The sequence below is a fragment of the Streptomyces sp. NPDC037271 genome (genome assembly GCF_055603605.1).
Window position 1 is genome coordinate 92855 of record NZ_JBVJVN010000004.1, and the last position, 57094, is coordinate 149948.

General features: G+C 72.6%; 51 protein-coding genes and 2 pseudogenes (2 of these 53 cut by a window edge). 35 read left to right on the top strand and 18 right to left on the bottom strand.

The genetic code is table 11. The features are described from left to right. Window positions 1-115, bottom strand: the 5' end (the start) of a protein-coding gene (ileS, locus tag ACZ7G3_RS10245; protein WP_470924636.1) for an isoleucine--tRNA ligase. It extends 3032 nt beyond the left edge of the window; 115 of the gene's 3147 nt are visible here — the first part of the coding sequence; its start codon is at window positions 113-115; its stop codon lies beyond the left edge, outside the window. A gap of 593 nt (window positions 116-708) precedes the next feature. Here ileS and ACZ7G3_RS10250 point away from each other — a divergent pair. The 5 genes from ACZ7G3_RS10250 to ACZ7G3_RS10270 all read left to right on the top strand — a co-directional run bounded on the left by ACZ7G3_RS10250 (window position 709) and on the right by ACZ7G3_RS10270 (window position 5384). Further along, window positions 709-1476 (top strand): TraR/DksA family transcriptional regulator, encoded by a 768-nt coding sequence (locus ACZ7G3_RS10250; RefSeq protein ID WP_426598374.1) that lies wholly within the window; start codon window positions 709-711, stop codon window positions 1474-1476. A gap of 67 nt (window positions 1477-1543) precedes the next feature. After that, on the top strand, window positions 1544-2137 hold the full coding sequence (gene lspA / locus ACZ7G3_RS10255; RefSeq protein WP_470924638.1) for a signal peptidase II: 594 nt from the start codon (window positions 1544-1546) through the stop codon (window positions 2135-2137). A gap of 144 nt (window positions 2138-2281) precedes the next feature. After that, entirely contained in the window at window positions 2282-3226 is a 945-nt protein-coding gene (locus ACZ7G3_RS10260) for an RluA family pseudouridine synthase (RefSeq protein ID WP_426598372.1), read from the top strand. Then, complete coding sequence (locus tag ACZ7G3_RS10265; RefSeq protein ID WP_470924640.1) at window positions 3223-3708, top strand: GNAT family N-acetyltransferase; 486 nt, start codon at window positions 3223-3225, stop codon at window positions 3706-3708. The genes ACZ7G3_RS10260 and ACZ7G3_RS10265 overlap by 4 nt, the downstream gene beginning before the upstream one ends. Before the next feature lie 89 nt (window positions 3709-3797). After that, window positions 3798-5384, top strand: a complete 1587-nt coding sequence (locus ACZ7G3_RS10270; protein ID WP_426598370.1) for a Na+/H+ antiporter — start codon at window positions 3798-3800, stop codon at window positions 5382-5384. A 41-nt stretch (window positions 5385-5425) separates the two neighbouring features. Here the strand turns inward: ACZ7G3_RS10270 and ACZ7G3_RS10275 are convergent, their stop codons facing one another. Further along, window positions 5426-6550: a mechanosensitive ion channel family protein gene (locus tag ACZ7G3_RS10275; RefSeq protein ID WP_426598369.1), complete on the bottom strand. Its 1125-nt coding sequence runs from the start codon at window positions 6548-6550 to the stop codon at window positions 5426-5428. Window positions 6551-6639: 89 nt separating this feature from the next. Here ACZ7G3_RS10275 and ACZ7G3_RS10280 point away from each other — a divergent pair. Beyond that, window positions 6640-7251 (top strand): annotated as a pseudogene (locus ACZ7G3_RS10280) (dienelactone hydrolase family protein); the annotation flags it as partial. On the opposite strand, the gene ACZ7G3_RS10285 reads toward ACZ7G3_RS10280, so the two are convergent. The 4 genes from ACZ7G3_RS10285 to ACZ7G3_RS10300 form a co-directional block, all read right to left on the bottom strand. Further along, window positions 7236-8921 (bottom strand): alkaline phosphatase D family protein, encoded by a 1686-nt coding sequence (locus tag ACZ7G3_RS10285; protein WP_470924642.1) that lies wholly within the window; start codon window positions 8919-8921, stop codon window positions 7236-7238. The pseudogene ACZ7G3_RS10280 and the gene ACZ7G3_RS10285 overlap by 16 nt on opposite strands. A 166-nt stretch (window positions 8922-9087) precedes the next feature. Continuing rightward, window positions 9088-9888 carry a DsbA family protein gene (locus tag ACZ7G3_RS10290; RefSeq protein WP_470924644.1) on the bottom strand — a complete coding sequence of 267 codons (801 nt, stop codon included), beginning with the start codon at window positions 9886-9888 and terminating at the stop codon, window positions 9088-9090. A 78-nt stretch (window positions 9889-9966) separates the two neighbouring features. Beyond that, window positions 9967-10677, bottom strand: a complete 711-nt coding sequence (locus ACZ7G3_RS10295) for a hypothetical protein (protein WP_426598366.1) — start codon at window positions 10675-10677, stop codon at window positions 9967-9969. A gap of 69 nt (window positions 10678-10746) precedes the next feature. Continuing rightward, window positions 10747-12087, bottom strand: a complete 1341-nt coding sequence (locus tag ACZ7G3_RS10300) for a DUF2252 domain-containing protein (protein WP_426598365.1) — start codon at window positions 12085-12087, stop codon at window positions 10747-10749. Window positions 12088-12375: 288 nt separating this feature from the next. Between ACZ7G3_RS10300 and dnaE the strand changes: the two genes are divergently transcribed. After that, the gene (dnaE, locus tag ACZ7G3_RS10305) at window positions 12376-15915 is read left to right on the top strand and encodes a DNA polymerase III subunit alpha (protein ID WP_426598364.1); all 3540 of its coding nucleotides are present in this window, start codon (window positions 12376-12378) and stop codon (window positions 15913-15915) included. Window positions 15916-16111: 196 nt separating this feature from the next. On the opposite strand, the gene ACZ7G3_RS10310 is transcribed toward dnaE, so the two are convergent. Next, window positions 16112-16276 carry a hypothetical protein gene (locus tag ACZ7G3_RS10310; protein ID WP_426598363.1) on the bottom strand — a complete coding sequence of 55 codons (165 nt, stop codon included), beginning with the start codon at window positions 16274-16276 and terminating at the stop codon, window positions 16112-16114. A 236-nt stretch (window positions 16277-16512) separates the two neighbouring features. Between ACZ7G3_RS10310 and ACZ7G3_RS10315 the strand changes: the two genes are divergently transcribed. From ACZ7G3_RS10315 to ACZ7G3_RS10330, 4 genes are all read left to right on the top strand, one after another. Beyond that, window positions 16513-17730: an NYN domain-containing protein gene (locus ACZ7G3_RS10315; RefSeq protein ID WP_426598362.1), complete on the top strand. Its 1218-nt coding sequence runs from the start codon at window positions 16513-16515 to the stop codon at window positions 17728-17730. 167 nt (window positions 17731-17897) lie between these two features. Beyond that, on the top strand, window positions 17898-18872 hold the full coding sequence (locus ACZ7G3_RS10320) for an ABC transporter ATP-binding protein (RefSeq protein WP_470924947.1): 975 nt from the start codon (window positions 17898-17900) through the stop codon (window positions 18870-18872). A 110-nt stretch (window positions 18873-18982) separates the two neighbouring features. Next, a complete protein-coding gene (locus ACZ7G3_RS10325; protein ID WP_426598361.1) occupies window positions 18983-19807 on the top strand; it encodes an ABC transporter permease in 825 nt (274 codons plus the stop codon). Between the two features lie 34 nt (window positions 19808-19841). Beyond that, window positions 19842-20549 carry an AAA family ATPase gene (locus ACZ7G3_RS10330; protein WP_470924648.1) on the top strand — a complete coding sequence of 236 codons (708 nt, stop codon included), beginning with the start codon at window positions 19842-19844 and terminating at the stop codon, window positions 20547-20549. A gap of 137 nt (window positions 20550-20686) precedes the next feature. Here the strand turns inward: ACZ7G3_RS10330 and ybaK are convergent, their stop codons facing one another. From ybaK to ACZ7G3_RS10350, 4 genes are all read right to left on the bottom strand, one after another. Further along, window positions 20687-21190 carry a Cys-tRNA(Pro) deacylase gene (ybaK, locus tag ACZ7G3_RS10335; protein ID WP_426598359.1) on the bottom strand — a complete coding sequence of 168 codons (504 nt, stop codon included), beginning with the start codon at window positions 21188-21190 and terminating at the stop codon, window positions 20687-20689. A gap of 13 nt (window positions 21191-21203) precedes the next feature. After that, on the bottom strand, window positions 21204-21944 hold the full coding sequence (locus ACZ7G3_RS10340; protein WP_426598358.1) for an LON peptidase substrate-binding domain-containing protein: 741 nt from the start codon (window positions 21942-21944) through the stop codon (window positions 21204-21206). Between the two features lie 11 nt (window positions 21945-21955). Then, window positions 21956-22984: a hypothetical protein gene (locus ACZ7G3_RS10345; protein WP_470924948.1), complete on the bottom strand. Its 1029-nt coding sequence runs from the start codon at window positions 22982-22984 to the stop codon at window positions 21956-21958. 497 nt (window positions 22985-23481) lie between these two features. Beyond that, entirely contained in the window at window positions 23482-25059 is a 1578-nt protein-coding gene (locus ACZ7G3_RS10350) for an oxidoreductase (RefSeq protein ID WP_426598357.1), read from the bottom strand. A 199-nt stretch (window positions 25060-25258) separates the two neighbouring features. Between ACZ7G3_RS10350 and hisD the strand changes: the two genes are divergently transcribed. The 10 genes from hisD to ACZ7G3_RS10400 all read left to right on the top strand — a co-directional run bounded on the left by hisD (window position 25259) and on the right by ACZ7G3_RS10400 (window position 32947). Continuing rightward, window positions 25259-26584: a histidinol dehydrogenase gene (gene hisD / locus ACZ7G3_RS10355; RefSeq protein ID WP_470924651.1), complete on the top strand. Its 1326-nt coding sequence runs from the start codon at window positions 25259-25261 to the stop codon at window positions 26582-26584. Next, the gene (locus ACZ7G3_RS10360; protein ID WP_470924652.1) at window positions 26581-27693 is read left to right on the top strand and encodes a histidinol-phosphate transaminase; all 1113 of its coding nucleotides are present in this window, start codon (window positions 26581-26583) and stop codon (window positions 27691-27693) included. The genes hisD and ACZ7G3_RS10360 overlap by 4 nt, the downstream gene beginning before the upstream one ends. Beyond that, complete coding sequence (hisB, locus tag ACZ7G3_RS10365; protein ID WP_426598354.1) at window positions 27690-28283, top strand: imidazoleglycerol-phosphate dehydratase HisB; 594 nt, start codon at window positions 27690-27692, stop codon at window positions 28281-28283. The genes ACZ7G3_RS10360 and hisB overlap by 4 nt, the downstream gene beginning before the upstream one ends. Before the next feature lie 3 nt (window positions 28284-28286). Further along, a complete protein-coding gene (locus tag ACZ7G3_RS10370; RefSeq protein ID WP_179350155.1) occupies window positions 28287-28451 on the top strand; it encodes a hypothetical protein in 165 nt (54 codons plus the stop codon). Window positions 28452-28456: 5 nt separating this feature from the next. Then, window positions 28457-29098, top strand: coding sequence for an imidazole glycerol phosphate synthase subunit HisH (gene hisH, locus ACZ7G3_RS10375; RefSeq protein WP_470924950.1), 642 nt, complete (start codon window positions 28457-28459; stop codon window positions 29096-29098). Window positions 29099-29100: 2 nt separating this feature from the next. Beyond that, entirely contained in the window at window positions 29101-29826 is a 726-nt protein-coding gene (priA, locus tag ACZ7G3_RS10380) for a bifunctional 1-(5-phosphoribosyl)-5-((5-phosphoribosylamino)methylideneamino)imidazole-4-carboxamide isomerase/phosphoribosylanthranilate isomerase PriA (protein ID WP_426598353.1), read from the top strand. Beyond that, window positions 29823-30218 carry a RidA family protein gene (locus ACZ7G3_RS10385; protein ID WP_426598352.1) on the top strand — a complete coding sequence of 132 codons (396 nt, stop codon included), beginning with the start codon at window positions 29823-29825 and terminating at the stop codon, window positions 30216-30218. Before priA ends, ACZ7G3_RS10385 begins: the two co-directional genes overlap by 4 nt. A gap of 33 nt (window positions 30219-30251) precedes the next feature. Next, window positions 30252-31007: an imidazole glycerol phosphate synthase subunit HisF gene (gene hisF, locus ACZ7G3_RS10390; RefSeq protein ID WP_470924653.1), complete on the top strand. Its 756-nt coding sequence runs from the start codon at window positions 30252-30254 to the stop codon at window positions 31005-31007. A gap of 94 nt (window positions 31008-31101) precedes the next feature. Next, window positions 31102-31689 (top strand): ArsR/SmtB family transcription factor, encoded by a 588-nt coding sequence (locus tag ACZ7G3_RS10395; protein WP_426598350.1) that lies wholly within the window; start codon window positions 31102-31104, stop codon window positions 31687-31689. Beyond that, entirely contained in the window at window positions 31682-32947 is a 1266-nt protein-coding gene (locus ACZ7G3_RS10400) for an MFS transporter (protein WP_470924655.1), read from the top strand. Before ACZ7G3_RS10395 ends, ACZ7G3_RS10400 begins: the two co-directional genes overlap by 8 nt. Window positions 32948-32959: 12 nt before the next feature. On the opposite strand, the gene ACZ7G3_RS10405 is transcribed toward ACZ7G3_RS10400, so the two are convergent. Next, window positions 32960-33595: a TIGR03085 family metal-binding protein gene (locus ACZ7G3_RS10405; protein WP_426598348.1), complete on the bottom strand. Its 636-nt coding sequence runs from the start codon at window positions 33593-33595 to the stop codon at window positions 32960-32962. Window positions 33596-33676: 81 nt separating this feature from the next. Here ACZ7G3_RS10405 and hisI point away from each other — a divergent pair, with 81 nt between their 5' ends. The 11 genes from hisI to lgt all read left to right on the top strand — a co-directional run bounded on the left by hisI (window position 33677) and on the right by lgt (window position 42820). Further along, on the top strand, window positions 33677-34105 hold the full coding sequence (gene hisI / locus ACZ7G3_RS10410) for a phosphoribosyl-AMP cyclohydrolase (RefSeq protein WP_426598347.1): 429 nt from the start codon (window positions 33677-33679) through the stop codon (window positions 34103-34105). A 20-nt stretch (window positions 34106-34125) separates the two neighbouring features. Continuing rightward, on the top strand, window positions 34126-35634 hold the full coding sequence (locus ACZ7G3_RS10415) for an anthranilate synthase component I (RefSeq protein WP_426598456.1): 1509 nt from the start codon (window positions 34126-34128) through the stop codon (window positions 35632-35634). Window positions 35635-35837: 203 nt separating this feature from the next. After that, the gene (locus ACZ7G3_RS10420; protein ID WP_426598346.1) at window positions 35838-36479 is read left to right on the top strand and encodes a TIGR02234 family membrane protein; all 642 of its coding nucleotides are present in this window, start codon (window positions 35838-35840) and stop codon (window positions 36477-36479) included. A 190-nt stretch (window positions 36480-36669) separates the two neighbouring features. Further along, window positions 36670-36921: an HGxxPAAW family protein gene (locus ACZ7G3_RS10425; protein ID WP_426598345.1), complete on the top strand. Its 252-nt coding sequence runs from the start codon at window positions 36670-36672 to the stop codon at window positions 36919-36921. A gap of 94 nt (window positions 36922-37015) precedes the next feature. After that, window positions 37016-37474: a DUF2752 domain-containing protein gene (locus tag ACZ7G3_RS10430; protein ID WP_426598344.1), complete on the top strand. Its 459-nt coding sequence runs from the start codon at window positions 37016-37018 to the stop codon at window positions 37472-37474. A 139-nt stretch (window positions 37475-37613) separates the two neighbouring features. Then, window positions 37614-38423, top strand: coding sequence for an indole-3-glycerol phosphate synthase TrpC (trpC, locus tag ACZ7G3_RS10435; RefSeq protein WP_426522888.1), 810 nt, complete (start codon window positions 37614-37616; stop codon window positions 38421-38423). Window positions 38424-38443: 20 nt separating this feature from the next. Then, a complete protein-coding gene (gene trpM, locus ACZ7G3_RS10440; protein ID WP_426598343.1) occupies window positions 38444-38638 on the top strand; it encodes a tryptophan biosynthesis modulator TrpM in 195 nt (64 codons plus the stop codon). Window positions 38639-38749: 111 nt separating this feature from the next. Beyond that, on the top strand, window positions 38750-40033 hold the full coding sequence (trpB, locus tag ACZ7G3_RS10445; RefSeq protein WP_426598342.1) for a tryptophan synthase subunit beta: 1284 nt from the start codon (window positions 38750-38752) through the stop codon (window positions 40031-40033). Further along, window positions 40030-40845 (top strand): tryptophan synthase subunit alpha, encoded by an 816-nt coding sequence (gene trpA / locus ACZ7G3_RS10450; protein ID WP_426598341.1) that lies wholly within the window; start codon window positions 40030-40032, stop codon window positions 40843-40845. The genes trpB and trpA overlap by 4 nt, the downstream gene beginning before the upstream one ends. Window positions 40846-40954: 109 nt before the next feature. Next, complete coding sequence (locus ACZ7G3_RS10455; RefSeq protein ID WP_470924659.1) at window positions 40955-41728, top strand: DsbA family protein; 774 nt, start codon at window positions 40955-40957, stop codon at window positions 41726-41728. A 108-nt stretch (window positions 41729-41836) separates the two neighbouring features. After that, window positions 41837-42820 carry a prolipoprotein diacylglyceryl transferase gene (gene lgt / locus ACZ7G3_RS10460; protein ID WP_470924661.1) on the top strand — a complete coding sequence of 328 codons (984 nt, stop codon included), beginning with the start codon at window positions 41837-41839 and terminating at the stop codon, window positions 42818-42820. A gap of 60 nt (window positions 42821-42880) precedes the next feature. On the opposite strand, the gene ACZ7G3_RS10465 is transcribed toward lgt, so the two are convergent. The 6 genes and pseudogenes from ACZ7G3_RS10465 to ACZ7G3_RS10490 form a co-directional block, all read right to left on the bottom strand. Further along, window positions 42881-43705 carry an HpcH/HpaI aldolase/citrate lyase family protein gene (locus tag ACZ7G3_RS10465; RefSeq protein WP_470924663.1) on the bottom strand — a complete coding sequence of 275 codons (825 nt, stop codon included), beginning with the start codon at window positions 43703-43705 and terminating at the stop codon, window positions 42881-42883. Next, window positions 43702-44934, bottom strand: a complete 1233-nt coding sequence (locus ACZ7G3_RS10470) for a CaiB/BaiF CoA transferase family protein (protein WP_470924665.1) — start codon at window positions 44932-44934, stop codon at window positions 43702-43704. Before ACZ7G3_RS10470 ends, ACZ7G3_RS10465 begins: the two co-directional genes overlap by 4 nt. Further along, a complete protein-coding gene (locus ACZ7G3_RS10475; RefSeq protein WP_470924667.1) occupies window positions 44916-46289 on the bottom strand; it encodes an ADP-ribosylglycohydrolase family protein in 1374 nt (457 codons plus the stop codon). Before ACZ7G3_RS10475 ends, ACZ7G3_RS10470 begins: the two co-directional genes overlap by 19 nt. Beyond that, complete coding sequence (locus ACZ7G3_RS10480; RefSeq protein ID WP_470924669.1) at window positions 46277-47455, bottom strand: ADP-ribosylglycohydrolase family protein; 1179 nt, start codon at window positions 47453-47455, stop codon at window positions 46277-46279. Before ACZ7G3_RS10480 ends, ACZ7G3_RS10475 begins: the two co-directional genes overlap by 13 nt. 14 nt (window positions 47456-47469) lie before the next feature. Beyond that, window positions 47470-48807, bottom strand: coding sequence for an ADP-ribosylglycohydrolase family protein (locus tag ACZ7G3_RS10485; protein ID WP_470924671.1), 1338 nt, complete (start codon window positions 48805-48807; stop codon window positions 47470-47472). 695 nt (window positions 48808-49502) lie between these two features. Beyond that, a pseudogene (locus tag ACZ7G3_RS10490) lies at window positions 49503-50495 on the bottom strand (ADP-ribosylglycohydrolase family protein); the annotation flags it as partial. Window positions 50496-50730: 235 nt separating this feature from the next. On the opposite strand from ACZ7G3_RS10490, the gene ACZ7G3_RS10495 reads away from it, so the two are divergent. The 3 genes from ACZ7G3_RS10495 to ACZ7G3_RS10505 all read left to right on the top strand — a co-directional run. After that, window positions 50731-51462, top strand: a complete 732-nt coding sequence (locus ACZ7G3_RS10495; RefSeq protein ID WP_470924672.1) for a VIT1/CCC1 transporter family protein — start codon at window positions 50731-50733, stop codon at window positions 51460-51462. Between the two features lie 457 nt (window positions 51463-51919). Beyond that, a complete protein-coding gene (gene gltB / locus ACZ7G3_RS10500) occupies window positions 51920-56494 on the top strand; it encodes a glutamate synthase large subunit (protein WP_470924952.1) in 4575 nt (1524 codons plus the stop codon). After that, a protein-coding gene (locus ACZ7G3_RS10505; RefSeq protein ID WP_470924674.1) for a glutamate synthase subunit beta crosses the window boundary here: on the top strand, window positions 56487-57094 show its beginning. It continues 856 nt past the right edge of the window; only the first 608 of its 1464 coding nucleotides appear in the window; its start codon is at window positions 56487-56489; its stop codon lies beyond the right edge, outside the window. The genes gltB and ACZ7G3_RS10505 overlap by 8 nt, the downstream gene beginning before the upstream one ends.

A 57094-nucleotide genomic window follows, 5' to 3' on the forward strand; every position in this document is an offset into this window, starting at 1 on the left:
GCTCCAGGCTCTTGGCGAAGATCTTCTGCTCGCGCCAGAAGTCGAGCACCGCGTGTTCGAGCGCGGGCAGGTCGACCTGGGCGGGCACCTGGCGGTACTGCGGCTGCGTATTCAACGAGCTTCCTCCGGCGGACGTGCTGCCTTCCGTCGGAGGGACGAGAGCCGTGCTCCCGCGGTACCACCCTCCTTGGCTCCCCGGTGCGTCGTGTGCTCCGGTGAGCCCCCTCATTGGGGTCGCGAGCCGGTTCTAGTCGCCGTGACCGTCCCGTCACGGCTTTCTTCCGGCGGCTCCGGGGTGATCTTCACGTCGCGCTCGCCCCCGGGCTCACACCGTCCCCGGGTCGCTCTGGGCTGCGTACGCCGCTACTCGTCCCCATCCACGCTTTTCGCTGCGCCCAGTGTACGGCGCCGCGGGGACAGCGGCCGACCGGTTTTCGGCACCGCGGGGAGCGGGGGCGCCGTACGCCTTCGTTCGGCCGGGTGTGACCCGAATGCCACCGTCGGGTGTCCGGCTCCCGGCGGTCCGGCCGGCAGCCGTCCCGACGGATTACCGGGCGGGGAGCTGGGCACAACGCATGCATGCTCGCCGCGCGGCGCGCGGTGGGCGGGCGAATCCGGCGGCGTGCCCCGTTGCCGCGGGACCCGAGTCGATTTATCGTCCCAGCACGATTCGCGCGCAAGATCACAATATGTGAAGGGGCCGCGGCCATGGTGGCGAAGAAGACCGCCGTAGAGCAGTCGGAGGCGACTGCGAAGAACTCCGCTGCCAAGAAGACGACGGCCGCGAAGAAGACCGCGGCGAAGAAGGCCGCGGCGGAGAAGGCCGTGGCGAAGAAGATCGCCGCGGAGAAGACCGTGGCGAAGAAGGCCGCGGTGAAGCAGCAGGGCCCGGCGAAGAAGGCCGCGGCGAAGAAGACCGCGGCCAAGAAGAGCCCGGCGAAGACGAGCAGGGCCAAGGAAGTGGGCGCGGCCGAGGCCGCGGAGCAGACGGGAGCCACGACGGTGGTTGCGAAGAAGACCCCTGGCACGGCCACGGCGGCCAAGTCCGCCGTTCCCAAGGCCCGCGGCGCCGCGGACCCCGGCGACCTCGCGGTACGCCCCGGCGAGGAGCCCTGGACCCCGGAGGAGGCCGAGGAGGCGCGCGGGGAGCTGCAGTCCGAGGCCGACCGGCTGCGCACCGAGATCGACGCCTCCGAGCGGTCGCTGCAGGGCATGATGCGGGACTCCGGGGACGGCGCGGGCGACGACGAGGCGGACACCGGCAGCAAGAACATCACGCGCGAGCACGAACTGGCGCTGGCCGCCACCGCGCGCGAGGTGCTCACCCAGACCGAGCGCGCCCTGGAACGCCTGGACGCGGGCACCTACGGCCTGTGCGAGAACTGCGGCAACCCCATCGGCAAGGCGCGCATGCAGGCCTTCCCGAGGGCCACCCTGTGCGTCGAGTGCAAGCAGAAGCAGGAGCGCCGCTACTGAGCAGGTACGGGACGGAAGGCGTGCCGTACCCTCGTCCTCAGTCAGGTACCTAGGTTGAGGGACTCACGTGGCAGAGGCGGAGCGCATCATCGGTACGCCGGACACCCCGGACGCGGCCGGGGACGGACAGGAGCGGCCCGGCTCCGAGCAGGAGCAGCCCCCGGAGCGCCCCCGGGGCAGGCGGCGGATCGCCGTGCTGTTCGCGGTCGCGGCGTTCGCGTACCTCCTCGACCTGGTCAGCAAGATGATCGTGGTCGCCAAGCTGGAGCACCAGGAGCCCATCGAGATCGTCGGGGACTGGCTGCGGTTCGTGGCGATCCGCAACGCGGGCGCGGCCTTCGGCTTCGGCGAGGCCTTCACCGTGATCTTCACGGTGATCGCGGCGGCCGTGATCGTCGTGATCGCCCGCCTCGCCCGCAAGCTCTACAGCCTGCCCTGGGCCATCGCGCTCGGCATGCTGCTCGGCGGCGCCCTCGGCAACCTCACCGACCGGATCTTCCGCGCGCCCGGCGTCTTCCAGGGCGCGGTCGTGGACTTCATCGCGCCCAAGCACTTCGCCGTCTTCAACCTCGCCGACTCGGCGATCGTCTGCGGTGGCATCCTGATCGTGATCCTCTCCTTCCGGGGCCTCGACCCGGACGGGACCGTCCACAAGGACTGACCGTCCACAAGGACTGACCGTCCACAAGGACTGTCTGTCCACGGGGACTGTCCGTCCACGGGGACTGTCCGTCCACGAGGACTGACCGTCCACGAGGCCGAGCGCGCGGTCGGGAGTGTCCGACCCGTCCGGCATACTCGACGGGTGAGCACGATTCCCGAGATCCGTACCCTGCCCGTGCCCGACGGCCTGGAGGGCGAGCGCGTAGACGCCGCCATCTCCCGCATGTTCGGCTTCTCCCGTACCAAGGCCGCGGAGCTCGCCGCGGCGGGCAAGGTGCAGGTCGACGGATCGGTGGTCGGCAAGTCCGAGCGCGTCCACGGCGGCGCCTGGCTCGAGGTCGAGATGCCCCAGGCGCCCGCCCCGGTGCAGGTGGTCGCCGAGCCCGTCGAGGGCATGGAGATCGTGCACGACGACGACGACGTGGTCGTGATCGTCAAGCCGGTCGGCGTCGCCGCCCACCCGTCCCCGGGCTGGAGCGGCCCGACCGTCATCGGCGGACTGGCCGCCGCCGGGTACCGCGTCTCCACCTCCGGCGCCGCCGAGCGCCAGGGCATCGTGCACCGCCTCGACGTGGGCACCTCCGGCCTGATGGTGGTCGCCAAGTCGGAGCGGGCGTACACCTCGCTCAAGCGCCAGTTCAAGGAGCGCACGGTCGACAAGCGGTACCACACGCTCGTGCAGGGCCACCCCGACCCGACCAGCGGCACCATCGACGCCCCCATCGGCCGCCACCCCCAGCACGACTACAAGTGGGCCGTCACCGCCGAGGGCAAGCCCTCGGTCACGCACTACGACCTCGTCGAGGCCTTCCGCGCCGCCTCCCTGCTCGACGTGAAGCTGGAGACCGGCCGCACCCACCAGATCCGCGTCCACATGGCCGCGCACCGCCACCCCTGCGTCGGCGACCTGACCTACGGTGCCGACCCCACGCTCGCCAAGCGGCTGCGTCTCACCCGCCAGTGGCTGCACGCCGTACGGCTCGGCTTCGAGCACCCCGGCGACGGACAGTGGGTCGAGTACGCCAGCGACTACCCCGAGGACCTCCAGCAGGCCCTGGACCTGGTCCGCGAGGAGACCTACGGATGAGCGCCCCGGACCGGGCGCCGTCGTACGAGGTGCGGGTCGCCGAGGACCTCGGTGACCGGGAGGCGTGCTTCGCGGTGCGCAAGGACGTCTTCGTCGCGGAGCAGAAGGTCCCCGAGGACATCGAGTACGACGCCTACGACGCCGACGCCGTGCACGTCCTGGCGGTCCGGGCGGACGGCGTGCCGCTGGGCACCGGCCGGCTGCTGCACGGCGCGGCCGCCGCGGCGAGGAACGGCGACGGCGACCCGGCCGTCGGCTCCCTGGGCCGGCTCGCGGTGACCGCGCACGCCCGCGGGCTGGGCGTCGGGGCCGCGCTGGTGCGGGCCGTCGAGGAGGCGGCACGCGCGCGTGGACTCACCGCGGTGGACCTGCACGCGCAGACCCACGCCCTGGGTTTCTACGAGCGTCTGGGGTACGAGGCGTACGGACCCGAGTTCCCCGACGCCGGGATCCCCCACTGCGCGATGCGGCGCGCCCTGTAGGCGAAGGCGCCGAACGGGCTGGTGGGGCCGGTGACGTGGCAGGCTTGAGGTCCGCCGTGTGACGCCGAGACCCCGCCGGAGCGGTGACCGTGGATCAGCTGGCCCTGTTGTTCATGCTGCTGCTCGGGGCCCTGCTGAGCGTCCCCGTCGGTGCCCGGCTCGGGCTGCCGGCGCCGGTGCTGATGACGGTCCTCGGGATCGTCCTCGCGCTGCTCGACTTCGTGCCCGACGTCGACATCCCGCCCGAGCTGATCCTGCCCGCGCTGCTGCCGCCGCTGCTGTACGCGGCCGTGCGGCGCACGTCATGGAGACAGTTCGCGGCCAACAAACGCCCGATCTTCCTGCTGGCGGTCGCGCTGGTCTTCGTCACCATGACCTGCGTGGCCGCCGTGGCGAGCGCGATCGTGCCGGGGCTGCCGATCGCCGCCGCCTTCGCGCTGGGCGCCCTGGTGGCGCCGCCCGACCCGGTCGCGGCGACCGCCGTCGCCGGGCAGCTGGGACTGCCGCGCCGCCTGGTCTCCATCCTGGAGGGCGAGGGACTGTTCAACGACGTCACGGCCATCGTCCTGTACCACGTGGCCATCGCCGCGGCCGTCGGCGGCACCTTCTCGCCGTGGCGGGCCGGACTCGACCTGGTGCTGTCCGCCGTCGTCGCCGTCGCGGTCGGCCTCGCGCTGGGCTGGGCCACCAACAGGCTGCTGAGCGTGCTGGGGGACGCCACCCTGCAGATCGGCCTGACGCTGCTGGTGCCTTACGGGTCCTACGTCCTGGCCGAGGAACTGCACGGCTCCGGGGTGCTCGCGGTGCTCACCACCGCGATGTTCCTCGCCGAGTACGCCTTCGACGCCGACGACGTGATGACCCGGCTCGCCGGGCACACCGTGTGGGACGTCGTCGACACGCTCGTCACCGGCGTCGCGTTCGGGCTGGTCGGCCTGGAGCTGAACAACGCGATCCGCACGGCCTCCGGACGCTGGACCGAACTGCTCGGCTGGGCCGCGGCGACCGCCGGCGTGGTGATCCTGGTGCGGCTGGTGTGGCTGCTGCCGGCCACCTGGCTGACCCAGCGGCTGCACGCCGGACGCGACCACGAGGAGGACATTCCCACGTCCTGGCGGGAGACCGTCGTCATGTGGTGGTCGGGGATGCGGGGCGTCGCCTCGGTCGCGCTGGCGCTCGCGATCCCGCTGGAGACGGACGACGGGGCAGCCTTCCCCCACCGCGAGGAGATCGTCTTCATCGCGTTCGGCGTGATCATGGTCACGCTGCTGCTGCAGGGGCTGACCCTGCCGTGGCTGGTGGGCCGGCTCGGGGTGCGGGCGGACACCGAGCGGGAGAAGGAGTACGAGAAGGAGCTGGCCGTACGGGCGGCCAGGGCGGCGAAGCAGCGGCTCAGGGAGATCGAGTCGGTCGAGGAGCTGCCGGAGGAGCTGTCCGAGCAGATGCTGCGGCGGGCCTTCGACATCGGGATGCGGATCAGCCCCGACGTCGCGGACGAGGAGCGGCGCGAGGCGCAGGAACAGCGGGCCCGCCGGCTGAAGCGGATCCGCCGCATCCAGGGCGAGATGATGAGCGCCGCGCGCCACGAGGTGCTGGCCGCCCGCAGCGAACCCGGAGCCGACCCGGAGATCGTGGACCGGGTACTGCGCCACCTCGACGTGCGCAGCCTGCGCTGAGGCGAGCCCGCCTCAGCGCAGGTCACACTCTTCGGCGCAGGTCACAAGCTCTTCGCCGGCTGCTCCGGGAAGCGGCGGGGGGCGCCGTCGGGGGAGCGGCGGGGGCGCGGGGCACCGTCGTGGGACGGGCGCGGGGGCGCGTCCGCCGTGCTGACCCGCGGCAGGGCGTACGGGTGCTCGTCGGCGAGCCAGCGGATCATCCCCTCGCGGACCGTGACCCGCACCGTCCAGATGTCGTCCGCGTCCTTGGCCGTCACCAGGGCCCGCACCTGCATGGTGTTCGGGGTGGTGTCCGTGACGGTCAGGTTGTAGTCGCGGCCGTCCCAGGCAGGGCACTGGCGCAGGATGTCGCGCAGCCGTTCGCGCATCGGCTCCAGCGGCGCCGAGTGGTCGAGGTGCCAGAAGACCGTCCCGGTCATCTGAGGTGTGCCGCGCGACCAGTTCTCGAACGGCTTGGACGTGAAGTACGACACGGGCATGGTGATCCGGCGCTCGTCCCAGGTGCGTACGGTCAGGAACGTGAGGGTGATCTCCTCGACGGTGCCCCACTCCCCGTCCACCACGACCGTGTCACCCATGCGCACCATGTCGCCGAAGGCGATCTGGAACCCGGCGAACATGTTGCTGAGCGTGGACTGCGCGGCGATGCCGGCCACGATGCCGAGCAGACCGGCCGAGGCCAGCAGCGACGCGCCCGCCGCGCGCATCGCCGGGAACGTCAGCAGCATCGACGACACGGCGACCACGCCGACGACCGCCGAGACCACCCGCATGATCAGCGACACCTGGGTCCGGACGCGCCGGACCCGGGCCGGGTTCCGCTGGGCGTGGGCGTGGGCGTAGCGGGAGTACGACGTCTCGACGACCGCCGCGGCGATCCGGATCACCAGCCAGGCCGCCGAGCCGATCAGCACCAGCGTCAGCGCCCGGCCGACCCCCTCCCGGTGGTCGGGGAACACCTGTGCCTCGACGTACGACCCTCTCAGCAGCGCCGCGCAGAGGAAGAGCTGGTAGGGGATGCGGGCACGGCGCAGCAGGCCCCACAGAGGCGTCTCGGGGTGCCGTCCGTCGGCCTTGCGCAGCAAGAGGTCGGTGGCCCAGCCGATGACCAGGGTCAGCAGGACGGAGCCGCCGACCACGGTCAGCGGGCGGAGTATGGTCTCCATCCCTCGAACGTAACCGCCCGCGCCGCGCAGTGAACCTGTGACTTCCGTCCCGTCCCGGGTATCGCCGCGACCGCGTTGTCACACCCGGCTGGCACCATGGCCCCATGAACATCGTGCTCTTTCACTCGACCCTTGGCCCCAGGCCCGCGGTGCGGCAGGCCGCCGACCGGCTGCGCGACGCCGGGCACCGGGTGTGGACCCCGGACCTCTTCGAGGGCCGGACGTTCGACACGGTCGAGGAGGGCATGGCCCACCAGGAGGAGATCGGCAAGGAGGAGCTGCTGAAGCGGGCCGTGCTGGCCGCCGCCCCCTATTCCGAACGGGGACTGGTGTACGCCGGGTTCTCGCTCGGCGCCTCCATCGCCCAGACCCTCGCCCTCGGCGACCACCGCTCCCGCGGACTGCTGCTCCTGCACGGCACCTCGGACATCGCGGCCACCGCCTCCGTCGACGACCTGCCGGTCCAGCTGCACGTCGCCGAGCCGGACGCCTTCGAGACGGACGACTGGCTCAGCGCCTGGTATCTCCAGATGGGCCGGATCGGCGCCGACGTCGAGGTGTACAGATACGCCGGGGCCGGCCACCTCTACACCGACCCCGACCTGCCCGACTACGACGAGGAGGCCGCCGAGGCCACCTGGCGGGTGGCGCTCGGCTTCCTGGAGACGCTGGACGCGGACGCGTCTCAGACCGGGGCGTAGACGCGCTCGACCCGCTGCGTGCCACTGCGGGTGCGGTACGAACGGGCCCACTTCGAGGTGGCGTCCGGGTCGGTGCGGTCGGAGACGACGTAGTAGTCCATCTGCGTCCGGTCCGCGGTGATGTCCAGCACGCCGTAACCGTGCCGGTCGGTGTCGACCCAGCGGACGTGCCGGTTCGCGGCCCGGATGACCGGTGCGGCGATCGCCGAGACCGTGCCCTCGGGGACCTTCACGATGTCGTCGAGGTTGTCGGAGGTCACCGAGGTGACGACGAACTCCGTGGCGGCCGAGGCGGACAGCGGGTACGTGGCGGCGTTGTGCGGCACGTCGTTGGCCCACGCCATGTGGATGTCACCGGTCAGGAACACCGTGTTGCGGATGGCGTGCGCGCGCAGGTGGGCCAGGAGTTCGCGGCGGTCGTCGGTGTACCCGTCCCACTGGTCGGTGTTGAGGGCGAGGCCCTCCTTGGGCAGGCCGAGCAGTTCGGCGAGCGGCTTCAGCAGTTCGGCGGGGATCGACCCGACGGCGAACGGCGAGATCATCACCGAGTTGCCGACCAGCCGCCACGTGGTGTCGGAGGAGGCGAGCCCGGACTTCAGCCAGTCCATCTGGGCGCGGCCGGTGAGGGTGCGGTCCGGGTCGTCGACCTCGCCGTCGCCGAGCGCCACCTGCTGCGAGCGGAAGGTGCGCAGGTCCAGCAGCGACAGGTCGGCCAGCCTGCCGAAGCGCAGGCGGCGGTAGGTGGTGCCGGCGATCGCGGGGCGCACCGGCATCCACTCGAAGTAGGCCTGCTTGGCGGCGGCCTGACGCGCCGCCCAGGTGCCCTCGGCGCCCTCGGTGTGGTTCTCGGCGCCGCCCGACCAGGCGTCGTTGGCGATCTCGTGGTCGTCCCAGATCGCCACGACCGGTGCGGCGGCGTGCAGCGCCTGGAGGTCGGGGTCGGTCTTGTAACGGCCGTGCCGGACGCGGTAGTCGGCGAGCGTGAGGATCTCGTGGGCGGGCGCGTGCGGCCGTACGACGGTGTCGCGGGCGCCGTACTCGCCGGTGCCGTACTCGTAGATGTAGTCGCCCAGGTGCAGCCAGGCGTCCAGGTCGCCGCGGGCCGCGAGGTGCCGGTACGACGAGAAGTGGCCGGCCTCCCAGTTGGCGCAGGAGACCACGCCGAAGCGCAGGCCCGTGACGGCCGCGTCGGGGGCGGGGGCGGTGCGGGTGCGGGCGGCGGGGGAGTCGGTGGGGCCGGCGGAGAAGCGGAACCAGTAGTCCGTGGCGGGCGCCAGGCCCCGGATGTCGGCCTTGACGGTGTGGTCGGAGGCCGCCGTCGCGGTGGTGGCCCCCTTGGCGACGATGTCCGTGAACGCCTTGTCTCTGGCGACGACCCAGCTCACCTCGGTGTCCGGCCCGGCACCGGAGCCCGGTATGGACTCGGGCGTCGGGGTCACCCGGGTCCACAGCAGGACGCCGTCGGGCAGTGGGTCGCCGGAGGCGACGCCGTGCAGGAAGGCGGGGGCGACGCCTGCGGCGCCGGCGGGCGGCGCCGTGACGAGCGGGGCGGCCAGGACGGCGCCGGCCGCCGCGGCCTTGACGACCGTACGGCGGCTCGGGGTACGGGTGTTCGCGCTGTCGGCGGACGGCGCGACGGTGTTCTCGGATGATCTGTGTCGACTGGTCACGACCGATCAGGTTACTGATCGGTATGCGCGCGGGCGGGCGAACTCGCAAAAGTTCGCCCGCCCGTCGGCCGTGCTTCGATGCGGTGTCACCCCTGCCGGGGGTCACCCCCGGCGGCGACCCCCGGCGGTGACCCCCGGCAGGGGTCACGCGGGGGTCACGCGGGGATCACTTGGTGACGCCCGCGTCCTTGAGCGCCTTCTGCCACTCGGCGTCGGTGCCAGGGGTCTCGATCACCTTGTCGTTGATCTTGACGGTGGGGGTCGAGTCGACGCCCTCGGCGTTCTGGAAGGAATCGCTCATCTTCATCGCCCAGGCGTCGTAGGTGCCCTTCTCCACGGCGTCCTGGAACTTCTTGTTGTTCTTCAGGGCGTCGACCGTGTCCGCCACCTTGATCAGGTAGTCGTCCTCGGCGAACTCGTCGGTCGACTCCGACGGGTGGTGCTCGGCGGAGTACAGCGCGGTCTTGTAGTCGATGAACGCCTCGGGGCTGACGTTCAGCGCGGCGCCGAGCGCGCTCAGCGCGTTCTTCGAGCCCTCGCCGCCGAGGTTCCCGTCGAGGAAGGTGCCGATCGTGAAGGAGAGCTTGTACGTGCCGTCCTCCATGCCCTTGTTGACGGCCTCGCCGACGCCCTGCTCGAAGGAGGCGCAGCCGGGGCAGCGCGGGTCCTCGTAGAGGTGGACGACGTGGTCGCTCTTGGAGTCGCCGAGGGTGACCGTGGTGCCGTTCTTGCCGGAGGTGTTGGCCGGGGCCGTCACCTTGGCGTCGGCGGCCTTCTCCCAGCCCGAGGGCTCGTTCATCTGCATGACGGCGTAGCCGATGCCGCCGGCTATCGCCAGCACGCCGACGATGGAGCAGGCCACGACGACCTGCCGCTTGGCCTTGTCGCGCTTGGCCTGACGCTCGCGCTCCTGGCGCAGGCGCTCACGGGCCGCCGTCTTGGCCGCCTGGCTGTTCCGCTTGCTCATGGTGGTGATCTCTCCGGGGACGCGCACACAGGGGTGTGCGGAATACGTATGGGGGGACTGCCGGTACTCGGTGACGGGTCACACGAGGACGACCGAGCGCGGTGGTCCGCGCCGTCCCAGGGAGTGCGTGAGGATCCGCTCGCGGGCGCCGGTGGTGCGGCGGGCCGGGGCCGCCGGGCGGCGCACCGCCGTCGGGGCCCGGCGTACGCTCACGGCCGCGACGGCGAGCAGCAGCGGCCGGAAGGTGGTCGCGGCCACCGCGCTCAGCAGCTGGGCCAGTGCCCGCTCGCCGCGCCGCAGCCAGGCCGCCGCCAGCAGGCCGACGCCGACGTGCGCGCCGAGCAGCAGCCAGGCGGTCGCCGGGCCGGCGCCGGTGAGCACGGTCGCCAGCCGGTCGGTCTCCGCGCCGGTCACCCGGGTCAGCGGGGCGGCGACACCGGCGTGGACGCCGGTCCCGTCGCCGCACAGCACGTCGAAGCCCACGGAGCGCAGCGGGCCGGTGACCGGGCCGCCCGTCCGTCCGTAGCAGACGTGCTGGCCGGTGGTGAAGACCGTGTCGGCGGCCAGCTCCAGCGGGATCAGCAGGGCGGCGATCCGCCCGAAGCCGCGCTCGCGCCGCCCGGCCAGGGCGTACGCGATCAGGAACACGGCGGCGGCGACCGCGGCCACGGTGGGCAGCGGCAGCGGGACCCCGGACAGCAGCACGTGCGACGCGGTGCTGAGGGTCACGACGAGTGCCGTGAACAGCGCCGCGCGTACGGCTCTGAGCGGGGTTCCGGATATGTCCATAGCGATAGCAGAGTGTGTCATGGGGCCCGGTAAGGGACCCCTAAAGGGTTCCTGTGAGAGAGCCGACGGTTACAGACCCGGAATCCGGCCGTTGCGGAACAGGTCGACGAAGGTCTGGTGGTCGGCACGCGCGCGTGCGCCGTAGCGGTGCGCGAAGTCGACCAGCAGGGGCGCGAAACCCTCCTCGTCGGCGGCGATCGCCGCGTCGATGGCCCGCTCGGTCGAGAAGGGCACCAGGGACTCACCGGACTGGTCGTCCGCCGCCGCGTGCATCGTGGCCGTGGCCCGGCCCAGGTCGGCGACGACCTCGGCGATCTCCTCCGGGTCGTCGATGTCGCCCCAGTCCAGGTCGACGGCGTACGGCGAGACCTCGGCGACCAGCTGGCCCGAACCGTCCAGCTCGGTCCAGCCCAGCCACGGGTCGGCGTGTGCCTGGAGGGCGCGCTGGGAGATCACCGTGCGGTGGCCCTCGTGCTGGAAGTAGTCCCGGATGGCCTGGTCGGTGATGTGCCGGGAGACCGCCGGGGTCTGGGCCTGCTTGACGTAGATCACGACGTCGTTCTCCAGGGCGTCGCTGTTGCCCTCCAGGAGGATGTTGTACGAGGGCAGGCCGGCCGAGCCGATGCCGATGCCGCGGCGGCCGACGACGTCCTTCACGCGGTAGGAGTCCGGGCGGGCCAGGGAGGACTCCGGGAGCGTCTCCAGGTAGCCGTCGAAGGCCGCGAGCACCTTGTAGCGCGTGGCGGCGTCCAGCTCGATGGAGCCGCCGCCCGGGGCGAAGCGGCGCTCGAAGTCGCGGATCTCGGTCATCGACTCCAGCAGCCCGAAGCGGGTCAGGGAGCGGGCGACGCGCAGCGCGCCCAGCAGCGGCCCTTCCGCGGTGTCCAGGGTGAACGGCGGCACCTCGTCGCTCTTGGCGCCGGTGGCGAGGGCGTGGATGCGCTCGCGGTACGCGCCCGCGTACACCCGCACCAGCTCGGTGATCTGCTCGTCGCTGAACGCCTTCGCGTACCCGATGAGCGCGACGGAGGCGGCGAAGCGCTTGAGGTCCCAGGTGAAGGGGCCGACGTAGGCCTCGTCGAAGTCGTTGACGTTGAAGATCAGCCGGCCGGTGGAGTCCATGTACGTGCCGAAGTTCTCCGCGTGCAGGTCGCCGTGGATCCACACCCGCGAGGTGCGCTCGTCCAGGTACGGCCCGCCGCTCTTCGGACCGAACTCCTGGTCGACGGTCAAATCATGGTAAAAGAGGCATGCCGTGCCGCGGTAGAAAGCGAAGGCCGAGGCCGCCATCTTCCGGAACTTCACGCGGAACGCCGCCGGATCCGCGGCCAGCAGCTGGCCGAAGGCGGTGTCGAAGACGGCGAGGATCTCCTCGCCGCGGTGCTCCTCGTTGAGCTGCGGGACCGACATGCCTGGTGCCTCCTGGTGCGGGTGGTGCGCGACGAGTGGAGCGGATCTCCACTCGGACCAACGTTCGAAGAGGTGCGGGAGTGCCCGCGCCGGGGGTCCGCCCCGACACGCGGGCCCGCCCCCGAAGGTACGCGGGGATGCCCCCGGAGTGTCAGTGCCGAGGCATAGACTTCGACGCTGACCCCCCGGACCGACCGCCGCCCGCCGCCGGCCCGTCACCCGCCCGTCGCCCGACCACCGCCCCTCGACGAGGCGCTTCGCGCCACAGCCCTGATTTGGAGGCCGAACGTGTCCAAGCCGCCGTTCACGCACCTGCACGTCCACACCCAGTACTCGCTGCTGGACGGTGCCGCGCGGCTGAAGGACATGTTCGACGCCTGCAATGAGATGGGCATGACGCACATCGCCATGTCCGACCACGGCAACCTGCACGGGGCGTACGACTTCTTCCATTCCGCGAAGAAGGCCGGAGTCACCCCGATCATCGGGATCGAGGCGTATGTCGCCCCCGAGTCGCGCCGCAACAAGCGCAAGATCCAGTGGGGCCAGCCGCACCAGAAGCGGGACGACGTCTCCGGTTCGGGCGGTTACACCCACAAGACCATGTGGGCGACCAACAGCACCGGCCTGCACAACCTCTTCCGCCTCTCCTCCGACGCGTACGCCGAGGGCTGGCTGCAGAAGTGGCCCCGGATGGACAAGGAGACCATCTCCCAGTGGTCCGAGGGGATCGTGGCCTCCACCGGCTGCCCCTCCGGCGAGGTGCAGACCCGCCTGCGCCTCGGCCACTTCGACGAGGCCCTGAAGGCGGCCGCCGACTACCAGGACATCTTCGGCAAGGACCGGTACTTCCTGGAGCTGATGGACCACGGCATCGAGATCGAGCACCGGGTCCGCGACGGCCTGCTGGAGATCGGCAAGAAGCTCGGCATCCCGCCGCTGGTGACGAACGACTCGCACTACACCTACGCGCACGAGGCGACCGCCCACGACGCCCTGCTGTGCATCCAGACCGGCAAGAACCTCTCCGACCCGGACCGCTTCCGGTTCGACGGCACCGGCTACTACCTGAAGTCGACGGACGAGATGTACGCCATCGACTCCTCCGACGCCTGGCAGGAGGGCTGCGCCAACACGCGCCTGATCGCCGAGATGATCGACACCACCGGCATGTTCGAGAAGCGCGACCTCATGCCGAAGTTCGACATCCCCGAGGGCTTCACCGAGGTCACCTGGTTCCAGGAGGAGGTCCGCCGGGGCATGGCGCGCCGCTTCCCCGGCGGCGTCCCGGAGGACCGCCAGAAGCAGGCCGAGTACGAGATGGACGTCATCATCCAGATGGGGTTCCCGGGCTACTTCCTCGTGGTCGCCGACTTCATCATGTGGGCGAAGAACCAGGGCATCGCGGTGGGCCCCGGCCGAGGCTCCGCGGCCGGTTCGATCGTGGCGTACGCCATGGGCATCACCGACCTCGACCCGATCCCGCACGGTCTGATCTTCGAGCGGTTCCTCAACCCCGAGCGCGTCTCCATGCCCGACGTCGACATCGACTTCGACGAGCGCCGGCGCGTCGAGGTGATCAGGTACGTGACGGAGAAGTACGGCGCCGACAAGGTCGCCATGATCGGCACGTACGGCAAGATCAAGGCGAAGAACGCCATCAAGGACTCCGCGCGCGTGCTGGGCTACCCGTACGCGATGGGCGACCGGCTCACCAAGGCGATGCCCGCCGACGTCCTCGGCAAGGGCATCGACCTCAACGGCATCACGGACCCCACGCACCCGCGCTACAGCGAGGCCGGCGAGATCCGCTCGATGTACGAGAACGAGCCGGACGTGAAGAAGGTCATCGACACCGCCAAGGGCGTCGAGGGCCTGGTGCGGCAGATGGGCGTGCACGCGGCCGGCGTGATCATGTCCAGCGAGCCCATCGTCGACCACGCCCCGATCTGGGTGCGGCACACCGACGGCGTGACCATCACGCAGTGGGACTACCCGCAGTGCGAGTCGCTCGGCCTGCTGAAGATGGACTTCCTCGGCCTGCGCAACCTCACGATCATGGATGACGCCGTCAAGATGGTGAAGTCCAACAAGGGCATCGACCTCGACCTGCTGTCGCTGCCGCTGGACGACCCCAAGACCTTCGAGCTGCTCCAGCGGGGCGACACGCTCGGCGTCTTCCAGTTCGACGGCGGGCCGATGCGTTCGCTGCTGCGGCTGATGAAGCCCGACAACTTCGAGGACATCTCCGCCGTCTCCGCGCTCTACCGTCCCGGCCCGATGGGCATGGACTCGCACACCAACTACGCGCTGCGCAAGAACGGCCTGCAGGAGATCACGCCGATCCACAAGGAGCTGGAGGAACCCCTCCAGGAGGTGCTGTCCGTCACCTACGGCCTGATCGTCTACCAGGAGCAGGTGCAGAAGGCCGCCCAGATCATCGCGGGCTACTCGCTCGGTGAGGCCGACATCCTCCGCCGCGTGATGGGCAAGAAGAAGCCCGACGAACTGGCGAAGAACTTCGTCCTCTTCCAGGAGGGCGCCCGCAAGAAGGGTTACAGCGACGAGGCCATCCAGGCCCTGTGGGACGTGCTGGTCCCCTTCGCCGGCTACGCCTTCAACAAGGCGCACTCGGCCGCGTACGGACTGGTCTCGTACTGGACCGCGTACCTGAAGGCGAACCACCCCGCCGAGTACATGGCCGGTCTGCTCACCTCGGTCAAGGACGACAAGGACAAGTCGGCCGTCTACCTGAACGAGTGCCGGCGCATGGGCATCAAGGTCCTGCCGCCCAACGTCAACGAGTCCATGTCGAACTTCGCCGCGCAGGGCGACGACGTGATCCTCTTCGGCCTCTCCGCCGTCCGCAACGTCGGCACCAACGTCGTCGAGTCGATCATCAGGTGCCGCAAGGCCAAGGGGAAGTACGCCTCCTTCCCCGACTACCTGGACAAGGTGGAGGCGGTCGTCTGCAACAAGCGGACGACGGAGTCGCTGATCAAGGCCGGCGCCTTCGACGAGATGGGGCACACCCGCAAGGGCCTCACCGCGCAGTACGAGCCGATGATCGACAACGTGGTCGCGGTCAAGCGCAAGGAGGCCGAGGGCCAGTTCGACCTCTTCGGCGGCATGGGCGAGGAGGCGCACGACGAGCCCGGCTTCGGACTCGACGTCGTCTTCGGCGAGGACGAGTGGGACAAGACCTATCTCCTCGCCCAGGAGCGGGAGATGCTCGGTCTCTACGTCTCCGACCACCCGCTCTTCGGCCTGGAGCACGTGCTGTCCGACAAGGCCGACGCGGGTATCTCCCAGCTCACCGGCGGTGACTTCGGCGACGGCGCGGTCGTCACCATCGGCGGCATCATCTCCGGTCTCCAGCGCAAGATGACCAAGCAGGGCAACGCCTGGGCGATCGCCACCGTCGAGGACCTGGCCGGCTCCATCGAGTGCATGTTCTTCCCGGCGACGTACCAGCTGGTGTCCACCCAACTCGTCGAGGACGCGGTGGTGTTCGTCAAGGGGCGGCTGGACAAGCGGGAGGACGTGCCCCGGCTGGTCGCCATGGAGCTGATGGTCCCCGACCTGTCCAACGCGGGCACCAACGCGCCCGTGGTCCTCACGATCCCGGCGACCCGGGTCACCCCGCCTATGGTCAGCCGGCTCGGCGAGATCCTGACCCACCACCGGGGCGACAGCGAGGTCCGGATCAAGCTCCAGGGGCCGACGAAGACGACGGTGCTGCGTCTGGACCGGCACCGGGTGAAGCCCGATCCGGCCCTGTTCGGCGACCTGAAGGTGCTGCTCGGGCCGTCCTGCCTGGCGGGCTGAGCGGCCGAGGCGGGCGAAAAGGCTGAGCGGCCGAGGCGGCCGAAAGGGCTGAGCGGCCGAAGGGGCTGAAGGGGCCGAAGGGGCCGAGCCTCCGAAGTGTCCAGGGCGTCCGAAGCGCCCGACGTGCCCGAGGGGCGCACCCGTTGCCGGGTGCGCCCCTCGGACGTGCGGGGCGCAACGGCCCGTCGTACGGGTGTCAGTTGTGGCCGAAGCGCTTCTGCCGCTTGCGGGAGGCGACGTCGCCGGGCGTCAGCTGCGGGCCGTGCTGCTCCTCGCGGTCCATCACGGGCGTCTCGGCCGCCTTCTGGGTGTGCTGTGACTGAGGCTGCTTACGCTCACGGGTGTTCTTGTTCTTGGCCATGGTGATCTACCTCCTGAGGGGGATCTGGGGGCCAGGTCCGGGATCAGATTCACATAGGCCAACGAAGAACGCATATCGGGCAATTACCATCCGTGATGTGGACCGCCGAGGCGCGAGGTCGAACGGCTCGCGCGGAAACGCCACGCCGAAGATCGAGTTCGGGCCGTTAACCTCCGCGTGGTCGGGCAGACTCGAAGGAAGCCCGAAGCAAACCTCCCGGAAAGAGGGTGGATCGCGTGGACCGCTGCATCGTCCTGGTGGACGCCGGGTATCTGCTGGGGGCCGCCGCCAGTCTCCTCGCCGGTGAGCCCTCGCGCTCGCGCATCACCGTCGATCACGCCGCCCTCATCCAGGGGCTCCGCGATCGCGCCGAGTCCGACACGCAGCAGCCCCTGCTGCGCATCTACTGGTTCGACGGCGCCCCCGACCGCGTCCCCCAGCCCGAACACCGCCGGCTTCGCGTGATGCCCCGGGTCACCGTCCGGCTCGGCGCCCTCACCCGCAGCGACGGCCGCTGGGCGCAGAAGGGCGTGGACGCCGCCATGCACGCCGAGCTGACCGAGCTGGCCCGCAACCGCGCCTGCTCCGACGTCGTCCTGGTGACCGGCGACGGCGACCTGCTGCCCGGCATGATGGCCGCCAAGGAGCACGGCGTCGCCGTCCACCTGTGGGCCGTGCAGGCCGCCGACGGCGACTACAACCAGTCCGAGGACCTGGTCGCCGAGGCCGACGAGCGACGCGTGCTGGACCGTACGTGGATCACCAAGGCCGTACGCGCCAAGGAACTGGGCGGGATCTGCGCGCCGCCGCCCGTGCCCCGCCCCGAGATCGCCGCGATCCTCTCCGCACCGCTGCCCGAGTCCGCCCTCTCCGCGGCCGCCGAACGGCCCGCCGAGGAACCGGAGCACCCCACCGCGACCGGCGCCGCCGCCCGCAACGGCACCGCGGAGCGCGTGGCACCCGCCAAAGGCGTCCCCACCCCCAAGGACCTCGCCGCGCTGCGTGCCCCCGGCCCCCACCCCGCCCCGCACCCCCCGACCGCCACCCTGCGCTGGTCCTCGGACAAGGGATGGGTCGACCGGTCCGCCGCCGATCCGTCCGAGGCCGTCTCGATGCCGACGCTGGCCCAGCTCACCACGGCCGAGCAGCGCTGGGCCGACCGCGAGGAGGACATCACCACGGTCGGCGGCGACCCGTACGAGGTCGGGCAGGTCTTCGCCCGCCGCTGGCTGGAGCGCCTCGGCGACCACGGACACCTGCAGAAGCTCTCCGGTATGTACCCCCGCATCCCGCACCGCGTCGACGGGGAACTGCTGCGCTACGCGGCCCGCTTCGGGCTGCTGGCCCACAAGGACGACCAGATCGACGAGCACGACCGGTACGCGATCCGGGCCGGGTTCTGGCGGGAGGTCGACGTCCGGACGGCGACCGAGCGCACCCCCGCGGCGGAGTGAGGCACTCCGGCCCTCTTCCGGGTTCCTCCCGCCGGCTCCTCCCGGGTTCCCCCGGCCGAAACGACACTTATGGGCGGACCCGAGGGCGGGGCTGAGGGACGGACCCCGTAGTCTCGTCCCTTGTGAGTACGCGCGCGGCACAGGCACTTCGACCCGGCGGCGATGCCGTGTGCGTGGTGCGCGGGCTGACCAAGACCTATCCGCCGGTACGCGGCCGGCGCGGCGTTCCCGCGACCGACGAGGTGCGGGCCACCGACGACGTGACCCTGGAGATCCGCCGCGGTGAGATCTTCGGACTGCTCGGGCCGAACGGCGCCGGCAAGTCCACCCTCGTACGCCAGCTCACCGGGCTGATGCGGCCCGACGCGGGCAGCGTGGAGATCCTCGGGCACGACATCGTCCGCCACCCGGAGCGGGCCGCGCGGATCCTCGCCTACCTCGGGCAGGAGTCCAGCGCCCTGGACGAGCTGACCGTGTCGCTCGCCGCCGAGACCACCGGACGGCTGCGCGGCCTGGAGGTGCGGCAGGCGCGCGCCGAGCGGGACGCCGTCCTCGACGAGCTGGGCCTGACGCCGCTCGCCGCCCGCCCGATCAAGAAGCTCTCCGGCGGGCAGCGCCGCCTGGCCTGCTTCGCCGCCGCTCTGGTGGGGGAGCGCACGCTGCTCGTCCTGGACGAGCCGACCACCGGCATGGACCCGGTGGCCCGGCGCGCGGTGTGGGGGGCCGTCGACCGGCGGCGCGCCGAGCGCGGCACCACCGTGCTGCTCGTCACCCACAACGTCATCGAGGCCGAGACCGTCCTCGACCGGGTCGCCGTCCTCGACCGGGGACGCGTCATCGCCTGCGACACGCCCTCCGGACTCAAGGAGAAGGTCGCCGGCGAGGTCCGCGTCGACCTGGTGTGGCGCGAGAGCGCACCGCTGCACGTGCCGGAGGTCGCCGCCCTGCGCGACCGCGCCGCCGAGTCGGGACGCCGCTGGACGCTGCGGCTCGCCCCCGAGGAGGCCCGCGCGGTCGTCGCCACCGTCACCGGCGGCGCCGCCTTCGCCGCCCTGGACGACTTCACACTCGCCACGCCCAGCCTGGAGGACGTGTACCTGGCGCTGGGCGGCGCCGCGCGGCAGGGGCTGGTGAGGGCTTGAGCACCCGAACGGTGAGCACACCGGCCGCCGCGTCCGTACCCGTCAGGGCGACCGCTTCGAAGGACAGCGACCGAAGCCTCGAACGACCCAACGAAGGGGAGCAGCGCGACGTGAGTGTCGTACCCGCCGATGTCCTGCCGGGCGGTGCCCTGGCCGCCGACGAGCAGGGCGCCGCCGGCGCGGCCGAGCTCGGCCCCAAGGCACGGCTGTGGCCCTCCCTGGTGGCCGTCTACCGGGCGCAGCTGTCCCGGGCGCGGGTCGCGCGCATCCCGCTGCTGTTCGTGGCCACCTTCCAGTCGATCGGCATCATGATCCTGATGCGCGGGGTCGTGGACGGCGGTGGCGAGGCACAGGCCGTGGTCGCCGGGTCGGCGGTGCTGGTCGTGGCCTTCGTCGCGCTGAACCTCCTCGCCCAGTACTTCGGCCAGCTGCGCGCCAGCGGCGGCCTCGACCACTACGCGACGCTGCCCGTGCCCCCGGCCGCCGTCGTGCTGGGCGCGGCGGGCGCGTACGCGTCCTTCACCGTGCCGGGGACCGTGGTGACGGCGGTGTTCGGATGCCTGCTGTTCGGGCTGCCGATGACGCACCTGTGGGTGCTGGTGGCGGTGATCCCGCTGGCGGGCGCCGCGCTGGCCGGGCTGGGCGCGGCCCTGGGACTGCTCGCGCCCCGGCCGGAGCTCGCCACCCTCCTCGGCCAGCTGGGCATGTCCGCGGCGCTGCTGCTGGGCGTGCTGCCGGCCGAGCGGATGCCCGAGGTGGTCCGCCTGGCCCGGGACCTGCTGCCCTCCACGTACGGCGTGGAGGCCTTCGCGCGCACCTTCGGGGAACGGCCCGACTGGGCCTTCGTCCTCGGGGACCTCGCGGTGTGCGCCGTGGTCGGCGTGATCTCGCTGGCCGTCGCGACCTGGGCGTACCGCCGGGCCGCCGTCCGGTGACGCGCCGCACAGGCGGGTTTGGCACGATGGCGGGGTGACCGCACCTCTTACTCCGCCACCGCCACCGAACGAACACTCGTCGTATCAGGGCGGGCCGGTGCCGCCGCCCGTCGGTGCGCACGCGCTGGGCACCGGGTCCGGCGCCACGCGCGACCACCACGGCGAACAGGACGGCCCCGGGATGTTGACCGAAGTGCGTCAGGCGGCCGTGACCGTGGCGGCGGTGGCGCTCTCCGGCGCGCTGCTGGGGGTGCTGTGGTGGCAGCTGGCACCGAGCGTGCCGCTGGTCGGCGGCGTGCTGGGTGACAGCTGGGCGGTCGTCCCCGAAAACCCCGAGGGCGAGCGGGTGGTCGGCGTGGACGGCGTGTTCACGCTGCTCGCGCTGGCGTTCGGCGCGCTCAGCGCGGTGGTCGTCTTCCTGCTGCGGCGGCGCGGGGGCGTACCGCTGGTGGTGGCGCTGGGCGTCGGCGGGCTGCTCGGGTCGCTGCTGGCGTGGCGGGTCGGGGTGTGGCTGGGGCCCACCCAGGACGTGATCGCCCACGCGAAGGACGTGGGCCAGGGGGTGACGTTCTCCGCACCGATGGAACTGGGCGCGAAGGGTGCGCTGCTGGTGTGGTCGGTGGCGGCGCTGGCGGTGCATCTGGGACTGACGGGGCTGTTCGGGCCCAGGGATCCGGAGCCGGACCCCTGGCCGGAGTCGCGGCGGTATCCGCCGGGGCCGATGGGGGAGAAGTCGGCGTAGGCCCCCGCTGGGCGGGGCGGTGGCGGCCGTGGTTCGCCCTGCGCTTTTCGACGCGCCACCTGCGTTTGCGGGTCCTTCTGCGACATGTCCTGCCTGATCAGCCGGGAACCGGGCGTCCGCCGAGCGGGTGCGCGGGACTACGCGCGTCCGATCGGGGCGAGGACCGCTTCCGTCAGCCTGGCCAGGTCGTCGGGGGCGAGTTCGACCTCCAGGCCGCGGCGGCCCGCCGAGACGCAGATCGTGGCGTGGCCCGAGGCGGACGCGTCCAGGACCGTCGGGAGCCTCTTGCGCTGCCCCAGCGGGGAGATGCCGCCCCGCACATAGCCCGTGGTGCGCTCGGCCAGGGCCGGGTCGGCCATCGCCGCGCGCTTGCCGCCCACCGCGGCCGCCAGCGCCTTCAGGTCCAGCTGGCCGGCCACCGGCACCACGGCGACCGTCAGCGCGCCGTCGACGTCCGCCACCAGCGTCTTGAAGACCCGCTCCGGCGAGACGCCCATCGCCTCGGCCGCCTCCTCGCCGTAGGACGGGTGGGCGGGATCGTGCTCGTACGCGTGGACCGTGTAGGCCGCTCCGGCCGCCGCGAGCGCCACCGTCGCGGGGGTGCCGCCTGACTGCTGCTGTTTCTTCGGCTTCTTCGCCATCCGGGCCAGTACCTCAGTTGAGACTCGTGGGACCGCGCGTCAGGTCCGACGCCGGCAACGACGGCAGCGTACGGATGACGGCCGTCTCGGAGCGAAGGAGTTTCAGCTCGTCCCTCAGACGGGAGGCGGTGTCCGGGGCCTGGAGCAGACGCTGCTTGGTCGGCGTGTCGAGCACCATCGCGGCGGCGACCAGGTAGGAGACCACACCCGGTTCGTCCGGCAGTTCGGCGCCGGTCGCCAGCGACCGTTCGCGGGCCCCCGCCAGCCGCTTCTGGTACTGCCGGAAGGACCGCAGCACCCCTTCGGCGAGCGCCCCCGCCTCGTCACCGGCCTCCTCGGCCAGCGGCTCCAGCTCGGCCGTCAGGAACGGGCCCGAGGCGTCCACCGAGAGCAGCCGCACCCGGTTCGTACCGGTCGCCAGCACCTCGAAGGTGCCGTCGGCGCGCTCGCGGATCGTCGCCGCGTCCGCGACGCAGCCCACCTTGTGGAACGCCTTGACCGGGTCGGGCCCGAACCCGGCCTCCGGTCCGCGCTCGAGCGTCGTCGTCGGATCGGGCAGGCCGGGCGCGCTCCGGGCCACCTCGTGGCCGTCGCGGATCGCCACGACGGCGAACCGGCGCGGTTCGTCCTCGGGAGTCTTCAGCAATTCGCGCATCATGGCGCGATAGCGCTCCTCGAAGACGTTGAGCGGGAGCACCAGCCCCGGGAACAGGACCGAGTTCAAGGGGAAGAGGGGGAGCCGGACGGTGGTCACGACGCAGAAGCCTAATGGTCGCCGGGGCGGACGCGACCGCCGTGCCCACTTCGCGGCCGACCGGGCCCCGTCGTCCCGGGTGTGCGGGCCACCGCCGCACGGACGTCGTCGCGCACCTGGAGAAAGCGGCCGAGCGGGTCGTCCGCGTCCCGGTCCCAGGGGAAGGACGTGACGTACGGGCCGGTCAGACGCAGTTGCTCCGCCGCGTCCTGGTGGCGCTCCAGGCGCAGCAGGACGTACGTCAGGAGGTTCCGCAGCTCCGCCGGCCACGGGTCGGCCGCCGGATGGGCGGCCGAGAGGGCGATCGCGTGGTCGGCCGCCGCGTCCAGGCGGGCCCGGGGTACGCCGGCCGCGTCGCTGCCCCCGCCGCCGGCGGTCAGGCAGGCGAAGGCCGCCCTGAGCGGCAGCGCGCGTACGAGCGCGTCCTCGGGCGCGTCCTGCGCGGCCGTCTCGGCGAAGTCCAGGCACTCGTGATGCGTGCCGGGCGAGAAGGCGGCCAGGTACTCCAGGGCGGCGACATGGCAGCCGTAGTGGTGCGGGGAGCGGCGGACCGCCTCGGCCCACAGCCGCTCGAACTCGGCGTGCCCGGCGTGTGCGCCCCGAGCGGTGTCCAGGGCGGTCCGCCACGGCACCGGGTCGCCTCCGGCGGCCTCGGCGGCGGCCGTGACGGTGGGGGCGACCTGGCGCAGGAGTTCCGTGCGGGCAGGCGAGTCCCAGTGGCGGTCCACCGTCAGCCGGGCGTCGACCAGCAGGGCGTCGGGGTCACCGGGGGCGGTGGCGCGCCAGTCGTCGAGCCACTCGGAGCGTGAGCGGGCGAAGGCGGCCAGCCGGGTCGCGTAGCGGTCGCGGTGCTCCCACTCGGCGTTCTCGCGGGTGCGGGCGAGGAGGCCGGCCGCGGGGGTGTACTCGCCGCGGGCCGCCGCGACGAGGACGGGGGCGAGGTGGTCGTCGGGGGCGTCGAGGAGCACGTCGTCGTCTGGGACGAGCCGTGACGTCCGGGGGCGGGCCCGGGCCGCCGTCCGGAGGAACGCGCGCAGCATGGCCAGTACGACGGCCGACGGTTCGCGATGGTTGTGCGGTTCGGCTGTGGCTTCGGCCGTTCGTGTTCCCACCCGCACCACCCGTGCGGGTCTCGCCGTCGGGGCGGGCGGCCGCGGCGGGGCGTTCCGGCTGTTGGTGCTGTCGGTGGCTCTATCGGTGGCTGTCGGTCGTGGGCGGCCCGGAGGGCGTTCGCGGAGTCGTCGGCCGGGGCGGAAGCCCTACGTCCGCCGGGCGCGGGCGTGCTGCGTCGGGCTCCGGGACGCGGGGCCGCCTCGGCGGCGGATGCCGCGCCCCCCACGACGGGTGAGCCGCGTTCCGCTGCGCGAGGCGGCGCCTTCCGCGCCGGGAAGGCGGTCAGGTCCGCGCGGGGAACGAGGTCCCAGTTCCGGCCGGGTACGAGGTCAGGTCCGCGCGGGGAACGAGGTCCCAGTTCCGGCCGGGTACGAGGTCAGGTCCGAGCCGGGCACGAGGTCCTAGTTTCCGGCCGGGTACGCGATCAGTTCCGGCGGAGCAGCCGCGTCGCTCCCGCCGCGACCGTGGTCGCCAGGATCCAGCCCAGCAGGATCAGGGCCGTCGCCAGCCACTGCCAGCCGTCGCGCAGTTGCCAGGAGCCGGCCTGGCCCAGGTCGATGACCGGCAGCAGCAGGTCGAGAGCGAAGAGGGCGGGGTTCCAGTCCGGATGCTCGCCGCTCTTCAGCGGCGGCGGGTCGGCGCGCGCGAAGGCGAACGAGCCGGTCGCCCACAGCACCGCCATCCACACCGCGGCCCGGCCCGGCCGGTAGCCGTAGGCGACCGTCCAGTCCTGCGCGTATCCCACCAGCTTCGCGGCTATGGGCAGGCTCTCGCGGCGCCGTCGGTGCTTGGCGAGCAGCACCTCGCGGGCGTCCTCGTCCTCGCCGCCGGCCCGCAGCACCGCGGCGAGGCGCTCGTACGGCTCCGGGTGGTACTCGGCGGTCGCGGCGCCCACCCAGCGCAGCCGCTTCGCCAGCGGGAACGGCCCCCGTGGCACCAGGTTCTCGTAGGCGAAGCCGCCCATGTGCAGCCGGCCCGGCCCCGGCCAGCTGTCCGCCCGGTCCATCAGGTTGACCACCCGCGCCCCCGACAGCACCACCCGGCCGCGCGCCGGCCGCTCGCCGAGGAACCGCAGCTCGGGCGTCTGCACCCGGCGCAGCGACAGCTCCTGCTCGTCGGTGAAGGTGAACCGGGCGTGCTCGAAGTCGACGGCGTCGCCGAACCGCCCGTCGTCCAGCCGCACCCCGCCCTCGCACTCGAACCGCTGTATCCGCGTCCCCTGCGCCGGAGTCGTGCCCCGCAGCAGCGGGCTGCCGAGCCCGGCCGGGGTCAGGTACAGCGTGCGCTCCACCGTCAGCTGCGGGGCGTTCAGCGCGTGCCGCGTGTACGGGTTGAGGAGCCGGGCGCCGCGCAGGCTCAGCGAGACGCCGACCTGGGCGCTGCGCAGACTCACCTCGCCGTACGACTCCAGCATCTCGGCCTGGAGGTCCTGCCCGACGCTCAGGCCGTCCGCGGCGATCGAGCGGCCACTGCGGTCCCGGTGCACGATCGCCTGGTTGAGCAGCAGGTCGGTGCCTATCTGCGCGTCGGTGAGCCGGATGCCGGCCCGGAACCGGCAGCGCGGCAGGTGCAGGTCGCCCTCGGTCTGCAGCCGGGCCGCCTCCAGCCGCGGCACCGCGCAGTCCACCAGCCGTACGGTCGTGAAACGGGTCTCCGGCAGCAGGACCTCCCGCTCGAACCGGCAGCGCCGCAGCTCGACGTAGGGCACCACCGTGCCGCCCGCGAGGTCCATCGTGTCGCTGATCCGCACGCCCACGAGCTGCAGCGAGGACACCCGGCCCGCGAGCGCGGGCGGACCGTCGAGAAGCAGCCAGCACACGATACGGGCCCGCACCGTCCGCTCGGGCCCCCACGGATGCCCGCCGTGCGGGTCGTCGGCGAACGCGTCGCCGCTGCTCAGGTCGTACACGCTGCCGTTGCGGAAGGCCTGCCACATGCCGGCCTCGGTGGCCGTCAGGTCGTCCGGCAGCTCTCCGTCACGGTGGCCGGCCCCCTCGGTCACGGCGCTTCACTCCCTCCCCAGCTACTCGTCGGTCACACACTGTTCGTACAACCGTTCATGCCCACTGAGTGACCCTTTGAACACTCATGGTGAGCACGAACTGCGCGGAGGCCTCGCACGGCCCGGCGGCCGTCGCGTTCTGTATCAGCCATTGATACGCGCGGACCGTGCCCGACGCGGGTCTGAGAGAATTGGTTCCGTGATCTCCCGAATCGATCTGCGCGGCGACGCCCTCCCCGAGGGCCCCGCCCTGCGCGACCTGCTGCCCCGAGCCGACTTCGACGTCTCGGCCGCCCTGGAGAAGGTGCGTCCGATCTGCGAGGACGTGCATCATCGGGGCGACGCGGCGCTGATCGACTTCGCCGAGCGGTTCGACGGCGTGCGGCTGGACCGGGTGCGGGTGCCCGCCGAGGCGCTCACCCGTGCCCTCGAAGGGCTGGACCCGGCCGTGCGCGCGGCCCTGGAGGAGTCCGTCCGCCGCGCCCGCCTCGTCCACCGCGCCCAGCGCCGGTCCACGCACACCACCCAGGTCGTGCCCGGCGGCACGGTCACCGAGAAGTGGGTGCCGGTGGACCGCGTGGGCCTGTACGCGCCCGGCGGACGCTCGGTCTACCCGTCCTCGGTGATCATGAACGTGGTGCCGGCGCAGGAAGCCGGCGTCCCGTCGATCGCGCTCGCCTCTCCCGCCCAGGCCGAGTTCGACGGCCTGCCCCACCCGACCATCCTCGCCGCCTGCGCCCTGCTCGGCGTCGACGAGGTGTACGCGGCCGGCGGTGCCACCGCCGTCGCGATGTTCGCGTACGGCACGGAGTCCTGCCCGCCGGCGAACATGGTCACCGGCCCCGGCAACATCTGGGTCGCCGCCGCCAAGCGCTACTTCACCGGGAAGATCGGCATCGACGCGGAGGCCGGTCCCACCGAGATCGCCGTCCTCGCCGACGCCACCGCCGACCCGGCGCACGTCGCCGCCGACCTGATCAGCCAGGCCGAGCACGACCCGCTCGCGGCGGCCGTCCTGGTCACCGACTCCGCCGAACTGGCCGACGCGGTGGAGCGGGAACTGGAGCCGCAGGTCGCCGCGACCAAGCACATCGAGGACCGGATCGTCCCCGCGCTCAAGGGCGAGCAGTCCGCCATCGTCCTGGTCGACAGCGTCGACGCGGGGCTGAAGGTCGTCGACGCGTACGGCGCCGAGCACCTGGAGATCCAGACCGCCGACGCCAGCGAGGTGGCCGGCCGGGTGCGCAACGCGGGCGCGATCTTCGTCGGCCCCTGGGCGCCCGTCTCGCTCGGCGACTACGCCGCCGGGTCCAACCACGTCCTGCCCACCGGCGGCTGCGCCTGCCACTCCTCCGGCCTGTCCGTGCAGTCCTTCCTGCGCGGCATCCACATCGTCGACTACACGCGCGACGCGCTGGCCGAGGTCGCGCACCACGTGGTGACGCTGGCGGAGGCGGAGGACCTGCCCGCGCACGGCGCGGCGGTCAAGGCGAGGTTCGACTGGAAGGTTCCCGAGGGCAAGTGAGCGACATCCGCATCGACGATCTTCCCGTGCGGGACGAGCTGCGCGGCAAGTCCCCCTACGGCGCGCCCCAGCTCGACGTCCCCGTACGGCTGAACACCAACGAGAACCCGTACCCGCTCCCCGAGGAGCTGGTCGACCGCATCACCGAGCGGGTCCGCGAGGCCGCCCGGAACCTCAACCGCTACCCGGACCGGGACGCGGTCGAGCTGCGCACCAGGCTCGCCGAGTACCTGACCGGGACGTCCGGGTACCGCGTCGGCGTCGAGAACGTGTGGGCGGCCAACGGCTCCAACGAGGTCATCCAGCAGCTCCTGCAGACCTTCGGCGGCCCCGGCCGCACCGCCATCGGCTTCGAGCCGTCGTACTCGATGCACGGCCTGATCGCCCGCGGCACCGGCACCGGCTGGATCTCCGGGCCCCGTAACGACGACTTCACCATCGACCTCGCGGCGGCCGAGAAGGCCATCGCCGAGCACCGCCCCGACGTCGTGTTCATCACCACCCCCAACAACCCCACCGGCACCGCCGTCCCGCCGGAGACCGTTCACGCCCTGTACGAAGCGGCCCAGGCGGCGGGGCCGTCCATGGTGGTCCTGGACGAGGCGTACATCGAGTTCAGCCACGGCGACTCCCTGCTGTCGCTGCTCGACGGCCGCCCCCACCTCGTGGTCTCCCGCACCATGTCCAAGGCGTTCGGCGCGGCCGGACTGCGCCTGGGCTACCTCGCCGCCGATCCGGCCGTCGTCGACGCCGTCCAGCTCGTCCGGCTGCCGTACCACCTCTCCGCCGTCACCCAGGCGACCGCGCTGGCCGCCCTGGAGCACACGGACACGCTGCTGAAGTACGTCGAGCAGCTGAAGACCGAACGGGACCGGCTGGTCGCCGAACTGGTCGCGACCGGCTACGAGGTGACCGAGTCGGACGCGAACTTCGTCCAGTTCGGACGGTTCGCGGACGCCCACGAGGTCTGGCGGAAGATCCTCGACCGGGGCGTCCTGGTCCGGGACAACGGCGTGCCGGGATGGCTGCGGGTCACCGCGGGGACCCCGGCCGAGAACGACGCGTTCCTCGACGCGGTACGTGAACTGAAGAAGGAGCAGAGCGCATGAGCCGCGTAGGACGCGTGGAACGCACCACCAAGGAGACCTCGGTCCTCGTCGAGATCGACCTCGACGGCACCGGCAAGACCGACATCGCCACCGGCGTCGGCTTCTACGACCACATGCTCGACCAGCTCGGCCGGCACGGTCTGTTCGACCTGACCGTGAAGACCGACGGCGACCTGCACATCGACTCCCACCACACCATCGAGGACACCGCCCTCGCGCTGGGCGCCGCGTTCAAGCAGGCCCTCGGCGACAAGGTGGGCATCTACCGCTTCGGCAACTGCACGGTCCCGCTGGACGAGTCCCTCGCCCAGGTCACCGTCGACCTGTCCGGCCGCCCCTACCTCGTGCACACCGAGCCCGAGAAGATGGCGCCGATGATCGGCGAGTACGACGTGACGATGACCCGGCACATCCTGGAGTCCTTCGTCGCCCAGGCGCAGATCGCGCTGCACGTGCACGTCCCGTACGGGCGCAACGCGCACCACATCGTGGAGTGCCAGTTCAAGGCGCTGGCCCGCGCCCTGCGCTACGCCTCCGAGCGCGACCCCCGCGCGGCCGGTATCCTGCCCTCCACGAAGGGCGCGCTGTAACCCATGAACGGTACGTCCACCGCGCTGATCGTCGTCGGCCTGTTCTTCATCGGCGGCATCATCTCCTTCGCCAAGCAGCAGATGCCCAAGGGCCTGATCGTGCTGCTCTCCATCGGCGCCGCGATGTGTCTCTTCGCGGGCGTCCTGAGGCTGGAGGTGTGGAGTTGACCTCTGTGAACTCCGCCAAGAAGGTCGTCGTCTTCGACTACGGCTTCGGCAACGTCCGCTCCGCCGAGCGCGCGCTCGCGCGCGCGGGGGCCGACGTCGAGATCACCCGTGACTTCGACAAGGCCATGAACGCCGACGGGCTGCTGGTTCCCGGCGTCGGCGCCTTCGCCGCCTGCATGGAGGGCCTGCGGGCCGCGCGCGGCGACTGGGTCGTCGACCGACGGCTGGCCGGCGGACGCCCGGTGATGGGCATCTGCGTCGGCATGCAGATCCTGTTCGCGCGCGGCATCGAGCACGACGTGGAGGCCGAGGGCCTGGACGAGTGGCCCGGCACCGTCGGACCGCTCCAGGCCGACGTCGTACCCCACATGGGCTGGAACACGGTCGGGGCACCGGCCGACTCCCAGCTCTTCGCGGGACTGGACGCGGACGCCCGGTTCTACTTCGTGCACTCCTACGCCGTCCACGAGTGGACGCAGGAGTCGCACAACCCGCTGATCGCCGCCCCCAAGGTCACCTGGGCCACGCACGGCAAGCCCTTCGTGGCGGCCGTGGAGAACGGCGCCCTGTGGGCCACCCAGTTCCACCCCGAGAAGTCCGGCGACGCCGGAGCCCAGCTCCTCACCAACTGGATCGAGACCCTGTAGAGATGAGCAAGCTCGAACTCCTCCCCGCCGTCGACGTCCGCGACGGCCAGGCCGTCCGCCTCGTGCACGGCGAGTCCGGCACCGAGACCTCCTACGGCTCCCCGCTTCAGGCCGCCCTCGCCTGGCAGAGCTCCGGCGCCGAGTGGCTGCACCTCGTCGACCTGGACGCCGCGTTCGGCACCGGGGACAACCGCGAGCTGATCGCCGAGGTCGCGAAGGCCATGGACATCAAGGTGGAGCTGTCCGGCGGCATCCGTGACGACGACACCCTCGCCGCGGCGCTCGCCACCGGCTGCACCCGCGTGAACCTCGGCACGGCCGCCCTGGAGACCCCCGAGTGGGTCGCCAAGGTCATCGCCGAGCACGGCGACAAGATCGCGGTCGGCCTGGACGTACGGGGGACCACGCTCCGGGGCCGCGGCTGGACCCGCGACGGCGGCGACCTCTACGAGACGCTGGCCCGCCTCGACAAGGAGGGCTGCGCCCGGTACGTCGTCACCGACATCGCCAAGGACGGCACCCTCCAGGGCCCCAACCTGGAGCTCCTGAAGAACGTCTGCGCGGCGACCGACCGCCCGGTCGTGGCGTCGGGCGGCGTGTCGTCCCTGGACGACCTGCGCGCGATCGCCGGTCTCGTCCCGGCCGGTGTCGAGGGCGCCATCGTCGGGAAGGCCCTGTACGCGAAGGCGTTCACCCTGGAACAAGCCTTGGAGGCTGTGTCGCGATGACATCCGAAGCCGTACGGCGCGTGCAGAGCGGAAGTCCCTGGGAAGATTCTTTCGGTTTCGCACGTGCCGTGGCGGCGGGTGATCGAGTCATCGTGGCGGGCACCACCGCCTTCAAGGGCGACCTGCTGTACGGCGAGGGCGACCCGTACGAACAGACCAAGGTGGCCTTCGCCACCGCGGTCGAGGCGATCGGCGAGTTCGGACTGGACATCGAGTCCGTGATCCGGACCCGGGTGTATCTGGCCCATTCGCGGGACGTCGACGAGGTGGGCCGCGCCCACAAGGAGCTGTTCGACGCCGTACGCCCGGTCACGACCCTGCTGGTCGTGGAGGGCTTCATGGACTCGCGGGTCCTGGTGTCGGTGGAGCTGGAAGCATTCAGAGGACAGTAGAAGGCATTCGAGGAGCCGAGGAGCCGTGGATTCATGACCCTGGCGGTCCGAGTCATCCCCTGCCTGGACGTGGACAACGGCCGGGTCGTCAAGGGCGTCAACTTCCAGAACCTGCGCGACGCGGGCGACCCCGTCGAGATGGCCAAGGTGTACGACACCGAGGGCGCCGACGAGCTGACGTTCCTGGACATCACCGCCTCGTCGGGCAACCGCGAGACGACGTACGACGTGGTGCGCCGCACCGCCGAGCAGGTGTTCATCCCGCTGACCGTGGGCGGCGGCGTGCGCACCGCCGACGACGTCGACAAGCTGCTGCGGGCCGGCGCGGACAAGGTGGGCGTGAACACGGCCGCCATCGCCCGCCCCGACCTGATCCGCGAGATCGCCGAGCGCTTCGGCCGCCAGGTCCTCGTCCTGTCGGTCGACGCCCGACGCACCGAGGCGGGCACCTTCGAGGTGACCACCCACGGCGGCCGGCGCGGCACCGGCATCGACGCGGTGGAGTGGGCGCACCGCGCCGCCGAGCTGGGCGCGGGGGAGATCCTGCTCAACTCGATGGACGCGGACGGCACGAAGGACGGCTACGACCTGGAGATGATCGCGGCGGTCCGGGGGCACGTGACCGTCCCCGTCATCGCCTCCGGCGGCGCGGGCCGCCTCGCCGACTTCCCGCCGGCCGTCGAGGCGGGCGCGGACGCGGTGCTGGCGGCGTCCGTCTTCCACTTCGGTGATCTGCGGATCGGGCAGGTCAAGAGCGCACTGCGCGAGGCGGGACACCCCGTCAGGTAGGAGCGGCGGACAGACCTGCCGCACTCCCGGAGAAGCGAAAGGAAAGTTGCGCAACGAGCATCGCAACTTTCCTTTCGTAACTTACCGTGGTGGCATGCCGAGCCAGGAGAACCACTCGATCACCGACCTGGGCACCCTCAAAGCCCTGGCGCACCCCCTGCGCCTGCGGCTCTACCGAGGGCTGTGCGTCGCGCGCACGGCGACCGCCTCGCAGCTCGCCGAGCAGGTGGACGAGGCCGTCTCCCTGGTCAGCTACCACCTGCGCAAGCTGGCCGAGCACGGGCTGGTCGAGCAGGCCGAACCCCAGAGCGCGGACGGCAGGGAGCGCTGGTGGCAGCCCTCCTCGACCGGCGTGAGCATCCGCGACGAGAACTTCCGCGACGCCCCCGAGCGGGCGGCCGCCCACCTCGCCGCCACCCGGCTCTTCCACGAGCAGCGCGCCGACATGTATCGCCGCTACCTCGACGAACGCCCCACCTGGGGCCCCGAGTGGAACTCCGCCGCCCCCGACAACGAGTCCCTGCTCCGGCTGACCCCCGCCGACCTGAGCGAACTGGGCGCGGAGCTGCTCGCCCTGGCGGAGAAGTACGACGAGCGGGGCCGGGCCGCCGAAGCAGCCGGCGACACCGAAGGGCGCGAGAACGTCGCGCTGCACGTGTACGGGTTCCCGTTCCGTGTCTGAGGCGACCACGACCGTGACGGACACGTGCATACCCGCCGCCTCCGTACCCGCCCATCGCGACCCCAACGTCCTGCGCTGGGTCGCCGCCTACACCGCCTCCATGGTCGGGGACACCGTCTTCTTCCTCGCGCTGTCCTGGGCCGCCGTGCAGAACGGCACCCCCGCGCAGGCCGGCGTCGTCACCGCCGTCAGCGCGGTGCCGCGCGCGCTGCTGATGCTGGGTGGCGGGGTGGTCGCCGACCGGTTCGGGCCGCGCAAGGTCGTCATCGGCAGTGACGCCGTACGGTGCGCCACGGTCCTGGCGGTCGCCGCGGTGCTCTTCGCGACCGACCCCGGGCTGTGGCTGCTGGCCCTGCTCGCGGTCGTCTTCGGCATCGTCGACGCCGTGTTCATGCCCGCCGTGGGGGCGCTCCCCGCCCGCGTCACCGCCAGGGACCAGCTCGCCCGCGTCCAGGGCATGCGCGGCCTCGCCGTCCGGTTCGCCGCCGTCGTCGGCGCGCCGCTCGGCGGGCTCGGCGTGGCGGTCGGTGGTTCGGCCACCGCCTTCACGCTGTCCGGGCTGCTGATCGCCGTGTCGGTGCCGCTGCTGATCTCCGTACGGATGCGCGAGCTGCCACCCGACAACGCCACGGACCCCGCGCCGGACACCACCGCCTGGCGGGACCTGGTGGCCGGGCTCCGCTACATCCGCCGGCACCGCGTCCTCGGCCCGCTGATGGTGACCATCGCCCTCGGCGACCTCGGTTTCGTCGGCCCCCTCAACGTCGGCCTGACCCTGCTCGCGGACGAGCGCGGCTGGGGCGCGTCCGGGATGGGCTGGGTGCTCGCCGGGTTCGGCACGGGGGCCGCAGTCGCCGCCCTGCTGCTGACCGTGCGGGGGCGCCTGCCGCGCGCCGGGTGCGTCGCCGCCGGTGCGATCATCCCCGGCGCGGCCGCGATCGGCGCCCTGGCGCAGGCCCCCGCACTCCCCGTGGCCGTCGGCACCGCCGTGGTCGTCGGACTGCTCACAGGGCTCAGCGGCGCCATGTGCGGAGCCCTGCTGCAGACCCAGTCCGAACCCGCCTACCTGGGGCGCGTCACCGCGGTCGGCGGAATCGTCAGCCTCGGCATCGCCCCGCTGAGCATGCCGCTGTCCGCCACCGCCATCGGCGTCTGGGGCACCGGACCGGTCTTCGCCGTCAGCGGCGCGGTCTGCGCACTCGGCGGGATCGTCGCCCTGTGCGCGCCCGGCGTGCGGCGGGCCGAACTGCCGAAGTAGCGGCCCCCGCGCTCAGATGCCGAGCTGCTTCGTCTCGTGCAACCGGGCGATCGCGTCCTTCTCGCCCTCCAGCTCCACCTTCGCGGCGCTCTGCCGGCCGTACGCGAACAGCAGCAGCTCGGACGGTTCGCCCGTCGCGGTCACCACCGGTGTACCGCGGTGGGCGACCGTCGTCTGGCCGTTCGGCCGGCGCAGCACCAGGCCCGTCGGGATGCCGCGGCCCATCAGGCGGGCGGTGCGCTCCAGGCGCGACCACAGGCCGTCCTGGAAGACCGGGTCCAGCTCGCGCGGCGACCAGTCCGGCTGGGCCCGGCGGACGTCCTCGGCGTGGACGTAGAACTCCACCGTGTTCGCCGCCTCGTCGACCTGCTTGAGCTGGAACGGCGAGAACCGCGGCGGGCCGGTGCGGATCAGCTGGACCAGCTCCTCGTACGGCTTCGCGCCGTACTCCTCCATCACCCGGTCGAGCCGGGACGCCAGCTGCTTGATCAGGGTGCCCCCGGCGGCGTCCGGCCGGCGCTCGCGCACCACCACGTGCGCGGCGAGGTCACGGGTCCGCCAGCCGTCGCACAGGGTCGGGGCGTCCGGCCCGGCCGTCTCCAACAGGTCCGCGAGCAGAAGTCGTTCACGCTTGGCGAAAGTCGACATGGAGTCAGCCTACGGCCGCCGGCCGGGTCCGCCCAATGGACAGCGCCGGAGACCGGCCGCGCCGCGCGGCACAATGGGCGCATGACCAGCAGCTCCCCCAGGCGGCCCAGCCCGCTCGCCCCGGAGATCGCCGACCGCCTCAAGCGCAGCGCCGACGGCCTCCTGCCCGCCATCGCCCAGCAGTACGACACCGGGGAGGTGCTGATGCTCGGCTGGATGGACGACGAGGCACTCCACCGCACGCTGACCACCGGGCGCTGCACCTACTGGTCGCGCAGCCGCCGGGAGTACTGGGTCAAGGGCGACACCTCCGGGCACTTCCAGTGGGTGAAGTCCGTCGCCCTGGACTGCGACGCCGACACCGTCCTGGTCAAGGTCGACCAGGTCGGCGCCGCCTGCCACACCGGCGCGCGCACCTGCTTCGACGCCGACGTCCTCCTCGCGGACGGCACGGACGGCGTGCACGGCGTCGACGGCGCGGGCTCCGAAGCGCCCGGCGCGGATCAGTAGGGTCTGCCCCCATGGACGCCATGGACCTCGACACCTTCCGCAAGCTGGCCGCCGACCGCCGGGTGATCCCGGTCAGCCGCAAGCTCCTCGCCGACGGCGACACCCCGGTCGCGCTGTACCGCAAGCTCGCCGCCGAACGCCCCGGCACCTTCCTGCTGGAGTCCGCCGAGAACGGACGCACGGCGTTCCAATGGTCCCGCTACTCCTTCGTCGGCGTCCGCAGCGCCGCCACCCTCACCGAGCGGGACGGTCAGGCCCACTGGCAGGGCGCCCCGCCCGTCGGCGTCCCCACCGACGGCGACCCGCTGGCCGCCCTGCGCGCCACCGTCGAGGCCCTGCACACCCCGCGCGACCTCGCCCACGACCTGGGACTGCCGCCCTTCACCGGCGGCATGGTCGGCTACCTCGGCTACGACATCGTGCGCCGCCTGGAGAAGGTCGGCCCGGGGGAGCGCGACGACCTGAAGCTCCCCGAGCTGACCATGCTGCTCACCAGCGACCTGGCCGTCATGGACCACTGGGAGGGCTCCGTCCTGCTGATCGCCAACGCGATCAACCACAACGACCTCGAAACGGGTGTCGACGAGGCCTACGCCGACGCGATCGCCCGCCTGGACGCCATGGAGGCCGACCTCACGCGCGCGGTCGCCCAGCCGCCGGCCGCGCTGCCGCCCTCCGAGCTGCCCGAGTACACCGCGCTGTGGGGCGGCCCCGACTTCCAGGAGGCCGTCGAGGACATCAAGGAGCGCATCCGCGCGGGCGAGGCCTTCCAGGTCGTGCCCTCGCAGCGGTTCGAGACGCCGTGCACGGCGAGCGCCCTGGACGTGTACCGGGTGCTGCGGGCCACCAACCCCTCCCCGTACATGTACCTGCTCCGCCTCGACGGCTTCGACGTCGTCGGGTCGTCCCCCGAGGCCCTGGTCAAGGTCGAGGACGGGAGCGCCATGGTGCACCCCATCGCCGGCACCCGCCCCCGCGGCGCCACCCCGCAGGAGGACCAGGCGCTCGCCGACGAGCTGCTCGCCGACCCCAAGGAGCGCGCCGAGCACCTCATGCTCGTCGACCTCGGCCGCAACGACCTGGGGCGGGTCTGCGAACCCGGCTCCGTCGAGGTCGTCGACTTCATGTCCGTCGAGCGGTACTCGCACGTCATGCACATCGTCTCGACGGTCACCGGACGGGTCGCCCCGGGCCGCACCGCCTTCGACGTCCTCACCTCCTGCTTCCCGGCCGGCACGCTCTCCGGGGCCCCCAAGCCGCGCGCCCTGCAGATCATCGACGAACTCGAACCGTCCCGGCGCGGCCTGTACGGCGGCTGCGTCGGCTACCTCGACTTCGCCGGCGACTCCGACACCGCCATCGCCATCCGCACCGCCCTGCTGCGCGACGGCACGGCCTACGTGCAGGCCGGCGCCGGCGTCGTCGCCGACTCCGACCCGGTCGCCGAGGACACCGAGTGCCGCAACAAGGCGGCGGCGGTGCTGCGGGCGGTGCACACGGCCAACCGGCTGGGGCAGTCGGGGCAGTAGGGCGGACCGGGAGATCCGGCCGGGGCGGCGGGGAGGTCCGGCCCCGGCACGGTGGGGAGATCCGGCGGGACGGTGGGGAGATCCGGCGGGACGGTGGGGACATCCGGCGGGGAGGGTGGGACGAGCCGGCCGGGACGGTGGGGCGATTCTCACGTCCGTCAATCCGAGCCCCGGGTGACGGTTCGCCCGGTGTTCGGGTGATAGTGGAGTACGTGACAGCCGTTCCTCACCCCCGTACCCCAGCCGCAGGACCCGCCCGGGCCGGCCGCCGGAGCCTCGCCGCCGCCCTGCTGTGCGGCGCGCTGGGCGCGGCCGTCGCCCTGCTCGCCACCCGGCAGGAGTGGTCGCAGGGCACCGCGACGGTGGCCGGCGGCGCGTTCCCCCTGACCGCCAAGGGCAGCGACGTCACGGGTGTACCCGCGGCGCTCGCCATAGTGGGCCTCGCCGCGCTCGTCGCCGTCTTCGCCGTCCGCCGCGCGGGCCGGTTCGCCGTCGCCGCCGTGCTCGCGCTGAGCGGCGCGGGCACCGTCGCCGCGGCGCTGGCCGGCGCCTCCGACAGCTCCGCGCTGGACGACAAGGCCGCGAAGGCCGCCGGTGACACCTCCGCCACCGTGGACGCCCTCTCCCACACCGCCTGGCCGTACGTCGCGGCCCTGGGCGGAGCACTGCTCCTGCTGGCCGGGCTGCTCGCCCTGCGCTACGGCCGCCTGTGGCCCGCCATGTCCGGCCGCTACGAGCGGGACGGCACCCCGCGCCCGCGCCGCACCCCCCAGACCGTCGACCCGGACCGTCCCGAAGACCTCTGGAAGGCCCTCGACCGCGGCGAGGACCCGACCGGCGCCTGAACACCCGAGGGCCGGCCCGCGCGCAGGCGGGCACCCGTCGACACGCCCCGCACGCCCCGGGTGCCCGGGGCGTCCGGCCGCCGTCACGCGCGCGTGGAGGAGCACCCCCGCTCACGCCGCGCGCGCCCGTGCGGGACAATGGGCATGAGCGTCCTGCTCAGACTTGGCACACAGCAACGAGGAGCAAGCAATGTCGGGCAGCAGCCACGGTCACACCCCGGCCGCCTGGACGGGTGTCATCATCGCCTTCATCGGTTTCTGCGTCGCGGGCGTGTTCATGGTGGCGGCCAAGCCGGTGGGCTTCTGGGCCGGCATGGCGGTCGTGCTCCTCGGCGGTGCCGTGGGCGGCATCATGCGCATGATGGGCCTCGGCCAGCCGAGGACGAACCACCCCGTGCACCAGGTCGCCGGCGAGCGTGCGCCGGCCGACGCCAAGGGCTGACCGGGCACGGCGGTCGCGGTAATTCCTGAGGGGCGGATCGGCACGAGGTGCCGGGACCGCCCCTCACGTGCGCGTACGGCCCGGCGGGTGCAGAATGCGGAGCGTGGACGCCGAAACCGGGAAGCCGACGCGGAGCAGGGCCCTGACACGGGGCGTGCCCGCCCTCCGGGGCCTGGCCGTCCCGGCCGGAGTGCTCGCGGCCGTCGTCGGAGCCTTCGCGTACGTGGCGCGCGTGGACCCGGGCGAACCCGGCCACTACCCCGTCTGTCCCCTGCTGCGCTTCACGGGACTGCACTGCCCCGGCTGCGGCGGTCTGCGCAGTGCCCACGCGTTCGTCCACGGGGACGTGCTGACCGCGCTGCACGCCAACGCGCCTGCCGTCCTCGGCTATCTGGGCTTCGCCGTGCTGTGGACCGTGTGGGTGGTGCGGGTGATCCGCGGCCGGCCCGTGCGGGTCGACCTCGGCCCGGTGCCCCTGTGGACGCTGGGGGCGTTGCTACTGGTCTTCACAGTTGTCCGGAACCTGCCATTCGGCGGCTGGCTCCGCCCTTGACCACCCGGCGGACGTCCAGGACGGGTGCACCTTCGTGCCTGGGGGAGGTACCGGCGCCAATCGGATGCGAGGTCCGTGCCATGCTCCGGATATCATCACAGTGACCACAGGTTTCGCCGTCTGAAAGGGGGCCGCTCGCGTGAGTGTGCTCGACGAGATCATCGACGGAGTCCGTGCCGACCTCGCGGAGCGGCAGACGCGCGTCAGCCTCGACGAGCTCAAGGAGCGCGCGGCCAAGGCTCGCCCCGCCAAGGACGGCGTGTCCGCGCTGCGCGGTGACGGCGTCAAGGTCATCTGCGAGGTCAAGCGCTCCAGCCCGTCCAAGGGCGCCCTGGCCGCCATCGCCGACCCGGCCGGCCTCGCCGCGGACTACGAGGCGGGCGGCGCCGCCGTCATCTCCGTCCTCACCGAGCAGCGGCGCTTCGGCGGATCACTGGCCGACCTGGAGGCGGTCCGCGCGCGCGTGGACATCCCCGTGCTGCGCAAGGACTTCATCGTCACCTCGTACCAGCTGTGGGAGGCCCGCGCGCACGGCGCCGACCTCGTGCTGCTGATCGTCGCGGCCCTCGAGCAGCCGGCGCTGGAGTCGCTGATCGAGCGCGCGGAGTCCATCGGTCTCACCCCGCTCGTCGAGGTGCACGACGAGGACGAGGTCGAGCGCGCGGTGGACGCCGGCGCCAAGATCATCGGTGTCAACGCGCGCAACCTGAAGACGCTCGAGGTCGACCGCGGCACGTTCGAGCGGGTCGCCCCCGAGATCCCCGCGCACATCGTCAAGGTCGCCGAGTCCGGCGTCCGCGGCCCGCACGACCTCATCGCCTACGCCAACGAGGGTGCCGACGCCGTCCTGGTCGGCGAGTCCCTGGTCACCGGCCGGGACCCCAAGACCGCCGTCGCCGACCTGGTCGCCGCCGGCGAACATCCGGCACTGCGCCACGGCCGGGGCTGAGACCGATAGGTTTGCTCCCGATGACTCTCCCGCTCACCCCGGCCGCCCGGGACCCGTACGCCCGCCTCGCGCGCGGCTGCCGGCCCCGAGGCTGCCGCGCGCCCGCACGCCGGGTGCACGGCCGTCGGGTGCGGTACGTCATCGGTGACGAACCCGGGCAGGTCAACGGCATGCGATGGCGCCGGCGTCCCGCGAGGGGCGCGGGCCCGCACTGATCCGCGACGTCGCCGCGTGTGCGCGAGTGTCCACGCACGGCCCGCAGCGGCCTGACCGCCCCCGCCCCACGGCGACCAGTGACCAAACACCACTTACCGTGAGGTTCACGCATGCCCAGCAACTTCTTCATCCCCGATCCGGACGGCCAAGTCCCCACCCTGGACGGCTACTTCGGCGCCTTCGGCGGCAAGTTCATCCCGGAAGCCCTCGTCGCGGCAGTCGACGAGGTGGCCGTCGAGTACGACAAGGCCAAGGCCGACCCCGAGTTCGCCCGGGAACTCGACGACCTGCTCGTCCACTACACCGGCCGCCCGTCGTCCCTCACCGAGGTGCCCCGTTTCGCCGCGGAAGCCGGTGGCGCCCGCGTCTTCCTCAAGCGCGAGGACCTCAACCACACCGGCTCGCACAAGATCAACAATGTGCTCGGCCAGGCCCTGCTGACCAAGCGCATGGGCAAGACCCGCGTGATCGCCGAGACCGGCGCAGGCCAGCACGGCGTGGCGACGGCGACGGCCTGCGCGCTCTTCGGCCTCGACTGCACGATCTACATGGGCGAGATCGACACGCAGCGCCAGGCCCTCAACGTGGCCCGCATGCGCATGCTCGGCGCCGAGGTCATCGCCGTGAAGTCCGGCAGCCGCACGCTGAAGGACGCGATCAACGAGGCCTTCCGCGACTGGGTCGCCAACGTCGACCGCACCCACTACCTCTTCGGCACCGTCGCCGGCCCGCACCCCTTCCCGGCGATGGTGCGCGACTTCCACCGCGTCATCGGCGTCGAGGCCCGCCGCCAGATCCTGGAACAGGCCGGACGCCTCCCCGACGCCGCGATCGCCTGCGTCGGCGGCGGCTCCAACGCCATCGGTCTCTTCCACGCCTTCATCCCCGACGCGGACGTCCGCCTCATCGGCTGCGAGCCCGCCGGACACGGCATCGAGACCGGCGAGCACGCGGCCACCCTGACCGCGGGCGAGCCCGGCATCCTGCACGGCTCCCGGTCCTACGTCCTCCAGGACGACGAGGGCCAGATCACCGAGCCGTACTCCATCTCGGCCGGCCTGGACTACCCGGGCATCGGCCCCGAGCACTCCTACCTCAAGGACTCCGGCCGCGGCGAGTACCGCGCGGTCACCGACGACGCCGCCATGCGGGCGCTGCGCCTGCTGTCGCGCACCGAGGGCATCATCCCGGCCATCGAGTCCGCCCACGCCCTGGCCGGCGCCATCGAGGTCGGCAAGGAGCTGGGTGAGGACGGGCTGATCGTCGTCAACCTGTCCGGCCGCGGCGACAAGGACATGGACACCGCCGCCCGCTACTTCGGGCTGTACGACACCGACGCCGAGGTCGCCGCCGACGAGGCCGGCACCGCCGAGATCGAGGGGGACGCCAAGTGAGCGGGAACGTGCGGCTGCTGAACGACACCCTCGCCGCGGCGAAGGCCGAGGGCCGCTCCGCCCTCATCGCCTACCTCCCGGCCGGGTTCCCGACCGTGGACGGCGGCATCGCGGCGATCAAGGCCGCGCTCGACGGCGGCGCCGACGTCGTCGAGGTGGGTCTGCCGCACAGCGACCCCGTCCTGGACGGCCCGGTCATCCAGACCGCCGACGACATCGCCCTGCGCGGCGGCGTCCGCATCGCCGACGTCATGCGGACGGTCCGGGAGGCCCACGCGGCCACCGGCAAGCCGATCCTCGTCATGACGTACTGGAACCCCATCGACCGCTACGGCGTCGAGCGCTTCACCGCCGAGCTGGCCGAGGCGGGCGGTGCCGGGTGCATCCTGCCCGACCTGCCCGTCCAGGAGTCGGCGCTGTGGAGGGAGCACGCCGAGAAGCACGGGCTCGCCACCGTCTTCGTGGTCGCGCCCAGCAGCAAGGACGCGCGGCTCGCCGAGATCACCGCGGCCGGCAGCGGCTTCGTCTACGCCGCCTCCCTCATGGGCGTCACCGGCACCCGCGAGTCGGTCGGCGCGCAGGCCGAGGACCTGGTGCGGCGCACCCGCGCCACCACCGGCATCCCCGTCTGCGTCGGGCTCGGCGTCTCCAACGCCGCCCAGGCCGCCGAAGTGGCGGGCTTCGCCGACGGCGTGATCGTCGGCTCGGCGTTCGTCAAGCGCATGCTCGACGCCCCCGACGACGCGGCCGGCCTGGAGGGCGTCCGCACGCTCGCCGCCGACCTGGCGAAGGGCGTGCGCGGACAGGCGTAGTCGCCCCGCCCGGCCGGGCGGGACCGACAGGTATGTCATACGGGTCCCTCGTACGGGTGGACCTGGGACCGGGGAGGCGCGCTGCGCCTCCCCGGTTCGTTCTGCGGGTGTGAGCGAGAAGAACCGAGAGGGAAAGCGCACCGCCCGTCAGAAGCTGGCGGCCGAGCGGGAGAAGCAGAAGTCCAAGGACAAGCGCCGCCGCGCGCTGATCGTCGGCGCGAGCGTGGTCTGCGTCCTGGGGCTCGCGGCGGTGATCGGCGTGGTCGCCGCGAACGCGGGCAAGGACGACGGCAGCGAGTCGGCCGGTCCGGTCGTGGCGCCCTCCGGGGCGCAGGGCAAGGACAGCCTCGCGATCCCCGTCGGCAAGGAGAGCGCCAAGTCGACGCTCACCGTCTGGGAGGATTTCCGCTGCCCGGCCTGCAAGGGCTTCGAGCTGGCGTACCGCGACACGATCCACGAGCTCACCGAAGCCGGGCAGCTCAAGGTCGAGTACCACCTGGCGACGATCATCGACGGCAACGTGGGCGGCACCGGCTCCCGCAAGGCGGCCAACGCGGCGGCCTGCGCCCAGGACGCGGGCAAGTTCACGCCGTACCACGACGTGCTGTTCACCAACCAGCCGGCGGAGTCCGACGACGCCTTCGCCGACGAGGACAAGCTGCTCGACCTTGCTCGCAAGGTGGACGGCCTCGACACCCCCCTCTTCCAGGAGTGCGTCGAGAACGGTACGCACAACAGCTGGGTGGAGAAGTCCAACAAGGCCTTCCTCGACGGCGACTTCGGCGGCACGCCGACCGTCCTGCTGAACGGCGAGAACATCTACCGGGACGGCTCCCTGACACCGGAGAAGCTGAAGCAGATGGTGCGGGACGCCGACAAGTAGCGCGGCGGCGGAGCGTCCGGAAGGGCGCTCACTCCGCCCGCCCGTTACGGACCCGTAGCCGGGCTGCCCTCCGCGGGTCCCGTCCGACACGGTAGCGTCGACCCTGCCATGGAACTTGCCTTCATTCCCAGCCCGTCGCGCGGGGTGCTGAACCTCGGTCCCATCCCGCTGCGCGGCTACGCGTTCTGCATCATCATCGGCGTCTTCGTTGCCGTCTGGCTCGGCAACAAGCGCTGGGTCGCCCGTGGCGGGCGGCCCGGCACGGTGGCCGACATCGCGGTCTGGGCCGTTCCGTTCGGTCTGATCGGCGGCCGGCTCTACCACGTGATCACGGACTACCAGCTGTACTTCAGCGAGGGCCGTGACTGGGTCGACGCCTTCAAGATCTGGGAGGGCGGTCTCGGCATCTGGGGCGCGATCGCGTTCGGCGCGCTGGGTGCCTGGATCGGCGCCCGGCGCATGGGCGTCCCGATGCCCGCGTACGCCGACGCCGTCGCCCCCGGCATCGCCCTCGCCCAGGCCATCGGCCGCTGGGGCAACTGGTTCAACCAGGAGCTGTACGGCCGCGCCACCGACCTGCCGTGGGCCGTGGAGATCACCTCGTCGGCCGACGGCCGGGTGCCGGGCACGTACCACCCGACGTTCCTCTACGAGTCGCTGTGGTGCGTCGGCGTGGCCGTGCTCGTCATCTGGGCCGGCCGCCGCTTCGAGCTCGGCCACGGGCGGGCGTTCGCGCTGTACGTCGCCGCGTACTGCGCGGGCCGGTTTTGGATCGAGTACATGCGCGTCGACGACGCCCACCACATCCTGGGCCTCAGGCTGAACAACTGGACCGCGCTCTTCGTCTTCCTGCTCGCCGTGGTCTACATCGTGCTCTCGGCGCGGATGCGGCCGGGACGGGAGGCCGTGGTCGAGCCGAGGGCGGAGTCCTCCGTCGGTGACGCCGGGGACGACGCGAAGGACGCCGCCGACGCCGGTTCCGAGGACGCCACCTCGAACGACGAGAACGACGAGAACGACGAGAACGACGAGAAGGACGTGAAGGACGCCAAGGACGTGAAGGACGGAGCCGACTCGGCCAAGAAGGGCTGACGGCCCGCCGCAGTACGTCGCCGAGGGCGCCCGGAACTCTCCGGGCGCCCTCGGCGTGTGTCAGGACAGGGCGGGCCGCCGGGCCAGCGACAGGGTGCGCCGGGCCGTCGCCACCACCGCCGCGTCGACGAACCGTCCGTCCGGCAGCGCCAGCGCGCCCGGCTGAGCGGTGGCCGCCTTGACGATCGTCTCCGCCTCCTCCAGCTCCCGCTCGGTGGGCAGGTACGCCCGCTCGATGATCGGCAGCTGACGCGGGTGGATCGCGGCGCGCCCCAGGAAGCCCAGGGCCCGGCCGTGGGCGCAGGACGCCGCCAGGCCCTCGAGGTCCCGGGTGTCCGGATGCACCGTCTGGGCCGGCGGCGCCAGGCCGGCCGCCCGCGCGGCCACGACCACGCGCGAGCGCGACCAGTCCAGCCCGGCGTCACCGCGTACGCCGAGGTCGGCGCGGAGGTCCGCCTCGCCGAGGGCGATGCCGCGCAGCGACGGATGGGCGCCGGCGACGAGGTACGCCCGCTCCACGCCGAGGGCCGATTCGAGAAGGGCGTACAACGGGGGCCCGCCGGTGGCCGCCGCGACGCCGGTGATCTGCTCGGGGGACGTCACCTTGGGCAGCCGCAGCCCGGACAGCCCGGGCAGCGCGGCCAGCGCCGCCAGGTCCGCCGCGGCGAGCGGCCCGTCCAGGGCGTTGACGCGGACGTGGACCGGCACCGGCTGCGGCTCGGTGAGCAGCTCGGCGGTGGCCTCGCGGGCGTAGGCCTTGCGGTCCGGGGCGACCGCGTCCTCCAGGTCGACCACGACGACGTCGGCCCCGGCGGCCAGCGCCTTGGCGACCACCCGGGGCCGGTCCCCGGGGGCGTACAACCAGGTCAGCGGGGGTGCGGTCATACGACGCCCTCCTCGCGCAGCTCCTTCACGTCCGCCGGGGTGAGGCCCAGCTCGGTCAGCACCTCCTCGGTGTCGGCGCCGTGCGGGCGGCCCGCCCAGCGGATCGCGCCGGGGGTCGCGGAGAGCCGGAAGAGGACGTTCTGCATGCGCAGCGGGCCCAGCTCGGGATCGTCGACGGTGGTGACGGTGTCGAGCGCCCGGTACTGCGGGTCGGCCATCACGTCCCGTACGTCCTGGACCGGGGCGACCGCCGCCTCGGCCTTCTCGAAGGCGGCGAGCACGTCGGCGCGGCTGTGCCGGGCGATCCAGTCGCCGACCGCCGCGTCGAGCACGTCGGCGTGCCGGGCCCGGTCCGCGCCCGACGCGAACCAGGGCTCGTCGATCAGCTCCGGGCGCCCCACCAGGCGCATCACGCGTTCGGCGACCGACTGGGCCGAGGTGGAGACGGCGACCCAGGTGCCGTCGGCGGTGCGGTAGGTGTTGCGCGGGGCGTTGTTCTGCGAGCGGTTGCCGGTGCGCGGCTGGACGTGGCCGAGCTGGTCGTACCAGGTGGGCTGCGGGCCCAGCACGGTCAGGATCGGCTCGATGATCGCCATGTCGACGACCTGGCCCTCGCCGGTGCGCTCGCGGGCGGCCAGCGCGGTCATCACGGCGTACGCCGTCGCCAGGGCGGCGATCGAGTCGGCGAGGCCGAACGGCGGCAGCGTAGGCGGGGCGTCCGGCTCGCCGGTCATCGCGGCGAAGCCGCTCATGGCCTCGGCGAGCGTGCCGAACCCGGGGCGGCGCGCGTACGGGCCGAACTGGCCGAAGCCGGTGACGCGGGTGAGGACCAGGCGGGGGTTGACGGCGGACAGCTCGTCCCAGCCCAGGTCCCACTTCTCCAGGGTGCCCGGCCGGAAGTTCTCGATGACGACGTCCGCGGTCGCGGCGAGGCGGAGGAGGGTGGTGCGGCCGGCGGGCCTGGACAGGTTCAGGGTGATCGTGCGCTTGTTGCGGCCCAGCAGTTTCCACCACAGGCCGATGCCGTCCTTGGAGGGGCCGTGGCCCCGGGAGGGGTCGGGCCGGTCGGGGTGTTCGACCTTGACGACCTCGGCGCCGAAGTCGCCGAGCATGGTAGCGGCGAGCGGGCCCGCGAAGAGGGTGGCGAGGTCGAGGACGCGCAGACCGGCCAGCGGGGAGGCCGGGGGAGCGGGGGAGGCGGGGGCAGAGGTCACGAGGGGCTGGGGCATGGGCGGGTGGCCTCCCGGTGGGTGAGGTGGGCGAGGGTGTCGAAGCCGGTGCCGTCGAAGCCGCCGACCGAGGTGGCCAGGCGGTTCTTCAGCGGGGCCGTCCAGTGCTCGGGCAGGGCGGCGGGGGAACCGGCGAGCAGGCCGGCGACGCTGCCGGCGGTGGCGCCGTTGGAGTCGGTGTCCCAGCCGCCGGACACGGCACGGGAGACCGAGCCGGTGAAGTCGCCGTCCGCGTGGGTGAGGGCGGCGGCGATCAGGGCCGTGTTGGGGACGGCGTGGACCCAGTGGTGGGTGGGGGAGTGGAGGGCGTGGAGCGCGTCCACGACCGTGTCGAAGTCGGTGTGCGTCCCGGCGAGGTGGACGGCGTGGCGGACGGCTGCCGCGAGGCGGGAGCCGGGCGGTACGACCGCGAGGCCCGCGCGCAAGCAGGCGTGGACGTCGTGGGCGCCGGTCGCGGCGGTGGCGATGACGGCCGCCGCGAACATCGCCGCGTAGACGCCGTTGGCCGTGTGGGTGAGGGTCGCGTCCCGGTGGGCCTGCGCGGCCGCCGCGGCCGGGTCGCCCGGGTTGGTCCAGCCGTGCACGTCGGCGCGGATCAGGGCGCCGATCCACTCGCGGAACGGGTTGCGGTGGCGGGCGGTGTGCGGGGGTTCGAGGCCGCAGAGCAGGTTGCGGTAGGCGACGCGCTCGGCGGTGAAGGCGCGGCCGGCGGGGAGTTCGTCGAGCCAGAGGCGGGCCACGTCGGCGGTGGTGAAGGCCCTGCCGTGGCGTTGCAGGAGCAGCAGGCCCAGGAGGGGGTGGTTGAGGTCGTCGTCCTCGGGCATTCCGTCGATGTTCTCGGCCAGGGACGTGGGCGCCGAGCGGCGGTTCCAGGGGTGGGCGGCGAGGAGGTCCGCGGGGACGCCCCGGGCGGTGAAGTAGGCGGTCGGGGGCCAGTTGCCGACGGCCCGGGCGAGCAGGCGGATGCCGGTCAGGGGGAGTTTCTCGACGGGTTTGCCCAGCAGGCAGCCGGCCGCCCGGCCGAGCCAGGCGGCTTCCAGGCGGGCGGGGGACACGGGTGCGGGGCGGGGTGCGGGCCAGTCGGGGCACAGTGCCTTGATCCGGTCGAGGTCCGTCGGTTCCTGCTCGGCCGACGGACTCGGCAGGTCGGCCAGTTCGTCCAGGAGGTCCTTCGCCAGGAGGCGGAGGTAGGGCGAGGCCGGCCGGGCGGAGGCGCCCGCCCGGGACGGGGCCTCGCAGCCGCCCGCCGCCCGCCAGCGGGCCGCGACCGCCGACGGGTTGCGGCCGTCCAGCCGCGCCTGGCGCAGCTCGTGGCCGATCAGGTCCTCGGGCTGGACCCAGGTCAGTCGGAGCATCCCGCGCCCCCGATCGCCTCGAACGCCTCCTCGTGCGCGCGGCGGCGCGTCACGTCGCGCTCGAAGACCTCCCGCGCGACCTCGGTGAGTGTCGCCGCCGGCGCCCACAGGTCCAGCCGGCTCGCCTCCGCGACCGTCTTCGCCCAGTCCTCCGGGACCGGTGAGCCCAGCGCCCCGGCCAGCGCGCCGGCCATCGTGGCGATGGAGTCGCAGTCCCGGCCGTAGTTCACCGCGCCGAGGACCGCGTGCCGGTAGTCGCCGCGGGAGACGAGCAGCATGCCGAGGGCGACGGGCAGTTCCTCGATCGCGTGCAGCCGGGACGGGCGCCGGGCACCGAGCGAGGGCGCGCGGTAGTCGGCGCCCACCGTGTCGTACGGGGCCACCGCCTCCCGCAGCGGCACGAGCGCCGACTCGAAGTCCGTGTACCGCGAGGCCGCTTCGCAGACCGCCTCGATCGCCGCCCGGGTGCCGTCCTTGGCCAGCGACAGACAGGCGGCCACCACCGACTCGGGCGTCGCCCCGGGCAGGCAGGCCGCGGCCACCGCCGCCGCGAGGACACCGGCCGCCTCCCGGCCGTACGACGACTGGTGCGCGCCCGCGACGTCCAGCGCCTCGGCGTAGGCGCCCGCCGGGTTGCCCGCGTTGACCAGGCCGACCGGGGCCATGTACATCGCGGCACCGCAGTTGACGATGTTGCCGGTGCCCGCCTCGCGCGGGTCCACGTGGCCGTAGTGGATCCTCGCCACCAGCCACTTCTCCGCCAGGAAGATCCGCTGGAGCGGGAGGGCCTCCGCCTCCAGTTCCGGAATCCAGCGCGGGGTGGACACCAGGTCCGGGACCAGGTGCTCGGCGACCGCGTAGGCGTCGAGGTGGTCGCGGACCGTGTCGTACACCCGTACCAGGGCGTGGGTCATCAGGGTGTCGTCGGTGATGTGTCCATCGCCCTTGTGGTACGGGGCGATGGGGCGGGCGGTGCGCCAGGCGTCGCCGTTCCAGGGGCCGACGACGCCGTGGACGCGGCCGCCGTGGCGTTCGAGGATCTGCTCGGGGGAGTAGCCCTCGACCGGGCCGCCGAGCGCGTCGCCGACGGCCGCGCCGACGAGGGCGCCGGTGACACGCTCCTCCAGGGACGGCGTGCCGCTTTCCGCTGTTCCGGATGTCCTCATGTCGTGTCGCGTCCTCATGTCGTGTCGCGTTCTTCGCGTTCTTCGCGTTCTTCGCGCTCTTCGTGTCTGTCGCGGCCTTCCGGGCGTTCTCGTGGTTCTCGCCGGGACGGTTGCGTGGCGTGCAGGAGTCCGGCGAGTTCGACCAGGTCGGTGCCGGTGAGGCGGGGCAGTACGCAGCCGGGGAGCGTGCGGCAGGCCTCCCGCCAGGACGCGGGGACCGACGTGCCGCCGCCCAGCGCGCCGGTGAGGGCGCCGGCCAGTGCGGGAGCGGAGTCCGCGACCCTGGAGAGACAGGCCGCAGCCGGTACGGCCTCCGCGACGCGGCCCCGGGCGGCGGTGGCCAGGGCGAGGGCGACCGGGACGGTCTCGGCGGCGGCGATGCCGTAGCTGTAGACGTGGTCGACGATTCTGTGCTCCAGCAGCGGTACGAGCGCGAAGGTGCTTTCGGCGTCCGCCGCCAGGGCCAGGGCCAGACGGGCGTTGCGGCCGATCTCCGTCTCCTCGGGAAGTTCGTCGAGCGCGGCCGTCACACAGGTGCGTACGCCGGCGCCGTCGAGGGCGCAGGCCAGTGCCGCGGCCATGGCGCGGGCGCCGTGCACGCCGTCGCCGTCCTGGGTGTAGCGGGCGTCGAACTCGGCGAGGTCGGCGGCGAGCCGCGGGGCGCCGGGGTGGGCGACGGCGAGGACGCAGGCGCGGACGCAGGCGGCGTCGTCGAAGTAGTGCGGGTTGTCGTGGCCGGTGGCGGGCGGGCGCAGGCCGGTGGCGAGGTTGCCGAGCCCGGCCCGTACCGAGATGCGGGCCCGCAGCGGCAGCACCGCCGACTCGACCTCGGGGGCGCGGTCCGCCGCCGCGGCCACCTCGCTGGCGACGGCGTTCCAGGTCAGGTCGATCGCGGCCCGCATCCGCCGCTCCCGGCTGAGGTCGCCGAGCGCGCTGTCGTCCCCGGCCCGCAGCACCGCTTCCGCGGCGAACGCGGCCCACTCGGCGTCGTCGGAGGGGCCGAGGCGGAGCGGTTCCGGGGGCTGGTTGAGGGCGATGGGGACGGGGAGGGTGGTGGTCGCGTTCTGCTCGGCGAAGGTGTCCAGCTCGCGGGTGAGGCGGCGCGTCCACTCGGGCATCCGGGCGGCCCGGTGCCGGGCGGCGGGCCAGCCGGCGGCGTCCCCCGCCGCGAGTCCGAGGAGGAGGCCCTCGATGCGGTCGGGCCCCGGTGTCGTGCGGGCCGGCGTGGCGGGCCCGGGCTCGGGTCCCGGCCGGTGCCCGCTCCCGGCGGGCGCCGACCGCTCCGGCGCGCCGGGCGGGGCGACGTACGCGGTGGTGGCCGGTTCCTCACCGGAGGCACGGGACCTGCTCACGGCCGCACCCCCGCCGCCGCGTCGCCGTACGGCACGGGCGCGGACCTTGCGGGCCCCGCGTGCTGTGGGCACTCCGGGTGCCCGGGGTTCTCTGGGTGCTCTGGGTGCTCTGGGTGCTCTGGGGAGTCTGCTGCCTGCGGTACGGCTGCGCCGTGCGGGGCCGGGCGCCGGTCCGCTGCGGCGAGGGTGTCGTTCCGTACGGAGTCGCCGTGCTCCGCGGACGCGCCGCCCGGTACCGGTGCGAGCCGGTCGTCGGGTGCGGGCTCCCGCCCCTGCTTCGCCACCGGTCCCCGTCCGAGCGCCGGACTGGCGGGCCCCGGTACGGAACCGTCGGCGGGCTCCGGTACGGAATCGTTGGCGGGCTCCGGTGCGCAACCGTCGGCGGGCTCCGGTACGGGACCGGTGCGTCGTGCGGCGTGCTCGCCCGGGGCAGGGGCGTCGCGGGGGCGGGGGCTCCCGCCCCGTGGGCCGTCCCAGGTCCGGGCGGTGCGTGAGCGGTCCTCCCGGTCCTCCGCGCCCCGCGTCTCAGCGCCCCGCGTCTCCGCGCCCCGCGTCTCCGCGCCCCGCGTCTCCGCGCCCCGCGTCTCCGCGCCCCGCGTCTCCGCGCCCCGCGTCTCCGCGCCCCGCGTCTCAGCGCCCCGCGTCTCCGCGCCCCGCGTCTCAGCGCCCCGCGTCTCCGCGCCCCGCGTCTCCGCGCCCCGCGTCAGCAGGTCGGCCACCTCCAGCACATGGTGGCCCGCCATCGCCGGCAGGCAGCTGCCGCGGGCCGGACCGATGGCCGCCGCCCACTCGGCCGGGATCGCGGCGGCGCCCCGGGAGGCGCCGGCCAGGGCGCCGGCCACCGCCGCCGTGGTGTCGGCGTCGCGGCCCATGTTGACGGCCGTCAGCACGGCGTCCGTGAAGTCGCCGTCGGCCGCCGCGTACGCGCCGAAGGCGAGGGCGACCGCCTCGGGGGCCAGGTCGGTCCACGGGTAGCCGCCGATGACCACGGCGGAGCGGACGGCGCGTTCGCCGAGGTGGGCCGCCGTCATCGCGCGGCGCAGGCAGCGGGCCGTCCACGAGTCGTCCGGGACGACGGCCAGGGCGGAGGCCACGACCGCGACGGTCGGTGCCCCCGCCATCGCAGCCGCGACACCCGCCGCCACCGCCTGGCCGCCGTAGATGCCCTCGCCGTCGTGGCTGACCGAGCCGTCGATCGCCACCAGCCGGGCCGCCTCGGCGGGCCGTCCCGCCGCGAACACTCCGTGGGGCGCGGCGCGCATGGCCAGTCCGTCGCTCCAGGCGTGGCGGTGCTGGGCGGAGACGGGGGCGGCCAGGCCGCGGCGCAGGTTCTCCAGGGTGCCGCGTTCGCTGAAGCCCGCGCCCCGGAACGGGCCCTCCTCCCGGTCCGCGATCCACTCGTGCCAGGCCGTCTCGACATGGCCGGGGGTGAGCGCGGAGCCGTACCGGGCCAGCAGCAGGCCGGAGAAGATCGCGTACTCGGTGTCGTCGGTGCCGGCCGGCTTCTCGGCCACGTATCCCGTGATCCGTCCCCAGCGGGCGCGGATCTCGGAGGGCAGCATGTTCTCGGCCGGCGCCCCGAGGGCGTCCCCGACGGCCAGCCCGAGCAGTGCGCCCCGGGCCCGTTCGCGGAGTCCGACGGCGTCCCCGGGCGCGGGGGCCGGGGGAATACAGGCGGTGGATGCCATGCGGCCTCTCCTCTCCCTTTGCTGATGTGTCCCCGGTGGGGCGCGTCGCGCAGCCTCACAGGCCTCAGCGTCACCCGGTCGGTCATATGTGCAGGCAAGATCACGTATGAGCGCAGGAAGGTAAACCCGCAGGTAAGCCCAGCCTTTCCTTGCTGGCGACGCGGAAATGACGGGCGTAGATTGAGTGTTGTCGAGAAATAGAACGTGTCCAAACTAGCTTCCCGGGGGAACCCGCATGGCCATCATCGAGACCGAGGCGCCGCTGCACGAGGCGCACCGCGACAACCACACGCACCGCGACGTGAACGGCGGCTGGCTGCGCCCCGCCGTCTTCGGCGCGATGGACGGCCTGGTCTCCAACCTCGCCCTGATGACCGGTGTCGCGGGCGGCGCGGCCGGTCAGCACACCGTCGTGCTGAGCGGACTGGCCGGACTGGCCGCCGGCGCCTTCTCCATGGCCGCCGGCGAGTACACCTCCGTCGCCTCGCAGCGCGAGCTCGTCGAGGCCGAGCTGGACGTGGAGCGCCAGGAGCTGAGGAAGCACCCCGCGGACGAGGAGGCCGAGCTCGCCGCGCTCTACGAGGCCCGCGGCGTCGAGACCGGCCTCGCCCGCGAGGTGGCCCGTCAGCTGTCCCGCGACCCCGAGCAGGCCCTGGAGATACACGCCCGCGAGGAACTGGGCATCGACCCCTCCGACCTGCCGTCGCCGCTGGTCGCGGCCGTTTCGTCGTTCGGGTCCTTCGCGCTGGGCGCCCTGCTCCCCGTCCTGCCGTTCCTGCTCGGCGCCAGTGCGCTGTGGCCGGCGGTGGTGCTCGCGCTGGCCGGACTGTTCCTGTGCGGCGCGGTGGTCGCCAAGGTCACGGCACGCAGCTGGTGGTACAGCGGACTGCGGCAGCTCGCACTCGGTGGCGCGGCGGCCGGTGTGACGTACGCCCTGGGCAGCCTGTTCGGGACAGCCGTAGGATAGCGCGGCTTGAACTTATGCGACGGACCGCATAAGTAGCCGTTACGCGCGGGTTTCGAGTGCGTGATCCCCGGGCATGAGCCGTAAGCGCTGTAGGCAATGAGGCCTGCCGCACACCCGCGGAGTGAGCGACGACGCTCCCTCCGCGCCCTCGGGCCGACGGACATCGATCTGTCCGCCACGGTCCCCACAGCCTCCACCGCCGGGTGCGGAACCCCCGCCGCATCCCCCGGTGTCCGCATGTTGGAACGGATTATCCCGCTGTCCGAGAACCGCTCCATCATGTAACCTGCATCAAATTTTGCACTCACGCAGAGGGCCAACGTCGTCCCTCGGCACTTGCTCCCCCAGAGCCTCAAGGGCCTGGGAGGTCCCCAGCCAGATGACGACGACGGGAGAGCCGATGCGTACGCCGCGCCAGCCGTCCCAGCACTCCGCGAGTGGCCAGAACCGGTCCTTCATGGATGCTCGCCCTGCCGCGCAGGGCATGTACGACCCCCGCAACGAGCACGACGCCTGCGGCGTCGGATTCGTCGCCACCCTCACCGGCGAGGCGTCCCACACCCTGGTCGACCAGGCGCTCACCGTGCTGCGCAACCTGGAGCACCGGGGAGCCACCGGCTCCGAGCCCGACTCGGGCGACGGCGCGGGCATCCTCTCCCAGGTGCCGGACGCCTTCTTCCGCGAGGTGGCCGGATTCGAACTGCCCGAGGCCGGGGCGTACGCCGTCGGCATCGCCTTCCTCCCCGTGGACGGCACCGAGGACGCCGTCTCGCGGATCGAGACCATCGCGACCGAGGAGGGCCTCACCGTCCTCGGCTGGCGCGAGGTCCCGGTCGCCCCGCAGATGCTCGGCGCCACCGCCCGTTCGACCATGCCGGTCTTCCGCCAGATCTTCGTGACTGGGGGCACCTCCCGGACGGAGTCTGGGGGAGGCACGTCGCAGGGCATCGCCCTCGACCGCCACGCCTTCGCGCTGCGCAAGCGCGCCGAGCGCGAGGCCGACGTCTACTTCCCGTCGCTGTCCGCGCGGACCATCGTCTACAAGGGCATGCTGACCACCGGCCAGCTGGAGCCCTTCTTTCCGGACCTGTCCGACCGCCGCTTCGCCTCCGCGATCGCGCTCGTGCACTCCCGGTTCTCGACGAACACCTTCCCGGCCTGGCCCCTCGCCCACCCGTACCGCTTCGTCGCGCACAACGGCGAGATCAACACGGTCAAGGGCAACCGCAACTGGATGGTCGCCCGCGAGTCCCAGCTCGCCTCCGACCTGTTCGGCTCGTCCGCGGACCTGGAGCGGCTCTTCCCGATCTGCACGCCGGACGCCTCGGACTCCGCCTCCTTCGACGAGGTCCTGGAGCTGCTGCACCTCGGCGGGCGCTCGCTGCCGCACTCCGTGCTGATGATGATCCCGGAGGCGTGGGAGAACCACGAGTCCATGAACATCAAGGACTCGGCCCGGCGCGCCTTCTACCAGTTCCACTCCACGATGATGGAGCCCTGGGACGGCCCCGCCTGCGTCACCTTCACCGACGGCACCCAGGTCGGCGCCGTCCTCGACCGCAACGGCCTGCGCCCCGGCCGCTACTGGGTCACCGACGACGGCCTCGTCGTCCTCGGCTCCGAGGTCGGCGTCCTCGACATCGACCCCGCGAAGGTCGTCCGCAAGGGCCGCCTCCAGCCCGGCCGCATGTTCCTCGTGGACACCGCCGAGCACCGCATCATCGAGGACGACGAGATCAAGGCCCGGCTCGCCGCCGAGCAGCCGTACGCCGAGTGGATCGAGGCCGGCGAGATCGAGCTGTCCGACCTGCCCGAGCGCGAGCACATCGTGCACACCCACGCCTCGGTCACCCGCCGCCAGCAGACCTTCGGGTACACCGAGGAGGAGCTGCGCGTCATCCTCGCGCCGATGGCCAAGGCCGGGGCCGAGCCGATCGGCTCCATGGGCACCGACTCGCCGATCGCCGCGCTCTCCGAGCGCCCCCGGCTGCTCTTCGACTACTTCACCCAGCTGTTCGCGCAGGTCACCAACCCGCCTCTGGACGCCATCCGCGAGGAACTGGTCACCTCCCTGCGCTCCTCGCTGGGCCCGCAGGGCAACCTGCTGGAGCCGTCGGCCGCCTCCTGCCGCAGCGTCCTGCTGCCGTTCCCGGTGATCGACAACGACGAGCTGGCCAAGCTCATCCACATCAACGCCGACGGCGACATGCCCGGCTTCAAGGCCGCGACCCTCTCCGGCCTCTACCGGGTGCACGGCGGCGGCGACGCGCTCGCCGCGCGCATAGAGGAGATCTGCGCCGAGGCCGACGCCGCCATCGAGAACGGCGCCCGGCTCATCGTCCTGTCCGACCGCCACTCGGACGCCGAGCACGCGCCGATCCCGTCGCTGCTGCTCACCGCGGCCGTCCACCACCACCTCATCCGCACCAAGCAGCGCACCCAGGTGGGTCTGCTGGTCGAGGCCGGCGACGTCCGCGAGGTCCACCACGTCGCCCTGCTCATCGGCTACGGCGCCGCCGCCGTCAACCCGTACCTGGCCATGGAGTCCGTCGAGGACCTGGTCCGCGCGGGCACCTTCCTGCCCGGCGCCGAGCCCGAGCAGGCCATCCGCAACCTGATCTACGCCCTCGGCAAGGGCGTCCTCAAGGTCATGTCCAAGATGGGCATCTCCACCGTCGCCTCCTACCGCGGCGCCCAGGTCTTCGAGGCCGTCGGCCTGGACGAGGCCTTCGTCGAGAAGTACTTCAACGGCACCGCCACCAAGATCGGCGGCGTCGGCATCGACGTGATCGCCAAGGAGGTCGCCGCCCGCCACGCCAAGGCCTACCCGGCCAGCGGCATCGCGCCCGCCCACCGCGCCCTCGACATCGGCGGCGAGTACCAGTGGCGCCGCGAGGGCGAGCCGCACCTGTTCGACCCGGAGACGGTCTTCCGCCTCCAGCACTCCACGCGCTCCGGCAAGTACGACATCTTCAAGAAGTACACCGAGCGCGTGAACGAGCAGTCCGAGCGCCTGATGACGCTGCGCGGCCTGTTCGGTTTCAAGAGCGACCGGCAGCCGATCCCGATCGACGAGGTCGAGCCCGTCTCCGAGATCGTCAAGCGCTTCTCCACCGGCGCCATGTCGTACGGCTCCATCTCCCAGGAGGCGCACGAGACCCTCGCCATCGCCATGAACCAGCTGGGCGGCAAGTCCAACACCGGTGAGGGCGGCGAGGACCCGGAGCGCCTGTACGACCCGGCGCGCCGCTCCTCGATCAAGCAGGTCGCCTCCGGCCGCTTCGGCGTCACCTCCGAGTACCTGGTCAACGCCGACGACATCCAGATCAAGATGGCCCAGGGCGCCAAGCCCGGCGAGGGCGGCCAGCTGCCCGGCCACAAGGTGTACCCGTGGGTCGCCAAGACGCGTCACTCGACGCCCGGCGTGGGCCTGATCTCCCCGCCGCCGCACCACGACATCTACTCCATCGAGGACCTGGCCCAGCTGATCCACGACCTGAAGAACGCGAACCCGCAGGCGCGGATTCACGTCAAGCTGGTCTCCGAGGTCGGCGTCGGCACGGTCGCGGCGGGTGTGTCGAAGGCGCACGCGGACGTCGTCCTCATCTCCGGCCACGACGGCGGCACGGGCGCCTCCCCGCTCACGTCGCTCAAGCACGCGGGCGGCCCCTGGGAGCTCGGCCTCGCCGAGACCCAGCAGACCCTGCTGCTCAACGGCCTGCGCGACCGGATCGTCGTCCAGACCGACGGCCAGCTCAAGACCGGCCGCGACGTCGTCATCGCCGCGCTCCTCGGCGCCGAGGAGTTCGGTTTCGCGACCGCGCCGCTCGTCGTCTCCGGCTGCGTCATGATGCGCGTCTGCCACCTCGACACCTGCCCGGTCGGCATCGCCACCCAGAACCCGGTGCTCCGCGACCGGTTCTCCGGCAAGGCCGAGTACATCGTCAACTTCTTCAGGTTCATCGCCGAAGAGGTCCGCGAGATCCTCGCCGAGCTGGGCTTCCGCTCCATCGAGGAGGCCGTCGGCCACGCCGAGACCCTCGACGTCACCCGCGCCGTCCACCACTGGAAGGCGCAGGGCCTCGACCTGGAGCCGCTGTTCCACGTGCCCGCGCTGCCCGAGGGCGCGGCGCGCCACCAGACGGCCGTCCAGGACCACGGCCTGGAGAAGGCGCTCGACAACCAGCTCATCAAGCTCGCCTCCGACGCCCTGGGCGCCTCGGACGCGACCGACGCCGCCCCCGTGCGCGCCCAGGTCGCCATCCGCAACATCAACCGCACGGTCGGCACCATGCTCGGCCACGAGGTCACGAAGAAGTTCGGCGGCGCGGGCCTGCCCGACGACACCGTCGACATCACCTTCACCGGCTCCGCCGGCCAGTCCTTCGGCGCCTTCGTCCCGCGCGGCATCACGCTGCGCCTGGAGGGCGACGCCAACGACTACGTCGGCAAGGGCCTCTCCGGCGGCCGGATCGTCGTCCGCCCCGACCGGGGCGCCGACCACCTCGCCGAGTACTCCACCATCGCCGGCAACACCATCGGCTACGGCGCCACGGGCGGCGAGATGTTCCTGCGCGGCAAGGTCGGCGAGCGCTTCTGCGTCCGCAACTCCGGCGCGCTGGTCGTCTCCGAGGGCGTCGGCGACCACGGCTGCGAGTACATGACCGGCGGCCACGCGGTCGTCCTCGGCGAGACCGGACGCAACTTCGCGGCCGGCATGTCCGGCGGCATCGCCTACGTCATCGACCTGGACCGCGACAACGTCAACGCCGGCAACGTGAACGCCGTCGAGGCACTGGACGACACCGACCGCGCGTGGCTGCACGACGTCGTGCGCCGGCACCGGGAGGAGACGGGCTCGACCGTCGCCGAGAAGCTGCTCGCCGAGTGGCCCACCGCCGTGGAGCGCTTCAGCAAGATCATCCCCAGTACGTACAAGGCAGTGCTCGCCGCCAAGGACGCCGCCGAGCGAGCCGGTCTCTCCGAGACCGAGACCACCGAGAAGATGATGGAGGCGGCGACCAATGGCTGATCCCAAGGGCTTCCTGAACCACGGACGCGAGGTCGCCCAGACCCGCCCCGTCGACGAGCGCGTCAAGGACTGGAACGAGGTCTACGTCCCCGGCTCCCTGCTGCCGATCATCAGCAAGCAGGCCAGCCGCTGCATGGACTGCGGCATCCCGTTCTGCCACAACGGCTGCCCGCTCGGGAACCTGATCCCCGAGTGGAACGACTACGCCTACCGCGAGGACTGGCAGGCCGCGCAGGAGCGCCTGCACGCCACCAACAACTTCCCGGAGTTCACCGGCCGCCTGTGCCCGGCCCCGTGCGAGTCGGCGTGCGTGCTCGGCATCAACCAGCCGCCGGTCACCATCAAGAACGTCGAGGTCTCGATCATCGACAAGGCGTGGGAGACCGGGGACGTCGCCCCGCAGATCCCCGAGCGCCTGTCCGGCAAGACCGTCGCCGTCATCGGCTCCGGCCCGGCCGGCCTCGCCGCCGCCCAGCAGCTCACCCGGGCCGGCCACACCGTCGCCGTCTACGAGCGCGCGGACCGCATCGGAGGCCTCCTCCGCTACGGCATCCCCGAGTTCAAGATGGAGAAGCGGCACATCAACCGCCGCATCGAGCA

Excerpts from the sequence above, each read along its gene's own strand:
- ACZ7G3_RS10250 (WP_426598374.1), top strand. The coding sequence starts at position 709 with ATGGTGGCGAAGAAGACCGCCGTAGAGCAGTCGGAGGCGACTGCGAAG.
- ACZ7G3_RS10265 (WP_470924640.1), top strand. The coding sequence starts at position 3,223 with ATGAGCGCCCCGGACCGGGCGCCGTCGTACGAGGTGCGGGTCGCCGAG.
- ACZ7G3_RS10275 (WP_426598369.1), bottom strand. The coding sequence starts at position 6,550 with ATGGAGACCATACTCCGCCCGCTGACCGTGGTCGGCGGCTCCGTCCTG.
- ACZ7G3_RS10290 (WP_470924644.1), bottom strand. The coding sequence starts at position 9,888 with ATGAGCAAGCGGAACAGCCAGGCGGCCAAGACGGCGGCCCGTGAGCGC.
- ACZ7G3_RS10295 (WP_426598366.1), bottom strand. The coding sequence starts at position 10,677 with ATGGACATATCCGGAACCCCGCTCAGAGCCGTACGCGCGGCGCTGTTC.
- ACZ7G3_RS10300 (WP_426598365.1), bottom strand. The coding sequence starts at position 12,087 with ATGTCGGTCCCGCAGCTCAACGAGGAGCACCGCGGCGAGGAGATCCTC.
- ACZ7G3_RS10310 (WP_426598363.1), bottom strand. The coding sequence starts at position 16,276 with ATGGCCAAGAACAAGAACACCCGTGAGCGTAAGCAGCCTCAGTCACAG.
- ybaK (WP_426598359.1), bottom strand. The coding sequence starts at position 21,190 with ATGGCGAAGAAGCCGAAGAAACAGCAGCAGTCAGGCGGCACCCCCGCG.
- ACZ7G3_RS10345 (WP_470924948.1), bottom strand. The coding sequence starts at position 22,984 with ATGCTGCGCGCGTTCCTCCGGACGGCGGCCCGGGCCCGCCCCCGGACG.
- hisB (WP_426598354.1), top strand. The coding sequence starts at position 27,690 with ATGAGCCGCGTAGGACGCGTGGAACGCACCACCAAGGAGACCTCGGTC.
- ACZ7G3_RS10370 (WP_179350155.1), top strand. The coding sequence starts at position 28,287 with ATGAACGGTACGTCCACCGCGCTGATCGTCGTCGGCCTGTTCTTCATC.
- priA (WP_426598353.1), top strand. The coding sequence starts at position 29,101 with ATGAGCAAGCTCGAACTCCTCCCCGCCGTCGACGTCCGCGACGGCCAG.
- ACZ7G3_RS10385 (WP_426598352.1), top strand. The coding sequence starts at position 29,823 with ATGACATCCGAAGCCGTACGGCGCGTGCAGAGCGGAAGTCCCTGGGAA.
- hisF (WP_470924653.1), top strand. The coding sequence starts at position 30,252 with ATGACCCTGGCGGTCCGAGTCATCCCCTGCCTGGACGTGGACAACGGC.
- ACZ7G3_RS10395 (WP_426598350.1), top strand. The coding sequence starts at position 31,102 with ATGCCGAGCCAGGAGAACCACTCGATCACCGACCTGGGCACCCTCAAA.
- ACZ7G3_RS10405 (WP_426598348.1), bottom strand. The coding sequence starts at position 33,595 with ATGTCGACTTTCGCCAAGCGTGAACGACTTCTGCTCGCGGACCTGTTG.
- hisI (WP_426598347.1), top strand. The coding sequence starts at position 33,677 with ATGACCAGCAGCTCCCCCAGGCGGCCCAGCCCGCTCGCCCCGGAGATC.
- ACZ7G3_RS10415 (WP_426598456.1), top strand. The coding sequence starts at position 34,126 with ATGGACCTCGACACCTTCCGCAAGCTGGCCGCCGACCGCCGGGTGATC.
- ACZ7G3_RS10425 (WP_426598345.1), top strand. The coding sequence starts at position 36,670 with ATGTCGGGCAGCAGCCACGGTCACACCCCGGCCGCCTGGACGGGTGTC.
- ACZ7G3_RS10430 (WP_426598344.1), top strand. The coding sequence starts at position 37,016 with ATGCGGAGCGTGGACGCCGAAACCGGGAAGCCGACGCGGAGCAGGGCC.
- trpM (WP_426598343.1), top strand. The coding sequence starts at position 38,444 with ATGACTCTCCCGCTCACCCCGGCCGCCCGGGACCCGTACGCCCGCCTC.
- trpB (WP_426598342.1), top strand. The coding sequence starts at position 38,750 with ATGCCCAGCAACTTCTTCATCCCCGATCCGGACGGCCAAGTCCCCACC.
- lgt (WP_470924661.1), top strand. The coding sequence starts at position 41,837 with ATGGAACTTGCCTTCATTCCCAGCCCGTCGCGCGGGGTGCTGAACCTC.
- ACZ7G3_RS10465 (WP_470924663.1), bottom strand. The coding sequence starts at position 43,705 with ATGACCGCACCCCCGCTGACCTGGTTGTACGCCCCCGGGGACCGGCCC.
- ACZ7G3_RS10470 (WP_470924665.1), bottom strand. The coding sequence starts at position 44,934 with ATGCCCCAGCCCCTCGTGACCTCTGCCCCCGCCTCCCCCGCTCCCCCG.
- ACZ7G3_RS10475 (WP_470924667.1), bottom strand. The coding sequence starts at position 46,289 with ATGCTCCGACTGACCTGGGTCCAGCCCGAGGACCTGATCGGCCACGAG.
- ACZ7G3_RS10480 (WP_470924669.1), bottom strand. The coding sequence starts at position 47,455 with ATGAGGACATCCGGAACAGCGGAAAGCGGCACGCCGTCCCTGGAGGAG.
- ACZ7G3_RS10495 (WP_470924672.1), top strand. The coding sequence starts at position 50,731 with ATGGCCATCATCGAGACCGAGGCGCCGCTGCACGAGGCGCACCGCGAC.
- gltB (WP_470924952.1), top strand. The coding sequence starts at position 51,920 with ATGGATGCTCGCCCTGCCGCGCAGGGCATGTACGACCCCCGCAACGAG.